This is a genomic window from Phytopseudomonas daroniae (genome assembly GCF_004327275.1).
Lineage (GTDB): Bacteria > Pseudomonadota > Gammaproteobacteria > Pseudomonadales > Pseudomonadaceae > Aquipseudomonas > Aquipseudomonas daroniae.
In genome coordinates this window covers 170,189-227,859 of record NZ_QJUJ01000003.1, presented here as the reverse complement: position 1 = coordinate 227,859, position 57,671 = coordinate 170,189, and the positions used below count along the sequence as shown (strand labels likewise).

The window sequence follows — 57,671 nt, the reverse complement described above, 5'->3', positions numbered from 1 at the left end:
TCGTAGCCGATGCCGCAACCGGCCTTGAGCGTCAGCCCGGCCTCGTGAACCTTCTCGAGGATATCGTCCATGGAATCGGCGACGATGCCGGAAACGGTGCAGTTGATGGTGCTGGTGGCGGGCTTGTGTTCCCAGGCACCGGCGTTGGAGGTGATGCGCCCGGCGGGGATGGCACCACGACGCAACGCCCAGAGGAATTTCTCACCCCAGAGCTTGCGCAGTTCAGGTGTCTGCTCGACTTCAGCGAGAGCCTTGGCGACTCGCTGGAAGCTGTCGTCGATGGTCTGGTCGATGACCCGGCCGTCCTTGGCCTTGAGGCGGTACTTCTTGTCCCAGATGTCCATCGACGCATCCTGGATGGGGATATCGGCGACGGCCTTGCTGATGGATCGTACCTTCGCTGCTTGGGTCATTGCAGGGAACCTCCTGGTTCAAGGGCGGAGTATTGCTTGGTGCGTATAGACTGGCGGATAGCTCAACCATCGCACCGTACACAAGATGTTGTGTCGACTGCACATATGGTAGCCCATATGTAGGGCCCAACCAAGATGATAATGATTCTTGTCGACGAGCGAGCGCGACCGATGCGCGCAGGCCGGCACGGCGCCAACAAGTTGCAATCGACATGGATACCGCCGCCATCAGACGGGGAACCGCCTGAGAAAAGAAAGCTAAAGGGGTTGGGGTGATTTACTGGGTCGACCAATCGATCAAAGGCTATTCACTCCGACCCCTTTAGTTTTCTCCGACCCCTTTAGTTTTTTGCCCCGCTTTACATATCCAGATAGTTCCCCTTTACCCTTTCAGAGATATATTTTCTCTGCACCTCAAGCCTGAAATAAAAAGCAGAGAAATCAACAGAAACACTAATAATCTTTCCGTCGACAACTGCCGACACTTCACCACCCGACACGCCACAGCCAAAATAAATAGATGGTATGTTCGCCCCACGAACTGCAAATCTTAAATCATGCCTCAAGCGGTAATCATATATCTCATCAAAAAATTCATCATCCACCTCTTCACTTTCAAATGCCACTTCAATCGAGCCTGCTATTGTAGACTCCAGGCACCACTCAGGCCGTTCTTCCATGCATATATGCTCCTGATTTCTTTCAAACCAGTCAAAAATCTCTTTCGCATCCCAATTAAAATCGGCCAATACAAAATCACCTCTTTGGCTAGAAGCTTTAATTGTAATTCGGCAAAACCACTCATCTGCCACACCTACAAGCAGCCTGTCACGCCCCCCAATAGAACCAAAGGTAAACTCCACTCTATCCATTATTTCCCCTTACGCAACCGATTGTACTCGGCATTACTGATCACACCCGAGCCGCGAAGTTCTTTAAGCACGGAGCTTGGCGCCTCGTTACCAGGAATTGGGTAACTATGCCACCCTCCTGCATTATCAGGCTGAAATTCATATAGTTTACCTTCATGAAAACCATATTTTTGTTTACCACCCTGAATAGAGCTATCCAACACTTGCTGAGCAACTTTATCACTCAAGTCCATAGGCGTACCCCAACCGCTTTGAGGATCATGTTTAGGGCTAGGCACATACACGCTTTCACTATACATATTCCCCGGATTCAACTGATGCTCCGGAGTCGTATAGCTACCACTATCCTGCCGCCCGTCTAGCTGTTGCCCTCCTGTATGCGGAACAGTAACCACCGAACCACCAGCATTGTAGGGCGTAGGGCGTATTAGCCGAAGGCGTAATCCGCCGAATGAATCGACAAAGCTCTTCACGGTAAACGACGGATTACGCTTCGCTAATCCATCCTACAGATATTAATCCGTCTTACCGCGTTGGATTCCGCCCCAATATCTTTGCTGCGATATAACGATGATTCCCATCAACAATTACATTGCCATCCATTTTAATTGCCGGAGCAACATCACCCTTAAGAAGCCGATCAACATATCTTTGCACCGCAGGTAATGACACAGCGCCTTGCGCACTAATAGCAGGATCACCCTGCAATGCTTTTTGAATAACCTCAGGGGTTACCTCTGAACCCTTCGAAACCAGAGGTTTCCCTGCTGCCCCAGTAGCTTTTGCCCCAACTAATCAGCGACTAGCTTTTCAACCAACCTCGCGACTTCAGATCTAAGCATTTCATCGTCAAGCTCATACTCTTCCCTTGATTCGTCTGGTTCGTACATGTCCGCAGCACAAAAAATACTGGACAAACACTCGCTCAGTAAAGGCTCATCGAGCTGAAGAACATTTCTATCTCGCTCAATTTTCCAAAGCTCAATATATGCTTCAGAAAAAATCCCGGCTGTCAGTCTTCCCGCTACAAACGATTTTGCAAATTCCAGGATAGTAAGACTCATCGCAGCACACCATTCTTAATAAAGTTATCAAACTGCTGAGTTCCCGGCGAGAGTTTAAACCCCGTCACAAAATTTCCTGACGCATCGAGCACAACAGCGTTGTTGGTGGTCGAATTAAAGAACACTTTGGAGTCTTTTACAAATCCGTATGTACCTTGCTGAGTTGTAGAAGTGGATGCCATATGAGTTTTGATTGCAGACTCATACTGAGCAAGTGTCTCAGGATTTTTCTTTGTAGTTACCACACCGAAATCAGAAGCATGCTTGAATTTTTTATCGAGCTGTTTCTGGGTAACGCCAGTTAAAGCCTCAGCAACACTGTTACCTTTTGCCCCCTGCTGCCCTCCCGACACCACCCCAACGGCCTTTCCTGCCACCTTACGGGTCAGCGAACCGATCTCGCCGGCAGCCACAGCTATAGGGGTCGGAGTGATTTACTTGGTCGGCCCGGGCTCCGATGCCCTACGGAACGCCCCAGTTGAACAGCTATCGAGTCTCGGAATCGATCATTTCCCAACGGGTAATTATGAGAAGCCGCTTCTCGCATCACTCGGATGGCATCAGTTGCCAGATGGCCTGCGAAGAGCTCTCGATACGCGACCTGCCTCCTGACTCGCCAGCACCTAATTTTTGATAAAGGTCATGATCACTGATCACTGATCAGTGAGTCCGCTTTTCCCCATCCATGCCATCTGTAGCTGGACCAGCGATATTCTTCTGGAGCTTCAACCATTCCTGCACGTACAGGATTCATCTCGATATACCTATAGCAGGTCAACAAATACTCATCTGCATTAATCAAGCTGGCCTTGTGCCTTCCCTCCCATAATGTGCCAGAACGTCGGTAGATCCGGTTGACATACAACACGTACATACGCCCAAGGTGCTGCATCACTCGGGAAATACCCGTCTCACTTTCAGGCGTCATCAGCAGATGCACATGGTTGGTCATCAGCACATAGGCATGCAACTGCACACGGTAGCGCTTCAATGCGTCGCCCAGCACAGTCAGATAGAATTGATAGTCTTCATCATGAAAAAAACACGCACTCCGATTATTGCCGCGCTGAACCACATGAGCAGGAACACCGGGAAGATACATCCGTTGCTTTCTAGGCATGGCAAGCTCCTTTGCCAAAACATCCACATCTAGCTTAACCAATCAAACGCTATTCACTCCGACCCCTTTAGCTCTTGATGTCGCGCTCGGCGATCAGAGAAGCATCGCGCTCGGCGTTGACCTGGCTGCCGACATTGGTGGAGCGGATGATTTCCTGGCCGCTTTTCTTCGCGCTGGAGATGGCAATGTCAGCGCCCCAGCTTGGTGTGCCCACGGCCAATCCAACCGCGTCGCCGAACGACAGCCCGACCTTCTTCTTGTACGACTCGCTGCGGCTGTAGGCCTCGTCATTGGCCGCCACCAGGTTGATGTCGCCTGTGTCGCTGATCAAACCGGCACGCAATTCGACATCGTTGCCGGCCGTGGTTTCGCTGGCCCGCAAGCGAATGTCGTTGCCGGCAGCTAGCACTACATCATTACCCGCCTCCAGCTCACTGCCTACCTGGGTCGCGGTGGTCTTGAGCTGGCTCTTGCCACTTTTCGACAGGCCGAGGAAACCGGACTTGGTTTTCTTCGAGTAGGCGCCATGCTCCTCGACGCCGGACAGCACGGCGATATCGCCGGTCGCGCCCAGGGTCAGGTCATTGCCCGCCACCAGCCGGCTGCCGATCACCGTGACGTCACGGCCACCGTCGAGGCTGAGGCCGCCGTCGGCGATCGTGCTGGTGTTGAGCGACAGGTCGTTACCCGCCTCGATCACCGAGGCGATATTGGTGCTGTCGTAGCTTTCGCTTTGCTTGCTCTTGCTACGACCGAACGAGCCTTTGCTTTTCTTGAAGTAGTAGTAGGCGCTTTCGTCCTGGGCCGAGAGGATATTGATGTCCTGCCCGGCATCGATATCGACATCGTTGCCCGCCTGCACACGGCTGGCGATCACGCGTAGGGCGAATTAGCCGAAGGCGTAATCCGCCGAATGATTCGACAAAACTATTTATTTTTTAAAGAGCAATTGGCTTGTGAAACGTCATGCATGCGTCAGACGATTACGTCGCGGTAAACGACGGATTACGCTTCGCTAATCCATCCTACAATTATTAATCCACCTTACCGCGTTCGATGCGGTGATTGTGAAACACCAGGTAGCCGGGGCCATTGCCCGTGCAGCAGGGCCAGCGACTAAGGGGAAAGAGTAATCGAAAGGCTGTAGATCGGTGTATTACAAAGACAATACACCGTACACCAGTATTTATTGGGCAAAACCTGTGTTTTGTATTACAAATGTATAGCAGCGCCTAGAAGGCAGAAATCGGATAACTAATTGTTGCATATAGAAAATACTCACCTCGCAAGAGGTGCGTGTTGTGTATTGAGATTTTGCTCCTGTTAAGGAGCGAAAAATCATGCTGAAAAAGGGCGTATTGAGCAAATAGACAGTAGGTCGTCAGGGTGGGTGCAAAAGGGATGCAACTTGACTGCAGAAAGGATGCAAAAAGAGTGCAATTAGGATGCAGATAGGGTGCAAAAACACCGGCGCAAGGCCGGTGTCGAGAGTGTCAGATCAAGTTGAAACTTCAACAACTCACCAGACCTCATGAGTCTCAGCTCTGTAATTATTTTCAATACGCTCAACAAGCAATGGCGCACTGATAATTCCTCTTGTGGAATGCTTCAGCTCTTCCGAGCTAATCTCTCTCTCCAGCCGAAGTGCTTCGCTTCCATTCCACAGCCAAATAGAGCCTCCCGGCCCGCCATTCCTGGAACGGAACGTAGGAAACACTTGTAACCTTTCGGGAACCGGAACATTTGCCACAACAGATAGAAGGCCTTGATTTACCGCACTTTGAACAACAAAAAATGCGGAAAATTGTGGCTCACCATCAACAACAACCGAAAAATCTTTTGGTTGTTCATTATGAAATCCGGGGAAAACACGAATTAAAAAACCAAATTCCGGATGTTTATGAGTAACTTGCGCATATGCGACACCCTGCGAGGTTAACACCTGCAAAATGTCGCCCAGCTTTACCTTCTTAGCCATTTAAAATCCTTCATATCCAGCTTTTTTCAGCAGCTCGGCGCCGCGAATCAAACCCTGCTCATACTTAGTTGGATTTTCGGTTTGCCGGCTGTGCCAGGTAGAGCACCGGGGCCAGCACCTTCTCTCCTGCCACCTCGACTTCTTCCATCCACACGATGTCGAGCTATAGGGGTCGGAGTGATTTACTTGGTCGGCCCGGGCTCCGATACCCTACGGAACGCCCCAATTGAACAGCTATCGAGTCTCGGAATCGATCATTTCCCAACGGGTAATTATGAGAAGCCGCTTCTCGCATCACTCGGATAGCATCAGTTGCCAGATGGCCTGCGAAGAGCTCTCGATACGCGTCCTGCCTCTCTGACTCGCCAGCACCTAATTTTTGATAAAGGTCATGATCACTGATCAGTGAGTCCGCTTTTCCCCATCCATGCCATCTGTAGCTGGACCAGCGATATTCTTCTGGAGCTTTAACCATTCCTGCATGTACAGGATTCATCTCGATATACCTATAGCAGGTCAACAAATACTCATCTGCATTAATCAATGCTGGCCTTGTGAATCATTAATTATGGACAGTAATCGATCATATAACCGCCCCCTAGTTCTTGCTGCATGTTCTTTGCCAACCTTTGCCCCTCAGCTATATGCCGAAGCTCCACCTCAGGCGAGCCAAATCCAGAGTCAGGTGGATAATCACTGTTGAACGTCAGCTGATACTCACTGTCCCATGCAGTAATTTCGGACTTCAACTCTTGAGAAAGGGGCAGTTCGTCAACATCAATGTGCCCCATAGTATCTGGTTCCGGACAAAATATCGGCCCAGCCAAATACTCATTTGCTAGTCTCAGCTTGATCATGGCAATGGTTTCCAAGAGCTAACCGGATTCGCTCGAACCACGAAACCGTTTGAGCCAATCCCAATTGCGATATTTTGCTCAACACCGTTATGCGTGATGCGATAAACATTGGCCGAGCCATTGGTGCCAACAATTTTCCCACGCTCAAGAGCATTCATTACAACTGTCGGAACCTCATCACGCAGGATGCCTTTATTGACAAAATCGACTTCGTGTCGCTTGTAGATATGTTGCAGCCCGGCAGCATCGCTACCAGTTTCAAGCCATACGGTTATTTCACTCCGACCCCTTTAGTTGGCCTGTTACGTCTTGTACTTGGCAGGCTTGCGAGCTCGGACAACAGGTCAGTCTCGTCGCTTCCAAAGCAACAGTGTCAGGCATAAACCCGTGCTGTCACTCTGGCGAGTCGGCCTCGAATACCTGGGGCGCTCAGCAAACGATTTGCCCAACTCCGTACTGGCTGAAATGGAACTACTGCTGCGTGATGAGGTGCGCCGCCAAGCTCAGCAACTGGAGTAGATTTGTGGGGATTCCTCAGGGTCGGAGTGATTTACTTGGTCGGCCCGGGCTCCGACACCCTACGGAACGCCCCAGTTGAACAGCTATCGAGTCTCGGAATCGATCATTTCCCAACGGGTAATTATGAGAAGCCGCTTCTCGCATCACTCGGATGGCATCAGTTGCCAGATGGCCTGCGAAGAGCTCTCGATACGCGACCTGCCTCTCTGACTCGCCAGCACCTAATTTTTGATAAAGGTCATGATCACTGATCAGTGAGTCCGTTTTTCCCCATCCATGCCATCTGTAGCTGGATCAGCGATATTCTTCTGGAGCTTCAACCCGGAAGTTGGTTTGTTTGGCGACTACCAAACTGCCTGACTCATGCAGGCTCTTTCAAGCTATCCGGCTGATGCAAAAGGGAATTTTGTGGGGATTCCTCAGAATCTGTCCCCTTTTCTTTTACCGCGTTACTCACCAGACCTCATGAGTCTCCGCTCTGTAATTATTTTCAATACGCTCAACAAGCAATGGCGCACTGACAATTCCTTCTGTCGGATACTCCAGTTCATTAGGCCTAAATTCTCTTTCGAGTCGAAATGACTCTTTACCATCCCACAGCCAAAGGGAACCACCCGGCCCGCCATTCCTGGAACGGAATATAGGAAATACCTGTAACCTTTCGGGAACCGGGACATTTGCCACAACGGATAGGAGGCCTTGATTTACCGCACTTTGAACAACAAAGAATGCAGAAAATTGTGGCTCGCCCTCGACCATCGCTGAAAAATCTTTTAGTTGTTCATTATGAAACCCGGGGAAAACACGAATTAAAAAACCGAACTCTGGGTGCTTATGAGTAACTTGCGCATATGCGACACCTTGCGAGGTTAACACCTGCAAAATATCGCCCAACTTTACTTTCTTAGCCATTTAAAATCCTTCATATCCAGCTTTTTTCAGCAGCTCAGCACCGCGAATCAAACCCTGCTCATACTTGGTCGGGTTTTTGACAGACGATATGGAGTTGATCTTATTGATTAACGTGCCGCCATCTTTACCAAGGCCATGGTAATCGATCAGTGTTTGCTCAACTGCCCGTGCGTCAGCACGAGAAATATTGTCCAGCCCTCTGATTTTTGAAACCACTATACCTTTTTCTCTGAGGTGAGCTTGACCACGCTTAACTATGTCGTCGGTTATTCCAACATAACGAGTCACGCCATCAACAACACAGTTATAAACACAGGTCTTTCCGCCTATAGAGGCAACCTCACCTGCGCTTTTTGCCCCATTCCCATCCAACGCAGTACCATAACGCAGCCACGCTGGAACGGCTAACGCTGTATCAAGATTACCCCCTACCAGCGCTCCGTCCAAGGAGGTGACTAAGGTAGGAACTTTCAACGAAGCGATGCCCAGTAGCCCGACGACAGCGTTGCCAGCCGCATTCCAGCCATCACCATCAGCCGCCTGGGTTCCAGCATAGGTCAGCTGCAAGGCACCGTTCGTAGCTGCAGTAGCCCTTACTCCACTCCCTACGGCACCACTCAGGAAGTAGATGGCCGGATCTCCCAGATTAGCTAGCCCCTGCGTTTCGTTATGGATCTGCAGCAGCTTCGTGGCGTCCGTATACAACTGTTCGTTTTCACTCTTGGCTCGAGTGTTGAAAAAGCCATACCCCAAGGCAAGTGCTGCCGCATCCTTCTGCTCGCTGGTTCCAGCGTATGGGAACTGGGATCCCAGCCACGCAGGATTGCCTGACAACAGGGACGCCACAGCTTGATCCGCAGACTGCTCGCCATGCTTGCTGGCCATCTCGTAGTAATAGAGCTGTAGGTAGCCGCCCAGCCTCGCTGCCTCATCCTCGCTCAGCGAGTCCTTGTCCGCGATGTACTTGCTCAGCAGCGCATCACTGCGCTGATCGGACTGATCCATGGAGATCAGTTCCCGGAGCGACTCTACCGAGTAGGTTTTGTTCTTCAGTTGCTCCCGCGCTTCCGCCAGGCGTTCGGCGGAGGCTGGCCCCAGGAAGTTATGTTCGGTCTCGATCTGCGCCGCATTCGCAGCAACCGCCACCTCCCCACCCGCCGCTGCCGTGATGCCCGCTACCAGCGTGCCGATCAGGTTCAGGCGGTTCTGCTTCTGCTCATCGGTCATCCCTGAAGCAGTCTGATCGCTCAGCGTGTCCAGCAAGTTGTTCAGCACCACGCTCGCGCTGCCGCCCAGCGCTCCACCGCCACAACTCTGGCTCTGTGCCGCGGCTCCCACGCAACCGACGATGCCGTGCAAGGCGGTGCGCGCCGTCTCCGAATCCAGATGGTCGGCTATCGCCTTCACCTGTTCCGTGGCCAGCCCTTGCAGGTAGTTGACTGCCGCCCCCTGGAGAAGCTGCCCGCCACCGCCCATGACGTTGCCGCCCGCCGCGCCACTGATGGCCGACACCAGGGTGCGCCCAAGCCCACCGACCTCCCAGGTAGCATTGCTCTCGACGGTACCGGCAAGCTGCTCGATCCTCGCGTTGTCGCGTTGCTCGACCGGCTTGGCCAACTCCGCTTCCAGATCGCGTTTGGCCTGAGTGGACTCCTGCGAGCGCTGCTCCAGGAAGGTGCCCACATTGCGCACGAACTGCTCGGTGATCTCGAAACCCGCCTCCACTTCCTTGCGGTCAAAGATGGGCTTGAGCGTATTGCTGCCATCCTTGTCGCTGGAGACATCGCGGTTAACACCGGCCACTGCCTCTTCGGCCGTCTGCCCAGTCAGTTCCTGTTGCTTCGCTTCATTGGTGATGGTGATAGCACCAGCACTGATGCCGCTATGCGTCGTACTGCTGTCGTTGCCACTGGCACTCAGCGCTATGGGTGTGCCTGCGGTAACTCCTGCCTCGTGTAAAGGCTTGCCATCCGTGCCGTTGATGACCTGGCCCTGCTTATCATGGGCAGCGCCGCTGTAGCTACCACTCAGGCTGATGCTGTTGCCTTTATATTCGGCTTTGTTCTCGATATCGGAGTGAGTGAGTGTTGCGCTCGTCAGACGGTTCTTGTCGTCTTCCACAGCCTTGTCATTGCTGGCAATGACCGCGCCTTTCAGGTCAGTGTTGCCCGCCACATTGATCTGGAAGCCACCATCGCCGGCCTTGATACCGGTTTGCTGACCAACGCTCGCGTACTCGCTGTCGATTTTCTGCTGACTGAAGCTCCCAGATACCGTGGACACGCCCGCACAGAAAGGCGGAATGCACAGGCTGAGGCCAACGCCTGCGCTTTGCTGTTTCGATTTGTAGTTGTCGATGTCTTGCAGGCTGGCCAGGTTCAGGTCACCACCCACCTCCGCCGTGACTTGCTTGGCAGTGACGATCGCGCCTCTGAGGTTGGTGTCGCCACCGCTGTTGAGGGTGACTTTTTCGCCAGCGTTCACCAACGTATTGGTATAGGTTACCGCCTCCCCCTCAGACATCCCTTTGCCTTTGTTGGCCGCCAATTCGAGGGTGAACCCGTTCTGTTGGCCTACTCCGAAGCCTACCCCCGCACTCCAGCCGCTGTTGCTGTCCTTGCCCTGCAGGTTGGCGGTGTTCTGGGTTGCACTCAGATTGACACTGCCATCGGCGTTGAGCGACACGTTGCGACCTGCATCGAGGGTGCTGCCCACGATATTCAGGTTGCTGTTGTCACCGTCCCCTGTCGCATTGATGGTGATGTCGCCCCCTGCGGCGATACTGCTGGCAACGACGTTCTGCCCAGACTGGCTACCACTACTCTGGCTTTTACTATTGCTCAGGTTGACACTGATCTTGAAGCCCGTGAGATCACCACTGGCCAGCGTTTGTGCCCCTTCGTAGGCCTGGTAGCCACTCATTGCCGTGTTGACTGCAGCCAATGCAGTCAATCGGCTGTCCTGGGTGTCACCTGCGGCATTGATCATGCGCTGGGCGCCTTGTACTGCGTCGATAAGTGGCGAACTGACAGTGCCACCGACAGCGGTTCGGTTCGAACTCTGTTTCTGGCTGGCACTGAGCAGGTCGTAACCTGCCTCGATATCGACACGTTTGGCAGTGATAGCGACATCGCCCTGCGGCGCGATCACCTGGCTCGCCTGCTGTCGATAAGCTTCACCGGCCGTCAACTCGACATCACCGCCCAGTGAGGCGATCTGGCTTCCCAACTGTTGGGTGGTGCTGTTTTCGCTGCTCTGTTTGAGACTCACGACCCCCGTCGCACCTTGCCACCAGTTGCCGATCTCCCCGGACTTCTTCGAACTCGACTTGGCGCTGGAGTCGTCCTTGCTTTCACCGCTGGTGATGAACAGGTTACGACCGGCGTCGACACGTATGTCCTGGTCGGCTACCAGGGTGCTGCCCCGGATGGCGGTATCCCGGCCACTGACCATATCGATGGTCGCGCCGCTCAGCGTACTGCCTACCTCCAGGGAAGATGTCGACTGCGCCGCCTTGGCCTTCTGCTCGAGCGTGAGGGAGCCATTGGTAGCCAGGGAGTCGAAGATGTGCCACTTCAGCGAACTGGACTTGCTGGCCTGGCTCGAATACTGGTCTTGCTGCGCCGTCCCCACATCGATGTCACGCCCCGCTTCCAGGCTGATGGCGTTATCGGCACGCAGGCCGGCAGCGTGCATGAAGATGTCGTTGTCCGCCTGTACGGTGACATTGCGCCCCTCGAGCTCGGTGCCGACCACCGTGGTGCTACCCGAACTCTGGCTGCTGGCCTTGCTGGAAAACAACCGGCTCTTGGATTTGGCCTGGGCTGAACTCTGAGAGTTTTCGGCAGCAGCCAAAACCACATCGTTTCCAGCACTCAGATAGATATCCTGATCACTGATGAGTCGCGCACCACGAGCGGCGATGTCATTCTGGGCAAGCACGACCAAATCATTGCCCGCAGAGAGGGTGCTAAGCACCGCTTCACTGCTCTGACTCTCACTCATCCGCTCCTTGCTGCTGCTGAATAGCCCGCCTTTCTTTTTCTTGTAGAAGTAGCTGTATTGCTCGTTCTGCGCGGCATCCAGATTGATGTCCTCACCCGCACTGAGCACGATATCGGCACCCGCCCCCACTTTGCTGGCCACAACAGTGATGCTCTCACCCGCGACCAATGTGGTATTCCCGCCAGCCTGGATCTCGCTCGACTGCTGGGTAACTCGGTCATTGATCGAGGTGACCTTCTTGCTCTTGAAATAGGTGTGGCTCTCGTCCGCCGCACTGGACAGCACCAGGTCGCGCCCGGCCCCCAGATCGAGGTCACGGCCTGCAGTGACCTGACTGGCAACCACGCCCAGATCGCGCCCGGCACTGAGCTGCAGGTCGCGCCCCGCACTCACTTCGGCGCCCAGTTGGCTCACCCGTTCGTTGAGGAACCAGTCGCCACGGGATTGATGCTGCACGTCCTGTACCGAGGCGATGGTCACGTCGCGACCGGCTTCGATGGTCAGGTCGCCACGGCTGTCGAGCACGCTGCCGAGGTTGCTCACATCGCGCCCGGCCGCCAGTCTGAGGCTGTCGCTCGCTTCGATGCGGGCAGCGCTGTCGACGAAGCTGGTGGCCCAGGCGCGGTCGCCCAGGCTGCTCTGCTGCAGGTTGGCCGTGCGCTCGTTGACGATGTCGTTGCCCGCTACCAGGCTTACGTCGCGCCCGGCGATGATGCCGCCCTGGGCGTTGCGGATGCTGTCTTCGGCCAGCAGTTGCAGGCGCTCGCTGGCCTGCAGCAGGCCACTGTTGGCGATATTGACCGCCTGCACGTCGAGTGCGCCGCTGGCGCGCAGGGTGCCCTGGTTGCTCAGGTCGCCACCGCTGATCAGCGCTACGTCGCGGCCCTGGATCAGCGCGCCGTTGGGTGCCAGACGGCCTTCGGCCTGGGCCAGGTAGAGCACCGGCACCAGGACTTTTTCGCCCAGCACTTCCTGTTCTTCCATCCACACGATGTCGTGGGTCAGCGCCGCCACCTGTTCGGCGCTCAGGCTCACCCCCAGCCCCAGGTTCAGCGCTTCCTTGCTGGCGATGGCGTTGTTCATCAGGTAGCGGAACATGGCTTCGTCGCTGTCCAGCCCGGCGATGAAGCGCTGGCCGGTGCGCGCGACGATGGCCTCGCGGATCAGGCGCTGCTCGTAGAGGCCGTCGCCCAGGCGCTTCTGCGCCTGATCGGGGTCGTAGCCGAGCAGGTCGAGCATGTAGTCGGAGCTGAGGAAGCGGTTCAGTTCGGTCAGCGCCGGGTTGGTTTCGATCAGGTATTTGTGGGGCTGGTTCGTTGCAATCGGTACAGCACCCGGTGCCTGCCCTAGGTGGCCGACAAAGACACCGTCTATCTGCATGCCGTTAGCGCTGTCACGCTGAGCCTGATCGAGAGTCGTACCGGCCAACGCCCACTGCTGGCCGCTGGCCGACTCACCTACCTGGCTGTCGCTGCCGGCCTGGTCACTGAGGCGGAACAGTCCGTTCTGGCCGCTGGGCAGGCTGAAACCTGGCAAGGTCAGCGGATTGATCTGTTGTTGGGCGAGGTCGGGGGGAAGCTGGGAGTTCAGGGTGATCGGAATGAACGAATCCGCCGCCCCTGCACTAGTCGAGCCACTACGGTTGCCACTGATTACGTGTGTCGAACCGGGACGCGTCACACCGTTGCCGACGTTTTGCTGCGCATTGATGGCAACGTTGCCAGCCGCCTGGATGATCCCGGCATAACGCTGATCACCGCTACTCAGGATGGTGCGGCTGCCGTAGCTATGAAGCTCCTGTTCAAAATCGCCATCGCTGATGATGCGGTTGATGGCGCCAGCGATTTCACCCGTGCGCTGCTGATCGTATCCGGCGCTCTCATGCCAATACTGCTGGGTGAATGCCTGCGCATTGTTCTGGTGGCGAACGATGTACTTGCCGTCCATGCGTACCAGCCGGAACATACGCGTGGTCTGGATTTCCCCCTCCTCTACGCCACTGTTGTCCAAACGGCGGAGGTCGGCCGAAAAATCGCCGCCTGCACTGATCAGACTGCTGCTGTTGTTCAGCACATCACCATAAATACGCAGATCACCGCCGGCCACGATCTGCGACATGGCGCTTGCCTCGGTGACCTGCAGCCGATCACGCTGGGTGATCTCGAACCAGGAACTTCGTTTTCCACTGCAATCGATGCCTGGCTGGACACAGAAGCGTTCGTCGATACGAGCGCTGTAGATACCTGATTCGATAAGTAGACGATCACGCGCGTTGTCGAGTATGCCGACCCTCAACGTCGTATCGCCGACGGCCTCCAACGTCGCGGATAGATTGTCCAGGCGGCTGGCCATGGCCCCTGAGGCATTCCTGGCCAGGAAAATATTCCCCAGGCTATAAACATCCGCATACCGGTTAATGAAGGTATCGACGTACAGCGCCATGTCGTCGCCGCTGAACAGCAGGCCGTTCTCGTTGACCAGGCTCGGCGTGGTCAGGATCAGGCGTCCGGCACTGCCCAGGGTGCCCTGGTTGTTCAGGCTGGTGGCGCTGAGGGTCAGGTTTTCGGCGGCGGTCAGGCGGCCCTGGTTGAGCAGAGCACCACCGATCGCGAAGGTGGCTGCGCCACCAGCGGTGATGCTGGCGGTATCGCTCAGGCTCAAGCGCGCCGCCTTGACGTCGAGGTCGCCCTGGCTGGTGACCCTACCGTTGCCGCTGTAGCCACCACTGAGGGTCAGGCTGAGGGGGCCGTCGCTGGCGATCAGGCCGTGGTTGATCCAATTGCCGCCTTTGCCGGTCAGCGAACCGGTGGCCAGCAGTTGCCCGTTGGCGGTCTGCTCGAAGGTGCCGATATCCAGGGTCAGGTGCCCGGCCTGAAGGATGCTGTCGTTGCTCCAGCTGTCGGCCTTGAGGGTCAGGCTGCCTTGCGTGACGAAGCTGCCGCCAGCCCTGGCGACCTGCGCCAGGGCGACACCGAACTCACCGCTGCCGGCGTGCAGCAGCTTGCCATTCTGGTTGAGCAGGCTGCCGAGGTTCAGGGTCAGGTCGCGGTTGGCCGTTTCAAGGAGGCCGCTGCGGTTGTCCAGCAGCCCACCCAGGGTGAAGAAGGTGCTGCCGCCGGTACCCAGGGCGCGCAACTGGCCGCCCTGGTTGTTCAGGCTGGCGCCTTGCAGGCGCAGGGTGCCGCGGCTTTCGACGATACCCTGCTGGTTGTTCAGCACGGCACTGCTGTCGTGTTCCAGGGCGATATTGGCCGCCCCTATCTTGCCGCTCCGGTTGTTCAGGTCGCCGCCACGCAGCAGCAGATCGCCCTGGGCATACAGAGTACCGTTCTGGTTGTCGAAGGCGCCGGCCTGCAGCGTGGCCGCGCCGCCCAAGGCGTGGATGCGTCCGGCCGTGTTGTCGAGGTTGCCAGCGACCAGCAGGTCGAGGTGCTGGCCCTGAATCAGGCCGCCCTGCTCGCTGACACCGTTGCGCAGCCAACCCGAAAGACGAATGCGCACCCAGTCTTCCAGACTGGCCAGGGTGCCCTGGCGATTGTCGAGGCTGGCGGCTGTGAGTTCGACGGCACCCGTACGGCTCTGCAGAGTGCCGCTCTGGTTGTTCAGCGCCGCGCCGATGTTCAGCAGCAGGTCGCCCTGCCCCTGGATGGCACCACCGCTGTTGTCGAGACTAGCGGCGTTCAGGTGCAAATTGGCATCGCGGCTGTAGATCAGACCGTCCGCACGGTTGTGCGCGGCCCCAGCGACATCGAGGTGGAGTGCACCGTTGGCAGCCAGGGTGCCGCTGTCGCTGTTGTTCAACTGGGTGACGGCGAAGTGGCCGGTGCTCTGGCTGGCCAGGGTGCCGCCCTGGTTGTTCAGGGTCTTGGCGTCGATGCGCAGTGGCCCGCCGCTGGCCAGCTGCCCGGCCGTGTTAACGAGTGTGCCGTCGACGTTGAGCGTGGCGGCACCGCTGGCGCTGATGCGCCCGCCGGCATTGTCCAGCCCACCGCTGGAGAGCGTCAGATCCTGACGAGCCAGCAGCGAACCACCCGCATTGCTCAGGCTCACGGTGTCGATAACCAGGTTTCCACTGGCGTCGATCTGCCCGCCACGGTTATCCAGATCCTGTGCGATCAGCAGGTGCTGACCGGCACCGCTGGAGAGGATGCCTCGATCACTGTTGTCCAGGCTGTCGGCATCGACGTCGAGACGGCCAGCGGCCACCAGGGCACCTTCGCCGCTGTTGAGCAGCGCGCCGGTAAGTTGCACGTCGAGGTCGCCATCGCGGCTGGAGAGCGTACCGAGCTGGCGGTTGTCGAGGGTTGTGCCGATCAGTTGCAGGCCCTGCCAGCCGGAGAGCAAGCCACCCTGGTTGTCGCTATGGCCCAGGCTCAGGCGCAGCCACTCACGACTGATCAGGTGCCCGTTCTGGTTGTTCAGGCTGGCCGCGGCCAGAGCCAGGACGCCGAGGCTGGAGAGCTCACCGCCACGGTTATCGAGAGCGCGCAGGTTGCTGAGGGTCAGCGGGCCGTTGCTGGTGATCAGGCCTTGCTGGTTGTCCAGCTCGCCCTGGCGCAAGTCGAGGGTCAGGGCGCTTTCGCCGATCAAGGCCCCCTGCTGCTGGGTCAGGCGGTCGAGGCTCAACCGCAGGTCGCCCTTGGCCGAGACTTCACCGCCCTGGCTGGAGTCCAGCGAAGCGGCATCTACGGTCAAGGTGCCCTGGCTGTTGATCAGACCGCCGTTGCGATTGTCCACGGCGCCAACGCTGCGCAGGTCGAGAGCCTGGCCGGCCAGCAGCGTGCCGCCGGCATTACTCAGCATGCCGCTGGCGAGGCGCAAGTCGCCGGCACTCTGAATGAGGCCCTTGCTGGCGTTGCTGAGGGTGCCTGTGACGTCGATGGCGAGGTCATCGCGTGCGAACAGCGTGCCCGCCTCGTTGACCAGACCCTTGGCGCGCAGGTCGACGCCCTTGGCACTGATCAGCCCCGCCAGGTTGTCCAACACGCCCTGGATACGCAGGGTCAGGTTCCGTTCGGAGAGCAGTCGGCCCTGGGCGTTGTCCAGGCTCGTCGCAGCCAGGCTGAAGCCCTGACTGCTGGAGATTTCGCCCTGGCGGTTACTCACCGCCCCCAGGTTGTTCAACAGCAGTCGGTCGGGTGCATGCAGCAAGCCAGCGTCGTTATTCAGATCCCCGCCGTTGAGGTCGAGGGTGAGGCGGCTCTGGCTGAACAGCTCACCACCCTGCTGCGCCAGACCGCTGGCCTGCACCGACAAGGGGCCACTGGCGGCTATACGTCCCTGGGCGTTGCTGATCTGGCCGGTCTGCAAATCGAGGGTGGCGCTGCCGGTCAGGCGGCCGCTGTCGTTATCGAAGCGCCCGGTCGTGACACTCAGATGATCCACCGCGGAGATCTGGCCATGGCGGTTGTCCAGACCAGCGCTGCGCAGCACCAGCCCGGCATCGGTAAGCAGGCGCCCCTGCTGATTGAGCAGTGCGCCCTGGCTGGTGATCTGCATGGCGCCAGCACTGGAAAGGTTGCCGCCGCTGTTGTCGACCCCAGCCGCGCTGACGCTCAATGTGCCTTCGCTGCTGAGTTTCCCTTCACTGTTGATCAGTTGGCCGTCGCGAGCCGGATCACCAGCGCGGGCGGTGAGCTCGATCAGCACGCGGGTATCGCTGGCGAGGGTGCCGCCGGCATTGTTCAGGTGGGCGCCGCTGAGGTGAACCTGATCACGGCCGAAGATCAGCCCCTGGTCGCGGTTGAGCAGGCGCACCGCAGCAAGGTTGAGGTGCGCCGCCAACAGGCGGCCACTGTCGCTGTTGTCCAGGCTGGTGGCGGTCAGGCTCACGGTACCGCGGCTGGAGATTTCCCCACCACGGTTGTCGATGGCGTCCGCCGTCAGGGCCAACTGACCATTGGCAGCGACAACGCCCTTCCGGTTGTCCAGACGCTGCCCCGTCAAGCGCAGATCGCCTTCGGCCAGCAGTTCACCGGCGACCTGAGTCAGTTGCCCGACCTCGGCAGCCAGATCGCCCTGGCTGGCGATATGGCCACCGCTGTTATCGAGTTCACCCTTGGCCTCGACATGCACATCACGACTGGCGACCACGCTGCCGGCGTTACGCACCTGCTGGGCGGCGATTGCGACTCTGCCGGCCTCGTTGCGGCTGTTGTCGGCATTCACCCCCGCTTCGACGTGGCCCTGATTCGTCAGGGTCTTCCCGCTACTCAACGCAACCCGGTCGCGGGCAGCCAGGCTGCCGCGGTTCACCAGATCTCCCCGGGACTGAACATCGAGCCGGGTGCCGGCGTACACCTGGCCCTGGGTTTCCACCTGCCCAGCCTGGACGGCGATCTGCCCGCTGGCCGCGGCATTGGCGACAGTCAGTTGCCCACTGGCATCGATCTGGATATCCCCGGCGCTGGCCGCCATATCACCCGCCAGTTTCACGCCGACACCCTGTTCGGTGCCCACCAGACGAATCGCCCCGGCGTACATGCCGCCCAGGGCCGAGCTGTCGATGGCCAGTTGCGGTTTATCGCTGCCGTCGTCTGCCTTGGCTGTGGCCTGAAGGGTGCCAGCGTCCACCTCGTTGCGGCCGGCGACGATGTTCAGGCGTTTGGCGTGAATCTCGGCATTGATCTTCGCACTGCGGGTGATCAGGTCGAACTGGTCGACATTACTGGCGTTGAGCCCTTCGCCTTCGATGCGGATGTCGCCGCCATCGACGTCGAAACGATCCAGGCGACCGTTCTCGATCACCGGAGCACCGGTACTCAGGGTCGCGCGTGGTGTGTTGATGAAGCCGCAACCATCGCAGGTGATGCCATGGGGGTTGGCGACGATGACGTGGGCCGCGCGCCCCGCCACCTCGGTGTAGCCCTTGAGCTGGCTGCGGTTGCTGCCGGTAACCTCGTTGAGGATGACCCCCGCTGCCCGCCCCTGCAGATTCGAGTTGCCGATGATGATGCCGCCCTGCTGGGTGCTCTGCAGCCGCTCGGTGGCATTGTTGAGGATCAGCCCCTGCTTGCCGACGTTGTAGTCCGTGAACTTGTTATGCGACAGGCCACTGCCATTGGGTGTGGCGATGTTGACGATAGGCACGCCATTGGCCGCCTGCCCGAGGCTGGTGTTGCCACCGGCCTGGGCATCGACCGTCAGTTGCGCCGCCGTGGCGACGATGGGATTGAGGAACAGGACACCGGCGAGAATCAGCGCGATGTTCTGGAAGAAAGGGCTGCGAACGTCCATGTCGATAACTCCGTGACGCATCAAAATCAGAAGAAAATATCCAGACGGAAATACACCGGCCGCTCGCGCTCGGCGATGACATCGGGGCGTTCCAGGGAGTGGGCGAAGGTCACGGATGTGGCAAGGTGCTGGCCACGAGCGCTGAGCTCCAGGGCATGACCGCTCATACGGCCGCTGGCCCCCGGGTTGTGGCGGTCATGGCTGATCACGCCGAGGTCATAGGCCAGGGCGGCGCCGTATTGCTGCACGAAGGGTTGCAGCGCTGGCAACGTGACCGGCCGTGTCCAGCGCAGTTGATTGCGCCAATAGGCGCCGCTGTCGCCAGACAGCGACTGATCCTTGAAGGCCCGTATCGAGTTGAGGCCGCCGAGGCTGATGCGCTGCGGGCCATACAGGACGTCTTCGCTTTTCTGCCCCGTGACCAGGCTGTCGAAGCTGAAGCTTTCCTCCCACAGCCTGAACGGCTGCAGGTAGCTCAGCGTAAGGCTGTATTTGTTGTAGCGCGCGATGGGGTCGTCAGGCCCGACATTGTCGTTGCTCTGGGCGCCGAACAACCCGATGCCACGCTGCCAGCCGGCATCGAGGTTGACGAAGGCCGTGCCGATACGGCGGCCATGGTTGACGCCCAGCTGTGCCTCGGTGAGGTGGGGGCTGGATCGCTCCAGAAAACTGTCGAGCAGGTAGTTGCGCGAACGCACGTGGCTCAACCCCAGGTTGAGCGCCGTCTTGCTGACGCTGTCACGGTGCAGCACGCGCTCGGCGCGCAGGGCGTGGGTCTGGCTGTCGCCATCCTGTTTGAAATCGAAGCCATTGCCCTGGCCGAGGGTGCGGTAATAGCTCTGGCTGTAGCTGTAGTCGAAGCGCCACCACCCATACGGGAGGCTGTAGGAAAGGCTCTGGCTGTGGGAGTGCCGGTAGCTGTCGCTGACCGCGTCACGCGAGGCGCGCAGGCTGAGTTGGTCGGTGAGGCCGAGCGGGCTGTCCCAGACGAGGCCGGCACCCCATTGCTGCTCACCGGTGCTGCGCTGGCCATCGTTATGGCGATTGAGATTGGCGTGCCAGGGTTTGCTGCGCTCGCCCTGCAGTTGTACACGGCTGCCGCCCACGTGCTCGCCGGGTATCAGTTCAAGCTGAGCGGCACGGGAGGGAAGTCGATTGAGGTTCTCGACCAACTGCTCCAGCTCTCGCAGATCCAGAACCTCGCCGACTTCGCCAGGAAAGCTCATCGCCAGCTCTCGATCACTGGCCAGAGCGGAGCTGTCCAGCCCTTCGAGGCGCCCTTCGACCACCACGACTTTCAGCGTACGCGCCGATAGATCCTGCTGCGGCAGGTAGGCACGGGTGGTGACATAACCACGATCGATGTAGTGATCCGTAATGGCCTTGAGCAGCTGGTTCAGCTGACTGGCACCCAGGCAGGCGTCGGCGAAAGGGGCGAGAATGCTCGAGCGGTCAGACTCGGACAACGCGCTGGCACCACTGATTTCGATCTGCTCGATCGCGAAGCAACGCTCATCGCCTGGCGTTGGCGCAGCGGGGGCGCCTGCCTCGCGACCCGGCAACTGCTGCAGCTCCTGCAAGCGCCGCTGCTGCTCCTGCAACAGGCGCTCCTGACGTTCGCGGATAAGATCCTGATCCCCCGGCGTCTGGGCATCGGCAAGCAGTGGAAAAAAAGATAGGCAAAGCCATACGGCCGCAGTCCCTTTGCGGAGATTCATGTTTCCATCCCTGTGTCAAGCGCTGCTGCTAGAGCGGCGCATTAAAACACATGGCACCTCGCCATCAAAAGCCCGCATCGCGGAAGCAGTTCACAGTTCACGCCAGATGGGGCGCGGCTCCCACCGGAGCGCCCCTGATCGCGGCGAAGGGGCGCGTCACTTCACCAGGCGCAAGCAGAACGGGTAGCGATACGGTCGCCCTTCACCCGCCTTGATGCCGGCGATGATGGTCAGGACGATGGCGCCGATGCACAGCAGCCCCATCAGCAGAAAGCCGATCAGCACCAGCATCAGCAGCAGGCAGACGATGCCGGCAATGGCCACGGTGATCTGGAAGTTGAGCGCTTCCTTGCCCTGTTCGTCGATGAAGGCATCCTGATCCTTCTTGATCTGCCAGACGATCAGCGGGCCGATCAGGTTGCCGAAGGGGAAGATGAAACCGAGGGCCGCGGCGAAGTGACAGATCATCGCCCACTGGCGCGCTTCCTTGCTGGGCTCGGGCGCGGGCGTCAACGGGTTGCTCTCATACATCGCGACTCTCCTCGGTCATCGGCCGGTCACTCGGCCAGGGCGGCCTGCTGCAAGGCGAACAGCTCGGTCATGCCTTGCTGCGCCAGGGCCAGCATGGCATTCAGTTCGGCCGGCTGGAAGGGCTGGCCTTCGGCAGTGCCCTGCACTTCGATGAAGCCGCCAGTGCTGGTCATCACCACGTTCAGGTCGGTCTCGGCAGCGGAGTCTTCCAGGTAATCCAGGTCGAGTACCGGCTCGCCCTGATAGATGCCCACGGAAACGGCGGCGATCATCTGCTTGAGCGGGTCGCCGCCTTTCAGGCCACCACGTTTCTTGATCACCTTGAGGGCATCGACCAGCGCGACCATGGCGCCGGTGATCGAAGCGGTACGGGTACCACCGTCGGCCTGGATCACGTCGCAGTCGACGTACAAGGTGTTCTCGCCGAGCTTGCTCATGTCCAGCGCGGCACGCAGGGAGCGGCCGATCAGGCGCTGGATTTCCAGGGTACGACCACCCTGTTTGCCCTTGCTCGCTTCACGCTGATTGCGGTCACCGGTAGCACGCGGCAGCATGCCGTACTCGGCGGTCACCCAGCCCTGGCCCTGGCCCTTGAGGAAGCGCGGTACGCCCTGCTCGACGCTGACGGTGCAAATCACCTTGGTATCGCCGAACTCCACCAGCACCGAACCTTCGGCGTGCTTGGTGTAGTTGCGGGTGATGCGAATCGAGCGCAACTGATCGGCCGCGCGGCCACTGGGACGTTTCATCAAGGAATACCTGCTCGTGCTCTATATAGAATCGGGAATCTGCCGCGCATTATAGGGGTTGTTGCCGTCTGGCCGCGACCGCGCCCGTCCGACCATCACGGTCGCGATTGGGAGCCATCGCCGCACTGCGCTACAATCGCCGCCTTTGGCCCGCGCCAAACCGGAAAAATTTCACGAGGTAAGCAGCATGATCCACAGCATGACGGCCTTCGCCCGCACCGAGCAGGCAGGTGCCAACGGCACCCTGAGCTGGGAGCTGCGCTCGGTCAACCACCGCTACCTCGAACCCCATCTGCGCCTGCCGGAAGCTTTCCGCGACCTCGAAGGCGCGATCCGCGAGGCGCTGCGTCAGGGCCTGTCGCGCGGCAAGGTGGAATGCACCCTGCGCTTCACCGAAGACAGCGCCGGCAAACCCTTGCAGGTCGACCGCGACAAGGCCACGCAACTGATCGCCGCCGCGGAAAGCGTGGCCGCGCTGATCAAGCAGCCGGCCCCGCTCAACGCCCTGGAAGTGCTGGCATGGCCCGGCGTACTGGTGGCCGACAGCAGCGACCCTCAGACACTCAATAAATCCGCCCTGGCCCTGTTCGGCAGCGCCCTGGATGAGCTGAAGAAAGGCCGTAGCCGCGAAGGCGCCGAGCTGGCCAAGCTGCTCAACGAACGCCTCGACAGCATGCAGGACGAAGTGGCCGCCCTGCGCGAGCTGGTGCCGCAGATGCTCGACGTGCAGCGCCAGAAGATTCTCGAGCGCTGTCGTGAAATGCAGGCCGAGCTCGACCCCCAGCGCCTCGAGCAGGAACTGGTGATGCTGGCGCAAAAGAGCGACGTTGCCGAAGAGCTGGATCGCCTGAACACCCACGTCAGCGAAGTACGCCGCGTGCTCAAGGCGGGTGGTGCGGCAGGCCGACGCCTGGACTTCCTGATGCAGGAACTCAACCGCGAAGCCAATACCCTGGGCTCCAAGGCCTTCGATCCGCGCAGCACTCAAGCGGCGGTCAACCTCAAGGTGTTGATCGAGCAGATGCGCGAACAGGTGCAGAACATCGAATAATCGGCGCCCGGCCTCTGCTGCGCGACCTCCCGACCCAACCGTTTCAGGACAGATCCATGAGCACCACTACCGGCACCCTCTACATCGTTTCTGCGCCTTCCGGTGCCGGCAAGACCAGCCTGGTCAAAGCCCTCATCGACAGCGAGCCGCGCATCCGCGTGTCCGTGTCCCACACCACACGCACCATGCGTCCGGGCGAGACAGACGGCGTCAACTACCACTTCGTCGCTCGCGAGCAGTTCCACGCCATGCTCGACAAGAATGCCTTCCTGGAGCACGCCGAAGTCTTCGGCAACCTCTACGGCACGTCCCAGGCCTGGGTCGAGCAGACCCTGGCGGAAGGGTTCGACCTGATTCTGGAAATCGACTGGCAGGGCGCCGAACAGGTGCGCCGACTGATGCCGCAGGCGCGCTCGATCTTCATCCTGCCGCCCACCCAGGAAGCCCTGCGCCACCGCCTGACCAACCGCGGCCAGGACAGCGGCGAAGTGATCGAGCAGCGCATGCGCGAAGCGGTCAACGAGATGAGCCACTACATCGAGTACGACTACATCGTGATCAATGACGACTTCTCCCACGCCCTCAGCGACCTGAAGTCGATCTTCCGCGCCAATCAACTGCTGCAGCCGGCCCAGCAACAGCGCCACCTGGGATTGCTGAACGAGCTGCTGGCCTGAAAACAGCTACAAGCCTCAAGTTGCAAGCAAGAGCAAAGCAGAGGGGCGCCTCAGCTTGTAGCTTGTAGCTTGTAGCTTGTAGCTTGTAGCTTGTAGCTTGTAGCTTGTAGCTTGTAGCTTGTAGCTGCGCTAGACTATCCAGTCCGCTCGCCCATTTATTTGGCCCAGCTTATTTTTGCATTCGCTACGAGGAACACCATGGCCCGCGTTACCGTTGAAGATTGCCTGGACAACGTCGATAACCGCTTCGAGCTGGTCATGCTCGCCACCAAGCGCGCTCGTCAGATCGCTACCGGCGGTAAAGAGCCTAAAGTGGCGTGGGAAAACGACAAGCCGACCGTGGTCGCCCTGCGCGAAATCGCCAGCGGCCTGGTAGATGCCGATATCGTCGCTCAGGAAGACATCATCGAAGAAGAGCCGCTGTTCGCTGCCTTCGACGAAGAGGCGAACGAGCCTCTGTAAGCCTATGCGTGGTCGAAAGCGTACGTCGCAGGTGCACAAGGCCTGGCAAGGGAGCGTCCCATGCCGAGCATAGACGCCCTCGCCGATCGACTTTCGACCTACCTGGGTGACGAACAGGTCAACCTGGTTCGTCGCGCCTACTTCTACGCCGAACAGGCGCACGACGGGCAACGCCGCCGCAGCGGTGAAGCCTACGTCACCCATCCGCTGGCCGTGGCCAGCATCCTCGCCGACATGCATATGGATCATCAGAGCCTGATGGCCGCGATGCTGCATGACGTGATCGAGGACACCGGCATCGCCAAGGAAGCCCTGCACGCGCAGTTCGGCGAATCGGTGGCGGAACTGGTGGACGGGGTCAGCAAGCTGACCCAGATGAATTTCGAGACCAAGGCCGAGGCCCAGGCCGAGAACTTCCAGAAAATGGCCATGGCCATGGCCCGCGATATCCGCGTGATCCTGGTCAAACTGGCCGACCGCCTGCATAACATGCGCACCCTGGAAGTGCTGTCCGGCGAGAAACGCCGACGTATCGCCAAGGAAACCCTGGAAATCTACGCCCCCATCGCCAACCGGCTGGGCATGCACAGCATGCGCGTGGAATTCGAGGATCTCGGCTTCAAGGCCATGCACCCGATGCGCTCCGAGCGTATCCGCGCCGCCGTGCGCCGCGCCCGTGGCAACCGCAAGGAAATCGTCACCCGCATCGAGGAGTCGCTGCTGCACTGCCTCGAACGCGAGGGGTTGAGCGGCGAAGTGATGGGCCGCGAGAAGCACCTGTACAGCATTTACCAGAAGATGCGCGGCAAGCGCCGGGCCTTCAACGAGATCATGGACGTGTACGCCTTCCGCATCGTGGTCGACAAGGTCGACACCTGCTATCGCGTCCTGGGCGCCGTGCACAATCTGTACAAGCCGCTGCCGGGCCGCTTCAAGGATTACATCGCGATCCCCAAGGCCAACGGCTACCAGTCGTTGCACACCACGCTGTTCGGTATGCATGGCGTGCCCATCGAGATCCAGATTCGCACCCGCGAGATGGAAGAGATGGCCAACAACGGCATCGCCGCGCACTGGCTGTACAAATCCAACGAAGATGAAACGCCGAAGGGCAACCATGCCCGCGCGCGCCAGTGGGTCAAGGGCGTGCTGGAAATGCAGCAACGCGCCGGCAACTCGCTGGAATTCATCGAAAGCGTGAAGATCGACCTGTTCCCGGACGAGGTCTACGTGTTCACGCCCAAGGGCCGCATCATGGAGCTGCCGAAGGGCTCCACGGCGGTGGACTTCGCCTACGCGGTGCACACCGATGTCGGCAACACCTGCATCGCCTGCCGCATCAATCGCCGCCTCGCGCCACTGTCCCAGGCTCTGGAAAGCGGCTCCACGGTGGAAATCGTCAGCGCTCCCGGCGCGCGCCCCAACCCGGCCTGGCTGAACTTCGTGGTCACCGGCAAGGCGCGCACCCATATTCGCCATGCCCTCAAGCAACAGCGCCGCTCGGAGTCGATCAACCTCGGCGAACGCCTGCTCAACAAGGTACTGGCCAGCTTCGAAAGCCATCTGGACAAGCTGCAGCCCGAGCGCCAGCAGGCGGTGCTCACCGAATACCGCCTGGAGACCTTCGAGGATCTGCTCGAGGACATCGGCCTGGGCAACCGCATGGCTTACGTGGTCGCTCGCCGCCTGCTGGCCAGCGAGGGCGAGGAGCTACCCAACGCCGAAAGCCCGCTGGCCATTCGCGGTACCGAGGGCCTGGTGCTCAGCTACGCCAAGTGCTGTACGCCGATTCCCGGCGACCCCATCGTCGGTCACCTGTCGGCCGGCAAGGGCATGGTTGTGCACATGGACACCTGCCGCAATATCAGCGAAGTACGCCACAACCCGGAAAAATGCATCCAGCTGTCCTGGGCCAAGGATGTGACGGGCGAGTTCAATGTCGAACTGCGCGTCGAGCTGGAGCACCAGCGCGGCCTTATTGCCCTGCTGGCCGGCAGCGTCAATGCCGCCGACGGCAACATCGAAAAGATCAGCATGGACGAACGCGACGGGCGCGTCAGCGTGGTACAACTGGTGGTCAGCGTGCACGACCGCGTACACCTGGCCCGAGTGATCAAGAAGCTGCGCACCCTGCCCGGCGTCATGCGCATCACCCGCGTCAAGGCCTGACCGACTCGCTCAGGCCAGCCATGACCGATGCGCCTCGCGCATCTTCACCAAGGAGCCCTTATGAGCAAGACCGTCATCAACACCGATAAAGCCCCAGCCGCCATCGGCACCTATTCCCAGGCCATCAAGGCCGGCAACACCGTTTACCTGTCCGGGCAGATCCCTCTGGATCCGAAGACGATGGAGCTGGTGGAAGGTTTCGAAGCGCAGACCGTGCAGGTGTTCGAGAACCTCAAGTCGGTCATCGAAGCAGCCGGCGGCTCGTTCAAGGACGTGGTCAAGCTGAACATCTTCCTCACCGATCTCTCCCACTTCGCCACCGTCAACGAAGTCATGGGCCGCTACTTCCAGCAGCCCTATCCTGCCCGCGCCGCCATCGGCGTGGCCGCCCTGCCGAAGGGCTCACAGGTAGAGATGGACGGCATCCTGGTCATCGACTGACCACGGTTCACGCCCGGAGCGCACACTCCGGGCGGCCTGCCTCACCCCTCGCGCAACACCGCGGCATAGCCCTCGCGATAGCTGGGATACTGCGGCGACCAGCCCAACGCCCGCGCCCGCGCGTTACTGCAGCGCTTGCTGCCGGAGCGGCGCACGGCTGACTCTTCCGACCAATGCTCGACCCCGAGCCGCTGGCGCAACCAGCCCACTACTTCATGCAGCGGCGCCGGTTCGTCATCGACACCGATATAGCAGTCATCCAGTGGCTCGCCTGCCGACTCGGCCTGCAGCAGAAACGCCAGCAACCCTGCCGCGTCATCGGCGTGAATGCGATTGCCGTAGAGCGGCGGCTCGACCGACACGCGGTAGCCCATGCGCACCTGCTTGAGCAGCCACTCGCGGCCCGGCCCATAAATACCCGTCAGGCGCACCACGGTTGCCGGGATATCACTGTTCCAGGCCACCTGCTCGGCCTCGCACATCACCCGGCCCGAGTAACTCTGCGCCTGTGCAGGCGAGGTTTCGTCGATCCACTCGCCATCCGCCTGGGCGTATACGCCACTACTGGAGACGAACAGCAGACGCTTCGGGCGCTGCCCACGGGATTGCAGCCAGCTCAGCACATGGCGCAGACCGTCGACGTACGCCTGCCGATAGCCGGGTTCATCGTGCTGCGAGGCGGCCGCGCTATACACCAGATAATCCAGATCACCCTGCGGCCACTGGTCGGGACAACCTGGTTCGTGCAGATCCCCAGCCACCGGCAGGATGCCTTCGGGCAATTCGGACACCGTCCGGCGCATGCCGTAGACCTGCCAGCCCGCGTCACGCAGACGCACGGCCAGGCGACTTCCGACATCCCCGCACCCGGCGATCATCACGCTTGCAACTGTTTTCATCACTGCCCCTCTGTCCCTCGGCGGACGCTCTAATACGACGACCTGAATGTAATACAGTTACGTTATCGCTTTCATAAACAAGAATTACTTGCAATAATGTTCAGCCTTTTTTGCCGCGCAGCGCTTCGCCTGTGCAGGTCACCGTCATCACACTTAGGTCCGGCAAGCATGAACTCTACCGCCCATAGCGCTAAGCCAACCATCGTCGTCGCTCGGCCGCAACGCCTCGGCGCGCTCCTCGCACTGCTGCTCAGCCTGACGCTGGCGCCGACCGCGAGTTTCGCCGATCAATCGGTCACCGCGCCAGCCGAACCAGCCGCAAGCGCGCAGCAGGCACCCGCCAATGGCGAACAGCCTGCCGACGCCCCCCAAGTGCAAGCCGAACCGCTGTCGCCTGAGGCCACGGCACAGGTCGATGCCCTGGGCGAAAAGCTAGAAGCACTGGGCCCTCAGGCCACGCCGGAACAGCTCAGCGAAGCGCGCCAGCAGTTCTTCAGCGAAAACGATATCGCGCCGCAGGATGCCGAAAGACTGCAGCAGGCCCTCGCCGCCCAGCAGAGCGCCGATGCCCAGGCACTGAGCCAAGATCCGGCCGCCGAAGCAGAAGCGGTATTCCACGATCTGTCCCCATGGGGCATGTATCAAGGCGCCGACGTGGTGGTCAAAACCGTGATGATCGGCTTGGTACTAGCTTCGATCCTGACCTGGACCATCTGGATCGCCAAGACCATCGAGCTGGTTACCGCCCGCCGTCGTCTGAGCCGTGAAATCGTCGAGTTGAAAGGTGCCCGCAATCTGGCCGAGGCCAGCGAGCAGGCCCGCGCCAAGCACAGCTTCAGCGAGATCCTCCTCGAAGACGCCCGCGAAGAACTGAAACTCTCGGCCACCAGCCGCGAGAAGGAAGGTATCAAGGAGCGCGTCAGCTTCCGTCTCGAGCGCCTGGTCGGCGCCTGTGGCCGTGACATGAGCAAGGGCACCGGGGTACTCGCCACCATCGGTTCCACCGCGCCGTTCGTCGGCCTGTTCGGTACCGTGTGGGGCATCATGAACAGCTTTATCGGTATCGCCAAAACCCAGACCACCAACCTCGCCGTGGTCGCCCCCGGTATCGCCGAAGCATTGCTGGCTACCGCTCTGGGCCTGGTTGCCGCGATTCCGGCCGTCATCATCTACAACGCCTTCTCGCGTTCGATCAGCGCCTACAAGGCGCAGGTAGCCGATGCCTCCGCCCAGGTATTGCTGCTGGTCAGCCGTGATCTGGACATGCTGCCGAACAGCGATCGCACTCAGCAGCCTCACATGGTCAAGGCGGGTTAAGGCCATGGGTCTTCATCTCAACGAAAACGGCGACGATCTCCAGGAAAACCACGAGATCAACGTCACGCCCTTCATCGACGTGATGCTGGTGCTGCTGATCATCTTCATGGTCGCCGCGCCGCTGGCCACCGTCGACGTGAAGATCGACCTGCCCGCCTCCAGCGCCAAGCCGGCGCCACGGCCGGACAAGCCCATCTACCTGAGCATCAAGGAAGACAAGAAGCTGTTCCTCGACAACGACGAGGTACAGCCGGCCGTGCTCGGCGCGGCGCTGGACAGGCTGACGCAGAATGACAAGGACAAGACCATCTTCGTACGCGGCGACAAGGGCGTTGAATATGGCGACCTGATGGAAGTCATGGACACCCTGCGCGGCACCGGTTACCTGAAAATCGGCCTGGTAGGCCTGGAGACGGTCGGCGCGCAATGAAGAAATCCAGCCGCACGTTCTCCTGGTTCGGTAGCCTGGTCATCGTGGTTGGGCTGCACATCGGCCTGTTCCTCTGGGCCATGTACTGGCAGCCCCAGGCGACGCCCATCGAGCTGCCGCCCGCAGCCATGATCGTCGAACTGGAACCGCTGCCCCCAGCCGCGCCGAAGCCTGCTCCGCCGCCACCACCGGAAGTCGTTCCGGAGGAGCCCGAGCCTCAGCCGAAACTGGTCGAAGCGCCCAAGCCGACGCTGGCGGTGACGCCGCCGAAACCCAAGCCGAAGCCCAAACCAAAGCCGCCGAAACCCAAGCCACCAGAGCCCAAGCCTCCGGAGCCTCAGGACGAGCCGCCAGAAGACGCGCCACCCGCGCCTCCGGCACCGGCCGAAGCCAAGCCGGCAGCACCACAGCAGGCGCCAGTGAGCTCACCCAGCAAGGCCGAAGTCACCTGGCAGAGCCAGTTGCTTACCCATTTGGCCAAGTACAAGCGTTACCCGGAAGACGCGCGCCGCCGCGGTCTTGAAGGCGTCAACCGCTTGCGCTTCGTGGTCGATGCCAATGGCATGGTGCTGTCGTACACGCTGGTCGGCAAATCCAGCAGCGCCTCCCTGGATCGGGCCACGCTGCAGATGATCCGCCGCGCGCAGCCGCTGCCGAAACCGCCAGCGGAAATGCTCAAGGATGGCAGCGTGGAAATCGTCGCGCCGTTCATCTACTCGCTGGAGCGCGGCCGCGGTCGCTGATGCGCATCGATATCCGCCCCGGCCAGAAAGCCGGGGCGGATACCTCGAACCCCTTCCCCTCCTGCAACATCCGCCCCGCAGACACGTATCCGGGCAACCTCAGTGGTTGGTTACATGGAAGACAGCGGCTATGCTTGGCTGCATCTCAATGGACTAAGACTATGACCCTCACTGAACTGCGCTACATCGTGACGCTCGCTCAGGAACAACATTTCGGCCGAGCCGCGGAGCGCTGCCACGTTAGCCAGCCTACCCTGTCGGTCGGCGTGAAGAAGCTCGAAGACGAGCTGGGCGTACTGATTTTCGAGCGCAGCAAGAGCGCGGTGCGCCTGACTCCGGTCGGCGAAGGCATCGTCACTCAGGCGCAGAAGGTATTGGAGCAGGCCCAGGGCATCCGCGAACTGGCCCAGGCCGGCAAGAACCAGCTGGCGGCACCGTTGAAGATCGGCGCCATCTATACCGTCGGCCCTTACCTGTTCCCGCACCTGATCCCGCAGCTGCACCGCGTGGCCACCCAGATGCCGCTGTATATCGAAGAAAACTTCACCCATGTGCTGCGTGACAAGCTGCGCACCGGCGAGCTGGACGCGATCATCGTCGCCCTGCCCTTCCAGGAAGCCGACGTGCTGACCTTGCCGCTGTATGACGAGCCCTTCTACGCGCTGCTGCCGGCGGATCACCCCTGGACGGCGATGAAGACCATCGATACCAAGCTGCTCAACGACAAGAGCCTGCTGCTGCTCGGCGAGGGCCACTGCTTCCGCGACCAGGTGCTGGAAGCCTGCCCGACCCTGCGCAAGGGCGAGGAACAGGCCAAGCACACCACGGTGGAGTCCAGTTCCCTGGAAACCATCCGCCACATGGTCGCCTCCGGGCTCGGTGTGTCGATCCTGCCGTTCTCGGCGGTAGACAGCCACCACTACGCCCCCGGCGTGATCGAAGTACGCCCACTCAGCCCACCGGCGCCCTTCCGCACCGTGGCCATCGCCTGGCGCGCCAGTTTCCCGCGGCCCAAGGCCATTGAGGTGCTGGCTGACTCCATCCGCCTGTGCTCGGTCGCCAAACCACTGCCCCGCAGCGTCTGAGGGCAGCGATGAGCGAGCTGTCGACGATCCCCGTCACCGATCTCAAAGGCGTTGGCGCGGCCTTGGCGGAGAAACTCGCCAAGGTTGGCCTGGAAACCCTGCAGGACATCCTTTTCCACCTGCCACTGCGCTACCAGGATCGCACCCGCATCGTGCCCATCGGCGCCTTGCGGCCAGGCCAGGATGCGGTGGTCGAGGGCGTGGTGGCGGGGGCCGACGTGGTCATGGGCAGGCGCCGCAGCCTGTTGGTACGCCTGAACGATGGCAGCGGCACGCTCAGCCTGCGTTTCTACCATTTCAGCAATGCGCAAAAGGAAGGCCTCAAACGTGGCACCCAGGTGCGCTGCTATGGCGAGGTGCGCCCCGGCTCCTCCGGCCTGGAAATCTACCACCCGGAGTACCGCGCGCTATCCGGCGGCGAATCGGTCACCGTGGAGCAGACGCTGACACCGATCTACCCGACCACCGAGGGCCTCACCCAGCAGCGCCTGCGCCAGCTCAGCGAACAGGCTCTGGCCCGGCTCGGCCCGCGCAGCCTGCCGGACTGGCTGCCCCGCGAGCTGGCCGACGACTATCAGCTGGCGCCGCTGGATCAGGCAATCCGCTACCTCCACCGTCCGCCACCGGATGCCGACCTCGAGGAGCTCGCCGAAGGCCGTCATTGGGCCCAGCACCGGCTGGCCTTCGAAGAACTGCTCACCCATCAGCTGTCGATGCAGCGCCTGCGAGAAAGCGCTCGCGCTCAGCGAGCACCTGCGCTGCCTGTCGCACAAAAGTTGCCGAAGCAGTTCCTTGCCAACCTCGGTTTCAACCCCACCGGCGCGCAGCAACGGGTCGGCGCGGAAATCGCCTACGACCTGAGCCAGGGTGAGCCGATGCTGCGCCTGGTGCAGGGCGACGTCGGTGCCGGCAAGACCGTGGTCGCGGCTTTCGCCGCGTTGCAGGCGATCGAAGCCGGTTACCAAGTCGCGCTGATGGCACCCACGGAAATCCTCGCCGAACAGCATTACCTCAACTTCACACGATGGTTGCAGCCACTGGGCCTGGAAACCGCCTGGCTGGCCGGCAAGCTGAAGGGCAAGGCGCGTGTCACCGCCCTGGAGCAGATCGCCGCCGGTGCCCCCATGGTGGTCGGTACCCACGCGCTGTTCCAGGAAGAGGTGCGCTTTCGCAACCTGGCCCTGGCGATCATCGACGAACAACACCGTTTCGGCGTGCAGCAACGCCTGGCTCTGCGCCAGAAAGGTGTGGGTGGCCGCCTCTGCCCACACCAGTTGATCATGACTGCCACCCCCATCCCGCGCACGCTGGCGATGAGTGCCTACGCCGATCTGGACACCTCGATCCTCGACGAACTGCCGCCAGGCCGCACGCCGGTGAACACCGTGCTGGTCGCCGACAGCCGCCGCTTCGAAGTGGTAGAGCGAGTGCGCTCGGCCTGCAACGAAGGCCGTCAGGCCTATTGGGTGTGCACGCTGATCGAAGAATCCGAGGAGCTGACCTGCCAGGCGGCAGAAACCACCTACGAGGATCTGGCGGCCGCTCTTGTCGGCCAGCAGGTCGGCCTGATCCACGGGCGCATGAAGCCCGCCGAGAAAGCTGCGGTGATGGATCAGTTCAAACAGGGTCAACTGCAACTGCTGGTGGCCACCACGGTAATCGAGGTGGGCGTCGACGTTCCCAACGCCAGTCTGATGATCATCGAGAACCCCGAGCGCCTCGGCCTGGCCCAACTGCACCAGCTACGTGGCCGAGTCGGCCGTGGCAGCGCTGCCAGCCACTGCGTGCTGCTCTACCACCCGCCGCTGTCACAGATCGGTCGCGAGCGGCTGGGCATCATGCGCGAAACTTGTGATGGCTTCATCATCGCGGAAAAGGATCTGGAACTGCGCGGCCCCGGAGAAATGCTCGGCACTCGACAAACCGGCCTGCTGCAGTTCAAGGTAGCCGATCTGATGCGTGATGCCGACCTGCTGCCGGCGGTTCGCGATGCGGCGCAGGCACTGCTGGAGCACTGGCCACAACATGTCAGCCCGCTGCTGGAACGCTGGCTGCGTCATGGTCAACAATATGGGCAAGTCTGAGCGTTACACAGGACGGTGGTCGGCTCACGAGGCCGCATCGTCAGCTTGCTGGTTATACTTTGGGGGCTGAGCCCCCTTTACGACGGAACACGTCATGACTGAAGTAGCCATCGCCGACACCTCCCCCCAACCGCCTCTGGTGATTCGTCAGTTGCTGGAAAATCTCGGTCTGAGCTACCAGGTACGCAACGAGCAGCCTGGGCTGCCGACGGCACAGCGCGTGCAGACCGTTCTGCTCGAGGATGCCGTAGGCGCCCTGCTGGTGCTATTTCCGCAGAACCAGTTGCTCGACCTCAATCGCCTGGCCGAACTGACCGGCCGCAAGCTGACGGCAGTCAAGCCCGAGCGCCTTGATCGCATGCTCGGCAAGCATGACCTGCGCGTGCTGCCTGGCATCCCCGCGTTGACCAGCTCGCCTTGCCTGTACGACGAACGCCTGCTCGAGGCGCCGAGCCTGTATATCCAGTCGGGCGAGCCCGGCGTGCTGCTGGAACTGTACACCGATGCCTTCAAGGGTCTGCTGGGCAAGGCCAGTGCCGCCCGCTTCGGCGAACCCGTGAGCAAGGTTCGGCCCAACCTCAACCGCCCCGATGACGATCGCAACGAGATCAATCACGCGGTTCAGGCCTTCACGGCGCGGCGTATCCAGCAGCGCCTGGAAGAGACCATCGAGATTCCGCCCCTGGCGGAAACCGCACAGAAGATCATCAAGCTGCGGGTCGACCCCAACGCCACCGTCGATGACATCACCGGCGTGGTCGAGACCGACCCGGCCCTGGCAGCCCAGGTGGTGAGCTGGGCGGCATCGCCCTACTACGCCGCACCCGGCAAGATCCGTTCAGTGGAAGACGCCATCGTGCGCGTGCTGGGCTTCGATCTGGTGATCAACCTGGCGCTGGGCCTGGCACTGGGCAAGACGCTCAGCCTGCCCAAGGATCAACCGCAGCAGACCACGCCCTACTGGCAACAAGCGATCTACACCGCCGCCGTGATCGAAGGGCTGACCCGCGCCATGCCGCGTGCGCAACGCCCGGAAGCGGGGCTGACCTACCTGGCCGGCCTGCTGCACAACTTCGGCAATCTGGTGCTGGCCCACGTGTTTCCGCCGCATTTCTCGCTGATCTGCCGGCACCTGGAGGTCAACCAGCACCTGCCGCACAGCTACATCGAGCAGCATCTGCTGGGTATCAGCCGCGAACAGATCGGCTCCTGGCTGATGCGCTACTGGGACATGCCCGAGGAACTGGCGGTTTCCCTGCGCTTCCAGCACGACCCGAGCTACAGCGGCAACCACTCCACCTACCCGAACCTGGTCTATCTGGCGGTCAGCCTGCTGCGCAACCACGATATTGGTACCGGACCCGAGCGCGAGATTCCGCAAAGCCTGCTCGACAATCTGGGCATCAGCCGGGACAAGGCCGAGGAAGCGCTGAGCAAGGTACTGGCCGCAGAGGTCGCCCTGCGCGATCTCGCTTCGCAGCAGTTCGGCTCGCCGAACTGACGCTGCAGCCGCGGCCACTCGCCTTGCCTGTGGCCGCGAACGCTCCCCGCTGAATCAGGCCGCTTTCTTGTCGGCCGGGCGCTTGGGACGCAGGTATTTGGTCAGGCCCTGGAACCAGATCACCAGAGCAGGATTGCCCTGAATCTGGATGTCCTTGTTCTGGATACCCTGCATGAAAGCCAGTTGCTTGTTTTTCGCCGTCAGGGTGGCGAAACCATGGGCCGCATCCTTGAAACCGATGGCGAAGGCCGGCTCGCTGACCGTACCGCGCTTGCTGCTGACGCGTTGCTCGCTGACGATGAAGTGGCGGGCGATCTTGCCATCCAGCGTATGCAGCTGGAACACCAGGTCGCGCCCCTCCAATTGCTGGCGAAACGCCGGATTGTCACGACTTGCCCTGGCCATGAGACGGCCCAGCATCCACAGAAGAAAACGGAATTTCATGACATGGCCTGTTGGCTAGATACGAAGGCCGCGCATTGTAGCGACTTGCCGGAAGCCTGGCAGCCGGCCTTATGGATGACGGCTAGCGCCGACTCTGGGGGATGAGGGTCTGCTGACATATCAAAACTGCCGCGCTGATGACTTACAGGTTGCGCAGAGACGTCAACAGACCCCGGGGCTCAGTTGACCGAGTCCTTTAGAGCCTTGCCTGGTTTGAAGGCGACGGTGTTGCTGGCCTTGATCTTGACGGGCTGCCCGGTCTGCGGATTCTTCCCGGTACGAGCACCACGATGGCGCTGGACGAAGGTGCCGAAACCGACCAGCGTCACACTGTCCTTGCGGTTCAGTGCACCGGTGATTTCTTCGAGAACGGCGTTGAGTACACGATTGGCCTGATCCTTGGTCAGATCAGCTTTTTCCGCGATAGCGGCGGCGAGTTCCGGTTTGCGCATAAATGCCTCTTTTACGGTTGTTGTTGTTGTGTTCCGTGCCTTGCAGCGCCAAGGCGCCGCGACAGCTCTACGCTGCGGGCAGGCCTGGGGAGAATGGCACGCTCTAAAGGGCTTCGCCAGTCCTGTTCCTGGCTAAATCCGGCATTTTGTCGAGCAGGCGACAGAACGATCAGGGCAGCAAGGCAGGTAATTGACGATTGAGCGCCAGCTTTTCCTGCACCGCCGCACCTGTCAGCGCGTAGCCCAGCAAGGCGCCGGATACGTCGTGACACAGCGCCCTGATATCCGCGCCACTTCCTTCGACCGTCCAGCTTCCTTGGGTTCCACGCGGCGGCGGCGACACGATCAACGGGCACGCGGGCGTCTTCACGGTAACCGGCATGGCCCCATAGGCCACTTCGTCCGGCGTGCCACTGAGCGTCTTCGCCAACGCACGCGCGCAGGCCATCAGCGGCATTACGTAGAGCAGGTTGAGGCCGTCGACTTCGGCACAGTCGCCCAGGGCGTAGATATTGGCGTGCGAAGAACGCAGCTCGCGGTCGACCATCACGCCGCGGTTTACGGCCAGGCCGGCAGCGGCAGCCAGGTCGATGCGCGGGCGCAGGCCAACGGCCGAGATCACCAGATCACAGGCGATCACCTGGCCATCGGACAGATGCGCCTCGAGCCCATCCCTCGCGTACTCCAGGCGGCTCAGCACCGGCCCCAGGTGCAGGCGCACCCCCAGAGCTTGCAGACCGCCTTGCACGGCGGCGGCAGCCTCTACCGGTAGCAAGGCGGGCATCAGTTGCTCGCAAGGCGCCACCAGATCGACCTCATAGCCGCCGAGCGACAGGTCGTTGGCGAATTCGCAGCCGATCAGCCCGGCGCCCAGAATCAGCACCCGACGCTTGCCCAGCGCCGCCTGGCGAAAACGCGCGTAACCTTCGAGATCGTTGACCGTGAACAGCTCGTCGCGGGCGTCGCCCTCGATGGGCACGCGCATCACCTCGGCGCCCCAGGCCAGCACCAGGTCACGATACGGCACGGCCTCTTCGCCGATCCACAGGCGCTTGTGACCGGGGTCGATGCCGGTGACTCGCGTATGCGTCCACACCTGGGCGCCCAGCTGCTCGGCCATCGCGCCTGGCTCGGCCATGCACAGACCATCGGCATCCTTGCTCTTGGCGAAGCCGGTGGACAGCATCGGCTTGGAGTACGAGCGACCGTCGTCGGCGGTGATCAGCAACAGCGGCGTTTCGCTGTCCAGCTTGCGAAACTCGCGCGCCAGGTTGTATCCGGCCAGGCCGGTACCGATGATCACCACGGGGTCGCTCATTGCTCGTTCCTGTTGGATTGGGTTCTCGGGTGAACTCAGTTGATTTCGATCATCTCGAAGTCAATCTTGCCGACGCCACAGTCAGGGCACAGCCAGTCTTCGGGCACGTCTTCCCAGCGGGTGCCGGGCGCGATGCCGTCGTCGGGCCAACCTTCACGCTCGTCGTAGATAAATCCGCAGACCACACATTGCCACTTTTTCATAACGCTCTCCGGCGTGTCTCACGGTCATTGCGCGGAACGCTACCGTAATAACCGAAGCGAGCCAAGCCGCTGGCGACCAGGCAAAGCCTGATTGCCAGCGAATAGCCAGGATCTACTGGCCTGCTCGGCCGAGCTAGCTGACCATCAGCGGGTCGCTGAGCCCCATGACATACATGGCCAGCATCGTCAGGCTGCCTGCTGCGATGAGGTAGTAGAGCGTCGGCAACATGGTCTTGCGCAGGGTGATGCCTTCACGCCCGAGCAGGCCGACCGTGGCCGAAGCCGCCACCACGTTGTGGATGGCGATCATGTTGCCCGCTGCCGCGCCTACCGACTGGCCGGCCACCATCATGGTGCCGGAAACGCCGAGCAGACCAGCGGCGTCGTACTGGAACTGCGAGAGCATCAGGTTGGCCACGGTGTTGGAGCCGGCGATGAAAGCACCCAGCGCACCCACGGCCGGGGCGAAGAATGGGTATACCGAGCCCACGCTATTGGCCACCAGCTCCGCCATGGCCACCGGCATCGAGTGCAGGTCGGAGCCATTGACCCCGGAGTTGATCAGGATGCGCACCATGGGTACGGTGAAGATCAGCACGAAACCCGCTCCCAGTAGCGTCTTGCTCGACTCACCGATGGCGGTGGTCAGTTCACGCACACGCATGCGATGCAGGAAGAAGGTCAGCAACACCACGACGCAGAGAATGCCGCCGGGCAAATAGAGGGGTTCCAGGGAGCCGGACACGCCGCTTTCATCCAGAATGTCGGTCCAGCCGAAGCTTAGCGACATCATGCCCGCCTTGACCTCCGGGAACACCCGCGAGATGACCAGGAAAACCGCCAGCAGCAGGTAGGGTGCCCAGGCCAGGGCAACAGGAATCGGCGCCTTGCCGGCCACTTCTTCGATCTTCAGCTCGATCGTGCCCATCCACTCTGCCGGCCAATCCTTGGCTTCGGCGAAATCCCAGGTCTCGCGTGGCATCAGAAAGCCTGCCTTGGCCGCCGGCACCACGATCGCCAGGCCCACCAGGGCACCAATCATCGAGGGGAACTCAGGACCGAGGAATACTCCGGCCGCGATGTAGGGAACCGAGAAACAGATCGCCGTGAAGATGGCGAACGGCGCCACCGCCAGGCCTTCGCGCCAGGACTGATTCTTGCCGAAGAAACGCGTCATGATCATCACCATGATCAAGGGCATCAGCAGGCCGATCAGGCCATGGGTGATGGCCACTCGCGAGTAGATCAGGTGAAAGAACGTGTCCCAGTTACTGCCTGCTGCCAGCAACTGCTGGCTGAGGCCTGCCTGATCCAGGCCGGATGCCACACCGACCAGAATCGGCGTACCCACCGCGCCGAAGGATACCGGGGTGGACTGCACGATCAGACCCAGCACCACCGCCGCCAGGGCCGGAAACCCCAGCACCACCAGCAACGGGGCAACCACGGCGGCGGGTGTGCCGAACCCGGAAGCACCCTCGATGAAACAGCCGAACAGCCAGGCCACGATCAGCGCCTGCACCCGTCGATCCGGGCTGATGCTGGCGAATCCGCGCCGAATCGAACTCATGCCCCCGGAATACTTGAGCGTGTTGAGCAGCAGGATGGCGCCGAAGATGATCCACAGGATCGATACGGTGAGAATCAGCCCTTGCAGGCTGGAGGCGATGACCCGGTTGAGGGTCATGTCCCAGACCGTCAGGCCGATGGCCGCGGTGAGCAGAAAAACCACCGGCATGGCGTACTTGGCCGGCCAGCGCAGGCCGATCAGTAACACGCCGGCCAGTACCAGGGGTACGAAAGCCAGAATCGATAACAGTGTTTGACTCATGGGTGGGTTCCTTCTTGTTGTTGTGAACCACGGTTCCCCGGGGTTACCCGGAGCCACGCTGCTGAAGCACCCGGTATTGCTGGTCGGGCCCTTATGCAAGTGCGATGGCGAGGATCGCTCGCCATCGCACTCATGCTCGAAAGCCCCGGCCGCCTTGAGCGACCGGGGCATTTGTCGGGATTACCCCTGAATATCCCGACAGTTGTACTGTTCCTGCCCTCGTCAATGTGCCTGCTTGAAGCGCAGGCGCCAGGCATGCAGTAGCGGTTCGGTGTAGCCGTTGGGCTGCTCGCTGCCCTTGAAGATCAGCTCGCTGGCGGCCTGGTACGCTGCCGAGGCCGCATAATTCAGAGCCATGGGCCGGTACTGCGGATCGCCTGCATTCTGCTGATCGACCACCTTGGCCATGCGCTCGAGAGTCGCCCGCACCTGCGCGGCATCGACCACGCCGTGCTGCAGCCAGTTGGCAATGTGCTGGCTGGAGATGCGCAGGGTGGCGCGATCCTCCATCAGCCCGACATCGTGGATGTCCGGTACCTTGGAACAGCCGACGCCCTGTTCGACCCAGCGCACCACATAACCGAGGATGCCCTGGCAGTTGTTGTCCAGTTCCTGCTGGATATCCGCCGCGCTCCAATTGCGGTCGGCCGCGACCGGCACGCTGAGCAGGCCTTCGAGCAACTTGTCACGCTGGCTGTCGGGATCGCTGCGCTCCAGTTCACGTTGCACGGCCGGCACATCGACCTGGTGGTAATGCAGGGCGTGCAGCACCGCAGCGGTCGGCGACGGTACCCAGGCCGTATTGGCACCGGCTCTGGGCTGGGCCCCCTTCTGTTCGAGCATCGCCGCCATCAGATCCGGCATGGCCCACATGCCCTTGCCGATCTGCGCCTTGCCACGCAGACCGCAGGCCAGGCCGACCAGCACGTTGTTGCGTTCGTAGGCCTGAATCCAAGGGGTGCTCTTCATATCGCCCTTGCGCAGCATCGGCCCGGCCTGCATGGCGCTGTGCATTTCGTCACCGGTGCGGTCGAGGAAACCGGTGTTGATGAACGCCACCCGCGCACTGGCGGCACCGATGCAGGCCTTGAGGTTGATGCTGGTACGCCGCTCCTCGTCCATGATGCCCATCTTCAGGGTATGTCTCGGCAGATCGAGCAGGTCTTCGATGCGGGCGAACAGCAGGTCGGCGAACGCCACTTCCTGCGGGCCGTGCATCTTCGGCTTGACGATGTAGACGCTACCCGTACGCGAGTTGCCCTTGTTCTTGAGGTCATGCAGGGCGATCAGGCTGGTGATCACGCCGTCGAGAATGCCCTCTGGGATCTCCTGGCCGTCGCCATCGAGAATCGCCGGTGTAGTCATCAGGTGGCCGACGTTGCGGATGAACAGCAGCGAACGGCCGTGCAGGCTGAGCGAACCACCATCGGCACGGGTGTACTGGCGATCCGGGTTGAGGGTACGCAGGATGCGCTTGCCGCCCTTGTCCAGCGACTCGCTCAGATCGCCACGCATCAGGCCGAGCCAGTTGCGGTAGACCAGCACCTTGTCACTGGCGTCGACCGCGGCAATCGAATCCTCGCAATCCATGATGGTGGAGACGGCTGCCTCGAGCAGCAGATCCTTGACCCCGGCGCCATCGCTACAGCCGATCGGACTGCTGGCATCGATCTGGATTTCGATGTGCAGGCCGTTGTGTTTCAGCAACACCGCACTCGGTGCAGTGGCATCGCCCTGGTAGCCGATGAATTGTTCGCCATTGCGCAACCCTGCGTACTCGCCGTTGTTCAGCAGCACCTTCAACTGGCCGTCCTGCACCTGGTAGGCGCCGGCATCGCGGTGCGAGCCGCTCGCCAGCGGCACGGCCTGGTCGAGAAAGGCACGGGCGAAGGCAATGACCTTGGCGCCACGTACCGGGTTATAGCCGCCCTCCCTGTGCGCACCGTCCGCTTCACTGATCGCGTCGGTGCCGTACAGGGCGTCATACAGAGAACCCCAGCGGGCATTGGCGGCGTTCAGCGCATAGCGTGCGTTCATCAGCGGCACGACCAGTTGCGGCCCGGCCTGGCTGCCGATTTCACTGTCGACGTTGGCCGTGCTGGCCTGTACCTGGGCCGGCTGCGGCAACAGGTAGCCGATGCCCTCGAGAAACGCCCGATAGCCGGGCATGTCCTTGATCGGCCCGGGATGAGCGCGGTGCCAGTCATCCAGCTGCGCCTGCAGGCGGTCACGCTCGACCAGCAGAGCGCGGTTCTGCGGCGCCAGCTCATGCACCAGGGCATCGAAGCCGGCCCAGAACGCCTCGCGCTGCAGGCCGCTGCCCGGCAAGACTTCCTCATCGATGAAACGCTGAAGGTCGGCGGCCACTTGCAGACGCTGACAGCTAACACGCTGAGTCATGTTCAATCCTCCTGAGTCCATTGCAATCATTTCAGAGGGCGGCGATACCGACCTTGGCGACCTGGGCATCCTGCTCGGCCTTGACCCCGGAAACACCCAGGGCACCGATCACCTGGCCATCGACCAGCACTGGCACGCCACCCTCCAGGGAGGTCAGCAGCGGGGCCGAGAGAAAGGCGCTGCGACCGCCATTGACCATTTCCTCGTAGCCTTTCGATTCGCGCCGCCCCAGGGCAGCAGTACGGGCCTTTTCGCTGGCGATGTAGGCACTGATGGGCGCGGCGCCATCCAGGCGTTCCAGGGCCAGTGGATGACCACCGTCATCGACCACGGCGATGCTCACCGCCCAGTTATTGGCCTGGGCCTCGGCACGGGCAGCGGCAAGCAGGCGGGCGACGTCGATCTGGCTGAGTACGGCTTTGCTGTGCATAGGGCATTCCTCTGTTCAAGTAGGGGTGTGGCTGGATGCCAGAACAACGTCAGTTCATGGCATCTTCGACGATCTCTATCCAGTGCCGCACCGGAGTGCGCCGGGCACCGTCGAGGTGGCTCTGGCAGCCGATGTTGGCGGTGACTATTACCTCCGGCTGGCCGCTTTCCAGGGCATTGAGCCGGTTATCGCGCAACTGTGTGGCCAGCACTGGCTGGGTCAGCGAATAGGTGCCGGCAGAGCCGCAACACAAGTGGCCGTCGGCAACCGGAGTGAGCGTGAAGCCCAGGCGCTGGAGCACTTCATCTACCGCGCCGCCCAGACGCTGGGCGTGTTGCAGCGTGCAAGGACAATGAAAGGCCACGCGCATCTGTGTGCTGATGCCAAGCGACTCCAGGGGCTCCTCACGCAGTACCTCGACCAGATCGCGGGCCAGTACACTGACCCGCCGTGCCTTGTCGGCATATTCCGGATCATCCCTGAGCAGGTGTGCATACTCCTTGACGAAGGCGCCGCAACCGCTGGCCGTCTGCACGATGGCCTCGACGCCCTCCTCGATGGCCGGCCACCAGGCGTCGATATTCGCCCGGGCGCGCTGCAGGCCCTGCGCCTGCGCGTCCAGGTGGTAGTCCACGGCGCCGCAGCAACCGGCCTCGCGCGCGGCGGTGACGCTGATGCCCAGACGATCGAATACCCGCGCCGCGGCGGCATTGGTGTTGGGCGACAGCCCCGGCTGCACGCAGCCTTCGAGCATCAATACGCGCCGTGCATGACGCACCTGCGGGCGCGGCTTGGCGGCACCGGCGCTACGCGGCAGCTTGGCCTTGAGCGCTGCCGGCAACAGTGGCCGCAGCATCTGACCAGCCCGGGTAACGCGCTTGAACAGTGCCTCCTGCGGCACCAGTGCGCGCAACCCGCTACGCAACATGCGTTGCTCCAGTGGTCGCGGCACGACCGCATCGACCAGCGCTCGGCCAATATCCAGCAGGCTGTGATATTCCACACCGGATGGACAGGTGGTTTCGCAGTTGCGACAAGTCAGACAGCGATCCAGATGCAGCTGGGTCTTGGCTGTCACTTCACTGCCTTCCAGCACTTGCTTGATCAGGTAGATGCGCCCACGCGGCCCGTCCAGCTCGTCGCCCAGCAGTTGGTAGGTCGGACAGGTGGCGTTGCAGAAGCCGCAATGCACGCAGGAGCGCAGGATGCGCTCGGCCTCATCGGCACGCGGTAGTTGTCTGGCCTGTTCACTCAGCTTGGTTTGCATGCTTCAGACCTCCGCATACAGGCGGCCGCGATTGAAAATCCCCTGCGGATCGAGTTGCGCCTTGAGCTGACGGTGGTAACGCAGCAAGGGAGCGGACAGGGGCTGGAACGGCGAGTCGCAGTGGCCGGCGCTGAAGCAGCTGGCGTGTCCGCCATGGGCGCTCACCAGCTGGCGAATCCGCTGCGCGTCGGCATCGGACTTCAGCCAGCGCTGGGCGCCACCCCAGTCGAGTAGCTGAGTGCCCGGCAATGCCAGCACACCGGTATTGTTCGGCAATGACACGCGCCACAATGCCTGCGGTTCAGCAAAGAACGCCAGACGCTGTTGGTTGAGATCGTCCCAGTAGCCGTCTTCGAGCGGTTCGCCACCCAGGCGCTCGCGGGCTGCCGCCACGGAACCCTCGCCTCCTTCCAGGCGCAGGCGCAACCGCTTGCCATCATGGCAGGCAGCGCTGAGGGGGAGCGGCTGCTGGCCCCACTCGGCCAGCCTGCGCAAGGCCATATCGGCGTCCATCTCCAGGATCAAGCCGAGCCGGTGCCGCGGCTTGGGCAGCACTTTCAGGGAAATCTCGGTGATCACCCCCAGGCAACCGAAACTGCCTGCCAGCAAACGCGACAGGTCATAGCCGGCGACGTTCTTCATCACTTCGCCACCAAAGCGCAGATGCTTGCCCTGGCCGGTGATCAGCCGGGTACCCAGCACCAGGTCGCGCACGGCGCCGGCCCAGGGCCGCCGAGGCCCGGACAGCCCCGCAGCGAGCATGCCGCCCAGGGTGGCGCCTGCCGCCGCATAGGGCGGCTCGCAGGTGAGCATCTGCCCGGCCTCGTCCAGTACCGCCTGCACCTCGCTCAGCGGCGTGCCGGCGCGAGCGGTGATCACCAGCTCGGTCGGGTCATAGCTGATGATGCCGCGGTGAATCCGGGTATCGAGCAGCTCACCGTCGACCTGGCGACCGAGGAACGCCTTGCTGCCCCCGCCCTGGATGCGCAGTGGCGTCTGCCTGTCGAGGGCGTGCTGAACCTGCTCCAGCAGCACGCCGCTGGCGTCCATCGAACTGTGCATGTTCATCAGAAACGCTCCAGTTCAGGGAAGGGCAACTGGCCATGATGCACATGCAGCGAGCCGAATTCGGCGCAGCGGTGCAGGGTCGGAATGTTCTTGCCCGGATTGAGCAGACCGCGGGGATCGAAGGCTGCCTTCACGGCATGGAACAGAGTCAGCTCGTCACTGTTGAACTGCGCGCACATCTGGTTGATCTTCTCGCGCCCCACGCCATGCTCACCGGTGATGCTGCCGCCGACCTTGACGCAGAGTTCGAGAATCCGGCTGCCGATGGCCTCGGCGCGCTCCAGCTCACCGGGCTGGTTGGCATCGAAGAGAATCAGCGGGTGCATGTTGCCGTCACCGGCATGGAACACGTTGGCCACGCGCAGACCGTATTCTTCGGAGAGCTGGGCGATGCCCCTGAGCACACCGGGCAATTCGCGCCGAGGAATGGTGCCGTCCATGCAGTAGTAGTCGGGCGAGATGCGTCCCACCGCAGGGAAGGCGTTCTTGCGTCCGGCCCAGAACCTCGCCCGCTCCGCTTCGTCGCGGGCCTGGCGAACCTCGGTCGCGCCAGCGGCAGCGAGCACCGCCTTCACCCGCTCGCAGTCGTCATGCACATCGGCTTCGACGCCATCGAGCTCGCACAGCAGGATGGCTTCTGCATCCACCGGATAACCGGCGTGGATGAAGTCCTCCGCGGCGCGGATCGCCAGGTTGTCCATCATCTCCAGCCCCCCGGGGATGATGCCCGCGGCAATGATGTCCGCCACCGCGCACCCCGCCTTTTCCACCGAGTCGAAGCTGGCCAGCAGCACCTTGGCCATCTGTGGCTTGGGCAGCAACTTGACCGTTACCTCGGTGACGATACCGAGCAAACCCTCGGAACCGGTGAACAGCGCCAGCAGGTCGAAACCCGGCGCGTCCAGCGAGTCGGCCCCCAGGGTCATGCGCTCACCTTCGACCGTGAGGATTTCCACCTTGAGCAGGTTGTGCACGGTGAGCCCATACTTCAGGCAATGCACACCACCGGCGTTTTCCGCGACGTTGCCGCCAATGGAGCAGGCAATCTGCGAGGACGGATCCGGCGCGTAGTACAGACCGAATGGCGCCGCTGCCTGGGAAATCGCCAGGTTGCGCACGCCCGGCTGAACGCGGGCCAGGCGTGCAGCCGGATCGATATCGAGAATCCGCTTGAAGCGCGCCATCACCAACAGGATGCCCTTCTCCAGCGGTAACGCGCCTCCCGACAGGCCGGTGCCCGCGCCACGCGCCACCACGGGCACGCCTAGCCGATGACAGAGCTTGAGCAGGACTTCGACCTGTTCGACATGCTCGGGCAACACCACCAGCAGCGGCGTGCTGCGGTAGACCGAGAGGCCGTCGCATTCATAGGGTTTGAGATCTTCCGCGGCGTGCAGCACCGTCAGGTCAGGCAGCAGCGCCTGCAGTTCAGCCAGCAGGGCCGTTCGGTCGACGTCAGGCAGGACGCCATCGACGCGCTCGTCATATTCAATGCTCATGGCAGGGCTCATTCAGGCAACGTTGTTATTGTTTTGTGCAGCCCATGACCGTGGCGGCTGCTTGCTTGCGCCTGAAGGTGTAGCCCGTGCCCTACCTGACGTCCATCGATCAGGGAACTGGTCGTACCAGTTTATGGATATCTCTTTTCGTCCACGGAACGATTAAGACGCTGTGAATCAAGGGTTATGGTTCTATATTCATCTTTATCCATAAGCGCATTCACAGCTGGTACGACCAGTTAATGGAGCAGCCCAAATGAACCCGAAACAACCGGAGGTACGCCGCCAGGTCAGCGATGCCGTGGCGCAACGCATCGAGCGCCTGATTGTCGACGGCGTACTCAAGGCCGGCCAGCCACTGCCTTCGGAACGACGCCTGTGCGAGAAACTGGGCATCTCCCGTTCGGCCTTGCGCGAGGGCCTGCAGGTGTTGCGCGGGCGCGGCATCATCGCTACCACCCATGGGCGCGACTCGCGGGTCGCCAATCTCTCCGGGTCGCAGGATGCCAGCCCACTGATGCATCTGTTCAGCTCGCAGCCGCGTACCCTCTTCGACCTGCTGGAAGTGCGCGCCCTGCTGGAGTCCGAGTCAGCACGCCTGGCGGCCCTGCGCGGTACCGACGCCGACTTCATCCTGCTGACCCGCCGCTACGAGGAAATGCTCGCCGCCCACGGCCAAACGGACATCGATGCCTACGAACAGGCACGCCTTGACCATGCTTTCCACCTGGCCATCTGCGATGCCTCGCACAACCCGGTGTTGCTGTTCACGCTGAAATCCCTGACCGACCTGATGCTCAATTCGGTATTCGCCTCGGTCAACAATCTCTATCACCGCCCCGCGCAGAAACGCCAGATCGACCGCCAGCACGCCCGCCTGTACCACGCGGTGATCAACCGCCTGCCCGAGCAGGCGCAACGTGCCGCGCGCCAGCACATCTACAGCATCCGCGACAATTTCCAGGAGATCGAGCAGGAGGAGCAACGCCTGGTGCGCGCCACCATGCGCCTGGAGGGCTGGGCCTAGAGCGGCGTGCTAGACTCGCGCACCCCATGCATCACGATGATTTGCTGCCGTGCCCGACAACCTGCCACCCCCACACTGGCTGAACGCTGCACAACTGCCGGAACCCGGCGACCAGAAGCGCGACTGGCTGTTCAACGAAGACTCGCTGACCCGGCGGCTGACGGCGCTGTCCGACAATGGCTTCAGCGTCATGCCGCTGAACGAAGGCTGGCAGACGCTGCGCAGCGACGAGTGCGCGGCCCTCGATGTCACTGCAGACAGCCAGGGCTGGGTACGCGAGGTATATCTGTGCGGGCACGGCCAACCCTGGGTGTTCGCCCGCAGCGTTGCGGCGCGCGGTGCCCTGCAGAACTCGGGAATGGAACTGCAGCACCTGGGCAGTCGCTCGCTCGGCGAACTGCTGTTCAGCGATCGGGCCTTCGACCGCGGCGCCCTGCAGGTCTGCCGCTACCCGGCTGCCTGGCTACCGGCGGATCGCCGCAGCGAGGCGTTATGGGGCCGCCGTTCGTGTTTCCGTCGCGGCGCGCTGGGTGTGCTGGTGGCCGAAGTCTTCCTGCCCGACTTCTGGCAGGCCGTCACCGACCGAGCAGGCATGCCATAACCAGTCCGTATAATCGGCGCAACCCGCCAGGAGACACGTTCGATGTACACCCGCCTGCTGCAATCGCTCAACCGCCTGCACCCGCGCGCCTGGGACTTCGTGCAACTGACGCGCATGGACAAGCCTATCGGCATCTACCTGCTGCTCTGGCCGACGCTGTGGGCGCTGTGGATCGCCGCAGAAGGTGTACCGAGCCTCAAGAACCTGGTGATCTTCGTGGTCGGGGTGATCCTGATGCGCGCGGCGGGCTGCGTGATCAATGACTACGCCGACCGTAATTTCGACGGCCATGTCAGCCGTACCAAGGCACGGCCGCTGGCCAGTGGCCGGGTGAGCGCGCGCGAGGCACTGGTGCTGTTCGCCGTGCTGGTGGCGCTGAGCTTCGGCCTGGTGCTGCTGACCAACGCCACCACCGTCTGGCTGTCGTTCGGCGCCCTGGGCGTGGCGGCGCTGTACCCCTTCATGAAGCGCTACACCTACTACCCGCAGGTGGTGCTCGGTGCCGCCTTCTCCTGGGGCATGCCGATGGCCTTTACCGCCGAGACCGGCAGCCTGCCGGTGGCGGCCTGGCTGCTGTTTCTGGCCAATGTGATCTGGACGGTGGGCTACGACACCTACTACGCCATGGCCGACCGCGAGGACGACCTTAAGATCGGTGTGAAATCCACCGCCATCCTGTTCGGCGATGCCGATCGGGTGATCATCCTCAGTTTGCAGGGCATGACCCTGCTGTGCCTGCTGCTGGCCGGCGCGCGCTTCGAGCTGGGCCTGTACTTCCACCTCGGTCTGCTGGCCGCCGCCGCCTGTTTCGTCTGGGAGTTTCACATGACCCGTGGGCGCGAGCCGATGGTCTGCTTCCAGGCATTCCTGCACAACCACTGGGCCGGCCTGGCGATATTCATCGGGATCGTCCTCGACTACGCTGTTCGCACCTGACGGGTTAATATCGCGCAGTCATCAGAATCCGACACAAGGCTTGGCATGGAAAGCCAAGATATTGGCAGCGCTTGGGCCAACCCGGGAATGCAGATATGACGCCGGAACATCTGACAGGTTTGCTGCGTGACGGCGAAGGCCTGACCGTCGAGTTCAAGCGCGCCCGCGAGGCGTTGAACCGCGATGTGTACGAGACCATCTGCGCCTTTCTCAACCAGCGCGGCGGCACCCTGGTTCTGGGCACGGCGGACGATGGCAGCATTACCGGTATCGCCCCCGAGGCGGTAACGCAAATCCGCAAGGATTTGGTCAATACCCTGCACAACTCGCAGAAGATCAACCCGCCAATGCCGTTGGTTCCAGAACAACTGGAGCTGGACGGGCAGATCCTGCTGGTGCTCAGCGTGCCGGAAAGCTCCCAGGTGCATAGCTGCAGCAACCGGGTGTTCATCCGCAACGAGGACGGCGATTTCGATATCACCGGCCATGGCCAGTTGCTGAGCGAGCTGTATCTGCGCAAACAGGTCGGCTATAGCGAAAATCGTGTTTTCCCGTATATCCGCCTGGATGACCTGCGCAGCGATCTTATCGAGCGCGTGCGGCACAACGTGCGTCTGCAGCGCAGCGGTCACGCCTGGGCCGAGCTGGACGATCTGGAGCTATTGAAAAGCGCGCGACTGTACCAACGCGATTACCAGACCGGGGCGGAAGGCATCTCCATGGCCGGCGCCCTGCTGTTCGGCCGCGACGAACTAGTGCTGGGTGTGGTGCCGCACCACCGCACCGACGCCATCCTGCGGGTGCATGACCTCGACCGTTACGACGACCGCGACGATATCCGCACCAACCTGCTGGAAAGCTACGACCGACTGATGGCTTTCGTCGGCAAGCACGTCGCCGATCCCTTCTACCTGGAAGGCGATCAGCGCATCAGCCTGCGCGAGCGCATCTTTCGCGAGGTGGTGGCCAACCTGCTGATCCACCGCGAGTATCTCAACCCCTTCCCGGCCAAACTGATTATCCAGCGCGACCGGATCACCACCGAGAACAGCAATAACCCGCACGGCCTGGGCCTGCTGCGCCCGGACGACTTCACCCCGTCGCCGAAGAATCCGGCCATCGCCCGGGTGTTCCGTGAAATGCAATGGGCCGAGGAGCTGGGCTCCGGCGTGCGCAACCTGTTCAAGTACGCCCGCGCTTTCGGCGGGCAAGATCCACGCCTCAGTGAGGAGTCGATCTTCCGCGTGACCGTGATGCTGCCGCAGGCCACCTTGCCCGCCCCGACACTGGAGGCAACCCTGATACAGCCAGAGTCACAGCCAGAGTCACAGCCAGAGTCACAGCCAGAGTCGCTGGAAACCAGGGTGCTGCGTCGCCTGCTCGGTGGTGCTTCGAGCAAGGCGGCACTGTCCCACGCGCTGGGGCAGAAAAGCATCTCCGGGACGCTCAACCAGGCGGTACGCCAACTCCTGGCCGCCGGCCTTATCGAGTACACCCTGCCGGCCAAGCCCAACAGTCGGCTACAGCAATATCGCCTGACGCCCGCCGGGCAGGCGCATCTGAATCAGCAGGACAATTGAGTGCCGAGCACCAATACCCATATCTGTACCACCCTGTTCGAGGTGCCGGCAGAGCTGGGCTACGCAGGTCTTGCCGCGCACCTGTCATATCGCTGCAATAATTCCGTTATCTAATGCGCCGCATGACAGTTGAATGAACCGAGGCTCGATCCATGGTTGGCAAGAACATCCTGATCGTCGATGACGAAGCACCAATCCGCGAAATGATCGTGGTGGCGCTGGAAATGGCCGGTTACGAGTGCCTGGAAGCGGAAAATACCCAGCAGGCCCACGCCATCATCGTCGACCGCAAACCCGATCTGATCCTGCTCGACTGGATGCTGCCCGGAACCAGCGGCATCGAGCTGGCGCGGCGCCTCAAGCGCGACGAGCTGACCGGAGATATCCCGATCATCATGCTCACCGCCAAGGGCGAAGAGGACAACAAGATCCAGGGTCTGGAAGTCGGTGCCGATGACTACATCACCAAGCCCTTCTCGCCCCGCGAGCTGGTCGCCCGCCTGAAAGCCGTACTGCGCCGTGCTGGCCCCAGCGACAGCGAAGGCCCTATCGAAGTGGGCGGGCTGCTACTCGATCCGATCAGCCACCGCGTGACCATCGATGGCAGGCCGGCGGAAATGGGCCCGACCGAATACCGCCTGCTGCAGTTCTTCATGACTCACCAGGAACGCGCCTACACGCGCGGCCAGTTGCTCGACCAGGTGTGGGGCGGCAACGTCTACGTGGAAGAGCGCACTGTCGACGTGCATATCCGCCGTCTGCGCAAGGCACTCGGCGAAGCCTACGAAAACCTGGTGCAGACGGTGCGCGGCACCGGTTATCGTTTCTCCACCAAGGGCTGACCGGCAGCCTGGAGCGCAACATGACAGGGACATGCTGGCGGATGAACGAAACGTGACGAGCCATTGGCGTGGCGCCATAACCCGCCGTTTGTTGCTGCTGATCGCAGCCTGCCTGATGGTGGGCCTGATCAGCGGCCACTATGCCTGGGCGCTGGCCTTGGGGCTGGCCATCCACCTGGCGTGGACACTCAGCCAACTGCTGCGCCTGCACGCCTGGCTCAAGGATCACCAACCCGATGAGCCGCCGCCCGACGGCTACGGTTTGTGGGGCGAGGTGTTCGACAGCATCTATCACCTGCAGCGCCGCAACCAGCGTGCCCGTGGCCGCCTGCAAGCAGTCATCGACCGCGTCCAGGAATCCACCGCGGCCCTGCGCGATGCGGTGATCATGCTCGACAGCAACGGCAACCTGGAATGGTGGAACAAGGCTTCGGAAACCCTGCTGGGCCTGAAAACGCCCCAGGACAGCGGCCAGTCCATCACCAACCTGGTGCGTGATCCGCGCTTCAAGGAATACTTCGAGCGTGGCAATTACCTCGAACCGCTCGATCTGCCCTCGCCGGTCAACCCGCGCAAGCAGCTGCAGTTGAACATCACCCGCTACGGCAATCGGGAACACCTGATGCTGGTGCGCGACGTGACCCGTTTGCACCAGCTGGAACAGATGCGCAAGGATTTCGTGGCCAACGTATCCCACGAACTGCGCACGCCGCTCACGGTGATTTCCGGCTACCTGGAAACCCTGCAGGACAACGTGGACGAGATCAATCCACGCTGGCGCCGTGCCTTGCAGCAGATGCAGCAGCAGGGCTCGCGCATGCAGGGCCTGCTCAACGATCTGCTGCTGCTGGCCAAGCTGGAAGCCACCGACTATCCGTCCGACAACCAGCCGGTGGCGGTCGATCTGTTGCTGCTGTCGATCAAGACCGATGCCCAGGCACTGTCCGCCGAACGCAACCACCGCATCAGCCTGGAAGCCGACCCCCAGCTCAAACTCAAGGGCAGCGAATCGGAGCTGCGCAGCGCCTTTTCCAACCTGGTGTTCAACGCGGTCAAATACACCCCGGCCGAGGGCGAGATCCGCATCCGCTGGTGGCAAAACGAACAGGGCGCCCACCTCTCGGTGCAGGACAGCGGCCCGGGTATCGAGGCCAAACACCTGCCGCGCCTGACCGAACGCTTCTATCGGGTGGACTCCAGCCGCGCCAGCAATACCGGCGGTACCGGCCTGGGCCTGGCCATCGTCAAGCACGTGTTGCTGCGTCATCGCGGCAAGCTGGATATCACCAGCGTCGTCGGCAAGGGCAGCCTGTTCATCTGCCATTTCCCGGCCACCCAGATAGCGCACCGCGTTTAGACCTATTGCAAAGCACCGTCCCAGGCCCCACCCTTTAGCAATATCTGGTCACACGAACTCCCCATGGATCCCTCTACGAGCGTCTCTTTCTCCACCTATTTCGCCGATTTCGGCCTCGTGCTGTTCGCCCTGTTCCTGGTGCTACTCAACGGCTTTTTCGTCGCCGCCGAGTTCGCCATGGTCAAGCTGCGGGCCACCAAGGTCGAAGCCCTGGCCCAGGAGAATGGCTGGCGCGGACACATCCTGCGCACCGTGCACAACCAGCTCGATGCCTACCTGTCGGCCTGCCAGTTGGGCATTACCCTGGCCTCTCTCGGCCTTGGCTGGGTCGGTGAACCTGCCTTCGCCCACCTGCTCGAACCGCTGCTGACCTCGATCGGCATCGAGTCGCCGAAGCTGATTCACGGCATCGCCTTCTTCACCGCCTTCTTCATCATTTCCTACCTGCACATCGTGGTCGGCGAGCTGGCGCCCAAATCCTGGGCGATTCGCAAGCCGGAGCTGCTATCGTTGTGGACGGCGGTGCCGCTGTACCTGTTCTACTGGGCCATGTACCCGGCGATCTTCCTGCTCAACGCCAGCGCCAACGCCATCCTGCGTATCGCCGGCCAGGGCGAGCCGGGCACCCACCACGATCACCATTACAGCCGCGACGAGCTCAAGCTGATCCTGCACTCCAGCCGCGCCAGCGACCCGACCGATCAGGACATGCGCGTACTCGCCTCGGCCGTGGAACTGAGCGAACTGGAAGTGGTGGATTGGGCCAACTCCCGTGAAGACCTGGTCTATCTGGAGCTCAATGCTTCGCTGGACGAAGTGTTCAGCGTGTTCCGCCGTCACAAGTACAGCCGCTACCCGATCTACGACGAAGCCGCCGGCGAGTTCGTCGGCGTGCTGCACATCAAGGATCTGCTGCTGCACCTGTCGCAGCTGGAAATGCTGCCCTCGACCCTGCGCCTGAGCGAGCTGATGCACCCGCTGGAAAAGGTCAACCGCAACCTGCCGCTGTCCGAACTGCTCGAAGAGTTCCGCAAGGGCGGCGCGCACTTCGCTCTGGTCGAGGAAGCCGACGGCAAGGTCATCGGCTACCTGACCATGGAGGACGTGCTCGAAGCCCTGGTCGGTGATATCCAGGACGAGCACCGCAAGGCCGAACGCGGCATCCTCGCCTACCAGCCGGGCAAGCTGCTGGTGCGCGGCGACACGCCGCTGTTCAAGCTGGAGCGCCTGCTCGGCGTCGACCTCGACCACATCGAGGCGGAAACCCTCGCCGGCCTGATCTACGAAACCCTCAAGCGCGTTCCCGAGGAAGAGGAATCTCTGGAAGTCGCCGGCCTGCGCCTGATCGTCAAGAAGATGAAAGGCCCGAAGATCGTCCTGGCCAAGGTCATCAAACTGGACGCCTGAACCACCCGGCTCAGCCCTCCTTAGCCGGCACCGGCCGCGCTGCCTGGCCGTCGTAATCCCAGATGAACTGACGCGGGATCGGCCCCTTGTTGCGCCCGCCCTGCTGGGTCTGCTCCCAGGCGTGAGCGAGGATGCCCACCGAACGCGAGAGGCAGAACAGCCCCCGCGCCAGCGGTGCCGGAAAGCCCAGCTCGGCGTAGATCACCGCGGTGGCACCGTCGATGTTCATCGGAATGCGCTTACCCTTGCGGGCCTGCAGCCGCTCTTCGATGCCCCGCGCGATCTGCGCGAAACGCCCACCGACCACGCCCTCGGCGGCAGCCTTGTCGACCGCCGCCAACAGCGGCGCCGAACGCGGATCGACAGGATGGAAGCGATGGCCGAAGCCGGGGATGAACTTGCCATTGGCCGCGATGAAGGCATCGAGGGCGGCATCGGTGGCCTGTTCCTGGGCGTCGCCGGCCTCCATCCGCGCGGCGATGTCCAGGTACAACCCGACAGCCTGCTCACCGGCACCACCATGCACGTCGCCAAGCACGTTCAGCGCCGACGCCATGGCGCTGTTGAGGCCGACGCCGCAGGTCGTGGCCATGCGCGCGATGGCGATACTCGGTGCCTGCGGGCCGTGGTCGACAGCCGACATCAACGCGGTTTCCAGCAGGCGGCCCTGGGCGACGCTGGGCAGCTCGCCACGCAGCATCAGCCAGATCATCTGCGCGAAACCGACATTGCCGATCAGTTCTTCGATGGCGTAACCGCGGTAGCGGATCTCGCCCGGCTGCATCTGGATAATGGAGGTCGTCCACCATTGTTCGCTCAGGCGGCGTCCGTCGTTGGCGTCGGTCATAGTGCGTGCTCCTCGCGCAGGCTGTGTATCTGCTCATCGCTGTAGCCGAGTTCGGCCAGGATGCTGTCGGTGTGTTCACCGAGCTGCGGCGGCGGTGTGCTCACCGACGGCGCCTGGTGGTTGATCTTGATACCGGTACGCAGCAGGCTGACCGGGCGCTCGACACCAGGCACCCGCTCGAAGTGGGCAATCATGCCGCGGTCACGAATCTGTGGATGCTCGAGCACCTCAGGCACCTGGTACACCGGCCCGGACGGCACGCCCGCCGCCACCAACAAGGCCCACCATTCGTCCGCCGGGCGGGTCGACAACGCCTCCTCCAGCAGCCGGGTCAGCTCATCACGGTGCTGCAGGCGAGCCTGGCGCTTGGCGAAACGCGGATCGGCGATCAGCTCCTCGCGCCCCACGACCCGGCACACCGCCTCGAACTGTTCCTGTTTGTTGGCGGCGATATTCAGCGGCCCGCTGGCCGTGCGGAAGGTGCCCGACGGGCTAGCGGTGACGTTGTCGTTGCCCATCGGCTGAGGTACACGACCGGCGACCAGGAAGTTCGACACCGCCCAGCCCATGGTGGCCAGGGACGCTTCGAGCATGGAAATATCGAGGAAGCAGCCTTCGCTGCGCTGACGGTCGGCCAGCACACTGGTAATGGCGAAGGCGGCGGTGATGCCACCGACGGTATCGGAGATCGGATAACCCACCCGATACGGCGCGTTTTCCGGCGCGCCGGTGATGCTCATCACCCCGGACATGCCCTGGATGATCTGATCGTAGGCCGGTAAATCGTGCAACGGGCCATCCTGGCCGAAACCGGAAATGGCGCAATAGATCAGCTTGGGATTGACCGCCTTGAGCGTTTCGTAGCCCAGCCCCAGGCGCGTCATCACACCGGGGCGGAAGTTTTCCACCAGCACGTCGGCGCTGGCGACCAGCTTGAGGAATACCTCTCGGGCCTCGGCGTTCTTCAGATTCAGGGTCAGTGAACGCTTGCCGGGGTTCTGCGCCAGGAAGGAAACACCCATGAATTTCTGGTTGAGCTCGGCATCGGCTCCCAGTTGGCGGGCCAGGTCGCCGCTGCCGGGCACCTCGACCTTGATCACGTCAGCACCCATATGGGCCAGTTGATGGCAGCAGAATGGACCGGCCAGTACGTTGGTCAGATCCAGCACACGAATGTCTTTCAGTGGGCTGATCATGCTGACGAGCTCCTTATTTTGAGAGATTTTATTCTACTAGATAGAACATCTTTCTATTATATAGAATATCGCCTCGCTTTCAACGCATCGCTGCGGTTCGTCCCATCAGCTGGATTAGAATGGCCGGATTCGCCCGCACAGGAATGCCCCATGACCAAGAATCGAGTCGAAGCCGTCGACCGCGCCCTGTCGATCGTCGGCGCCTTCGCCAATGGCCCGAGCCGCCTCAACCTGCGTGACCTGGCCGAGAAGACCGGCCTGTACAAGAGCACCATCCTGCGCCTGTGCGGTTCGCTGGAGCACTTCGGTTACCTGGTGCGCGACGAGCACGGCGCCTTTCGCCTGGGCCCGACCATCGGCCAGCTCGGTTCGCTGTATCGCCGTGAACTTGGCGACCTGATCCGACCGTCGCTGCGACAGTTGGCCGAGGAGCTCAACGAGACGGCGTCCTTCTATGTGCGCGAGGGAGATGTGCGGGTCTGCCTGCTGCGGCAGAACTCCAACCAGGAAATCCGCCATCACCTGGAGGAAGGCGTGCGCCTGCCGCTGCAGCGCGGCGCTGCCGGCCAGGTACTGCTGGCCTTTGCCGGCGAGCAGGGCGAGGTGATGGATCTGATTCGCCAGCGCGGTTATCACCTGTCGCTTGGGGAGCGAGCGCCGGACGTGGCAGCCATCGCGGTGCCGTTGTGCCTGCCCGATGGTTCGTTGCGCGGCGCGCTGTCGGTGTCCGGCCTCAAGAGCCGTTTCGACGAGGCTTTCCAGGCACGGGCCGTAGAGCGCCTGAAGGAAGAGGCGACCCGCCTGACTCGGCAGATCGCCAACGAGTGATGCGGTTCAGGCGTGTGCGCTGGCCAACTCACGCTCCTCATCGAGCATCCGCAGATCGGCGCTGGCAATCACCAGGCCATCGCGCAGCGCCTGCTGGCACAAGCGGTCTTCGCGTTCTCCCGGCATCAGCACTTCATCGAAGCCTTCCGCCAGAGGCGAGGCCTTGGCCCGGCCAACCAGCTCGTCCATCTTGCTCGCGTAGTCGGCAGCCGGTTGGAACAGGTCGGTACGGAACACCAGGAAGGTGTGCCCGACATTCTGCGGTGCGCTGAAATCGCTGTTCTGGTTGCGTACCTCGCCACCGAACGCCGCCCCCGACATAACCCCGGCCAAGGCTTCCATCAGCAGCGCCATGCCCGAGCCCTTGGGCCCGGCCATTGGCAGCACCACGCCCTTGATCGCCTGCTCGGCATCGGTGGTCGAGCGCCCTTCGCTGTCCAGCGCCCAGCCTTCCGGGATCGGTTCACCCAGGCGCGCAGCCCGGCGCAGCTTGCCGAACGCCACCACCGAGGTGGCCATATCCAGTTTCAACGGCGTAGCGCCCCCCGGCATGCCGAGGGCGAACGGGCTGGTGCCGAGAAACGGACTGCGCCCGCCCCACACGGGCATCAAGGGTGGCGCATTGGTCAGCACCATGGCTCCGAGCCCCTGATCGATGGCCATCTGCAGGTAGCAGGCAGACATGCCGAAATGGTTACTGTTGGAGGCCAGCACCAGGCTCACGCCATGGCGAGTGGCACGCTCGATCGCCACCTGCATGGCGCGGTGCGCAACCACGTAGCCCATGCCGTTGTCGCCGTCGACATGGGCAGTGGCACCTTCATCACCACTGACCCGCAGGTTCGGCTCGGCATTCACCAGGCCCAGACGCAGGCGCCTGGTGTATACCGGGATGCGGCCGATACCGTGGGAAGCCACACCCCGCGCCTCGGCTTCGACCAGGCAATGGGCGATGAAAGCGGCATGTTCCCGGGGAACATAACCGGCGAAGATTTCCGTCACGCGGGCGAGCAGCTGCGCGTGTCCGATGCAGTGGGATGCAGACACCATGGGTCACCAGTATCAGGTTGAGTGAAGGCCGACACCTTGCCGGCCACGGGATCGGCTATTCGGCCAGGCCGAACTCGGCGGCTAGTTGGCGGTAACGCTCGACTTCCTTGTCGACGTACTCGCTCAGCTCGTCGCCAGCAAGGTAGAAGGGAAACAGGTCACTACGCCGCACCAGGCGTTCGAAGTCATCGGTCTTGGCCAGCGCATCGAAGGACGATTTCCACCAGTCATAATCCTCCGGCTTGACCTGCGGCC

General features: G+C 61.7%; 47 protein-coding genes and 1 pseudogene (2 of these 48 running past the window's edge). 19 read left to right on the top strand and 29 right to left on the bottom strand.

Annotated elements, in window-relative coordinates; translation table 11 throughout:
* From DNK10_RS09040 to rph, 14 genes and pseudogenes are all read right to left on the bottom strand, one after another.
* Window positions 1-413 carry the start of an adenosylcobalamin-dependent ribonucleoside-diphosphate reductase gene (locus DNK10_RS09040; protein ID WP_131191309.1) on the bottom strand. Its footprint begins 1,729 nt before the window's first position, so only the first 413 of its 2,142 coding nucleotides appear in the window; the start codon lies at window positions 411-413; the stop codon falls past the left edge of the window.
* A 359-nt stretch (window positions 414-772) separates the two neighbouring features.
* On the bottom strand, window positions 773-1,285 hold the full coding sequence (locus DNK10_RS09035) for a hypothetical protein (RefSeq protein WP_131191308.1): 513 nt from the start codon (window positions 1,283-1,285) through the stop codon (window positions 773-775).
* Window positions 1,285-1,680 (bottom strand): hypothetical protein, encoded by a 396-nt coding sequence (locus DNK10_RS09030; RefSeq protein ID WP_131191307.1) that lies wholly within the window; start codon window positions 1,678-1,680, stop codon window positions 1,285-1,287. The genes DNK10_RS09035 and DNK10_RS09030 overlap by 1 nt, the downstream gene beginning before the upstream one ends.
* A gap of 396 nt (window positions 1,681-2,076) precedes the next feature.
* Window positions 2,077-2,349 (bottom strand): colicin immunity domain-containing protein, encoded by a 273-nt coding sequence (locus DNK10_RS09020; protein WP_131177991.1) that lies wholly within the window; start codon window positions 2,347-2,349, stop codon window positions 2,077-2,079.
* Window positions 2,346-2,762 carry a colicin D domain-containing protein gene (locus DNK10_RS09015; protein WP_244216231.1) on the bottom strand — a complete coding sequence of 139 codons (417 nt, stop codon included), beginning with the start codon at window positions 2,760-2,762 and terminating at the stop codon, window positions 2,346-2,348. The genes DNK10_RS09020 and DNK10_RS09015 overlap by 4 nt, the downstream gene beginning before the upstream one ends.
* Window positions 2,763-2,995: 233 nt before the next feature.
* Window positions 2,996-3,469 carry a transposase gene (locus tag DNK10_RS09010; protein ID WP_208738801.1) on the bottom strand — a complete coding sequence of 158 codons (474 nt, stop codon included), beginning with the start codon at window positions 3,467-3,469 and terminating at the stop codon, window positions 2,996-2,998.
* 76 nt (window positions 3,470-3,545) lie between these two features.
* Window positions 3,546-4,352, bottom strand: a pseudogene (locus tag DNK10_RS09005) (hemagglutinin repeat-containing protein); the annotation flags it as partial.
* 636 nt (window positions 4,353-4,988) lie between these two features.
* Window positions 4,989-5,447: a hypothetical protein gene (locus DNK10_RS09000; RefSeq protein ID WP_131191306.1), complete on the bottom strand. Its 459-nt coding sequence runs from the start codon at window positions 5,445-5,447 to the stop codon at window positions 4,989-4,991.
* A 566-nt stretch (window positions 5,448-6,013) separates the two neighbouring features.
* Window positions 6,014-6,304 (bottom strand): hypothetical protein, encoded by a 291-nt coding sequence (locus DNK10_RS08995; RefSeq protein WP_131191305.1) that lies wholly within the window; start codon window positions 6,302-6,304, stop codon window positions 6,014-6,016.
* A 972-nt stretch (window positions 6,305-7,276) separates the two neighbouring features.
* Window positions 7,277-7,735: a hypothetical protein gene (locus DNK10_RS08990; protein ID WP_131177495.1), complete on the bottom strand. Its 459-nt coding sequence runs from the start codon at window positions 7,733-7,735 to the stop codon at window positions 7,277-7,279.
* Window positions 7,736-18,976 (bottom strand): hemagglutinin repeat-containing protein, encoded by an 11,241-nt coding sequence (locus tag DNK10_RS08985; protein ID WP_165495969.1) that lies wholly within the window; start codon window positions 18,974-18,976, stop codon window positions 7,736-7,738.
* A 26-nt stretch (window positions 18,977-19,002) separates the two neighbouring features.
* Window positions 19,003-20,694, bottom strand: a complete 1,692-nt coding sequence (locus DNK10_RS08980) for a ShlB/FhaC/HecB family hemolysin secretion/activation protein (RefSeq protein WP_131191303.1) — start codon at window positions 20,692-20,694, stop codon at window positions 19,003-19,005.
* Between the two features lie 156 nt (window positions 20,695-20,850).
* The gene (locus DNK10_RS08975) at window positions 20,851-21,225 is read right to left on the bottom strand and encodes a DUF4870 domain-containing protein (protein ID WP_131191302.1); all 375 of its coding nucleotides are present in this window, start codon (window positions 21,223-21,225) and stop codon (window positions 20,851-20,853) included.
* Between the two features lie 26 nt (window positions 21,226-21,251).
* Window positions 21,252-21,974, bottom strand: coding sequence for a ribonuclease PH (rph, locus tag DNK10_RS08970; RefSeq protein ID WP_131191301.1), 723 nt, complete (start codon window positions 21,972-21,974; stop codon window positions 21,252-21,254).
* 187 nt (window positions 21,975-22,161) lie between these two features.
* Between rph and DNK10_RS08965 the strand changes: the two genes are divergently transcribed.
* The 5 genes from DNK10_RS08965 (at window position 22,162) to DNK10_RS08945 (ending at window position 26,774) form a co-directional block, all read left to right on the top strand.
* Window positions 22,162-23,025: a YicC/YloC family endoribonuclease gene (locus DNK10_RS08965; RefSeq protein ID WP_131179989.1), complete on the top strand. Its 864-nt coding sequence runs from the start codon at window positions 22,162-22,164 to the stop codon at window positions 23,023-23,025.
* Between the two features lie 56 nt (window positions 23,026-23,081).
* A complete protein-coding gene (gene gmk, locus DNK10_RS08960; protein ID WP_131191300.1) occupies window positions 23,082-23,702 on the top strand; it encodes a guanylate kinase in 621 nt (206 codons plus the stop codon).
* Window positions 23,703-23,900: 198 nt separating this feature from the next.
* A complete protein-coding gene (rpoZ, locus tag DNK10_RS08955) occupies window positions 23,901-24,164 on the top strand; it encodes a DNA-directed RNA polymerase subunit omega (RefSeq protein ID WP_131179987.1) in 264 nt (87 codons plus the stop codon).
* A gap of 60 nt (window positions 24,165-24,224) precedes the next feature.
* On the top strand, window positions 24,225-26,333 hold the full coding sequence (gene spoT, locus DNK10_RS08950; RefSeq protein ID WP_131179986.1) for a bifunctional GTP diphosphokinase/guanosine-3',5'-bis pyrophosphate 3'-pyrophosphohydrolase: 2,109 nt from the start codon (window positions 24,225-24,227) through the stop codon (window positions 26,331-26,333).
* Window positions 26,334-26,393: 60 nt separating this feature from the next.
* Window positions 26,394-26,774: a RidA family protein gene (locus tag DNK10_RS08945; protein WP_131179985.1), complete on the top strand. Its 381-nt coding sequence runs from the start codon at window positions 26,394-26,396 to the stop codon at window positions 26,772-26,774.
* A gap of 41 nt (window positions 26,775-26,815) precedes the next feature.
* Here DNK10_RS08945 and DNK10_RS08940 read toward each other — a convergent pair whose 3' ends face one another.
* Window positions 26,816-27,673 carry an SDR family oxidoreductase gene (locus DNK10_RS08940; protein WP_131191299.1) on the bottom strand — a complete coding sequence of 286 codons (858 nt, stop codon included), beginning with the start codon at window positions 27,671-27,673 and terminating at the stop codon, window positions 26,816-26,818.
* Between the two features lie 168 nt (window positions 27,674-27,841).
* On the opposite strand from DNK10_RS08940, the gene exbB reads away from it, so the two are divergent.
* The 6 genes from exbB to DNK10_RS08910 all read left to right on the top strand — a co-directional run bounded on the left by exbB (window position 27,842) and on the right by DNK10_RS08910 (window position 34,833).
* Window positions 27,842-28,990: a tonB-system energizer ExbB gene (exbB, locus tag DNK10_RS08935; RefSeq protein ID WP_131191298.1), complete on the top strand. Its 1,149-nt coding sequence runs from the start codon at window positions 27,842-27,844 to the stop codon at window positions 28,988-28,990.
* A gap of 4 nt (window positions 28,991-28,994) precedes the next feature.
* Complete coding sequence (gene exbD, locus DNK10_RS08930) at window positions 28,995-29,420, top strand: TonB system transport protein ExbD (RefSeq protein ID WP_131191297.1); 426 nt, start codon at window positions 28,995-28,997, stop codon at window positions 29,418-29,420.
* Entirely contained in the window at window positions 29,417-30,163 is a 747-nt protein-coding gene (locus tag DNK10_RS08925) for an energy transducer TonB (protein WP_131179981.1), read from the top strand. Before exbD ends, DNK10_RS08925 begins: the two co-directional genes overlap by 4 nt.
* Before the next feature lie 161 nt (window positions 30,164-30,324).
* Window positions 30,325-31,248 carry a hydrogen peroxide-inducible genes activator gene (locus DNK10_RS08920; RefSeq protein WP_070880375.1) on the top strand — a complete coding sequence of 308 codons (924 nt, stop codon included), beginning with the start codon at window positions 30,325-30,327 and terminating at the stop codon, window positions 31,246-31,248.
* 8 nt (window positions 31,249-31,256) lie between these two features.
* Complete coding sequence (gene recG, locus DNK10_RS08915) at window positions 31,257-33,332, top strand: ATP-dependent DNA helicase RecG (RefSeq protein WP_131191296.1); 2,076 nt, start codon at window positions 31,257-31,259, stop codon at window positions 33,330-33,332.
* A 94-nt stretch (window positions 33,333-33,426) separates the two neighbouring features.
* Window positions 33,427-34,833 (top strand): aminoacyl-tRNA deacylase and HDOD domain-containing protein, encoded by a 1,407-nt coding sequence (locus DNK10_RS08910; protein ID WP_131191295.1) that lies wholly within the window; start codon window positions 33,427-33,429, stop codon window positions 34,831-34,833.
* Between the two features lie 54 nt (window positions 34,834-34,887).
* Here DNK10_RS08910 and DNK10_RS08905 read toward each other — a convergent pair whose 3' ends face one another.
* The 10 genes from DNK10_RS08905 to glcD all read right to left on the bottom strand — a co-directional run bounded on the left by DNK10_RS08905 (window position 34,888) and on the right by glcD (window position 45,745).
* The gene (locus tag DNK10_RS08905) at window positions 34,888-35,277 is read right to left on the bottom strand and encodes a helicase (RefSeq protein ID WP_131179978.1); all 390 of its coding nucleotides are present in this window, start codon (window positions 35,275-35,277) and stop codon (window positions 34,888-34,890) included.
* 179 nt (window positions 35,278-35,456) lie between these two features.
* Window positions 35,457-35,729 (bottom strand): HU family DNA-binding protein, encoded by a 273-nt coding sequence (locus DNK10_RS08900; RefSeq protein ID WP_073263100.1) that lies wholly within the window; start codon window positions 35,727-35,729, stop codon window positions 35,457-35,459.
* Window positions 35,730-35,898: 169 nt separating this feature from the next.
* Complete coding sequence (locus DNK10_RS08895; protein ID WP_131191294.1) at window positions 35,899-37,047, bottom strand: FAD-dependent oxidoreductase; 1,149 nt, start codon at window positions 37,045-37,047, stop codon at window positions 35,899-35,901.
* Between the two features lie 35 nt (window positions 37,048-37,082).
* Entirely contained in the window at window positions 37,083-37,250 is a 168-nt protein-coding gene (locus DNK10_RS08890) for a rubredoxin (RefSeq protein ID WP_131179976.1), read from the bottom strand.
* Window positions 37,251-37,383: 133 nt separating this feature from the next.
* Window positions 37,384-39,081: an L-lactate permease gene (locus DNK10_RS08885; protein ID WP_131179975.1), complete on the bottom strand. Its 1,698-nt coding sequence runs from the start codon at window positions 39,079-39,081 to the stop codon at window positions 37,384-37,386.
* A gap of 222 nt (window positions 39,082-39,303) precedes the next feature.
* Window positions 39,304-41,481 (bottom strand): malate synthase G, encoded by a 2,178-nt coding sequence (locus DNK10_RS08880; RefSeq protein WP_131191293.1) that lies wholly within the window; start codon window positions 41,479-41,481, stop codon window positions 39,304-39,306.
* 31 nt (window positions 41,482-41,512) lie between these two features.
* Window positions 41,513-41,911 (bottom strand): heme-binding protein, encoded by a 399-nt coding sequence (locus DNK10_RS08875; protein ID WP_131179973.1) that lies wholly within the window; start codon window positions 41,909-41,911, stop codon window positions 41,513-41,515.
* A 49-nt stretch (window positions 41,912-41,960) separates the two neighbouring features.
* Entirely contained in the window at window positions 41,961-43,178 is a 1,218-nt protein-coding gene (glcF, locus tag DNK10_RS08870; protein WP_131191292.1) for a glycolate oxidase subunit GlcF, read from the bottom strand.
* Between the two features lie 3 nt (window positions 43,179-43,181).
* A complete protein-coding gene (glcE, locus tag DNK10_RS08865; RefSeq protein WP_131191291.1) occupies window positions 43,182-44,246 on the bottom strand; it encodes a glycolate oxidase subunit GlcE in 1,065 nt (354 codons plus the stop codon).
* Window positions 44,246-45,745, bottom strand: coding sequence for a glycolate oxidase subunit GlcD (glcD, locus tag DNK10_RS08860; protein WP_131191290.1), 1,500 nt, complete (start codon window positions 45,743-45,745; stop codon window positions 44,246-44,248). The genes glcE and glcD overlap by 1 nt, the downstream gene beginning before the upstream one ends.
* A 256-nt stretch (window positions 45,746-46,001) precedes the next feature.
* On the opposite strand from glcD, the gene glcC reads away from it, so the two are divergent.
* From glcC to DNK10_RS08825, 7 genes are all read left to right on the top strand, one after another.
* Window positions 46,002-46,772: a transcriptional regulator GlcC gene (gene glcC / locus DNK10_RS08855; protein WP_131191289.1), complete on the top strand. Its 771-nt coding sequence runs from the start codon at window positions 46,002-46,004 to the stop codon at window positions 46,770-46,772.
* A gap of 49 nt (window positions 46,773-46,821) precedes the next feature.
* Window positions 46,822-47,373 carry a chorismate--pyruvate lyase family protein gene (locus DNK10_RS08850; protein ID WP_131179968.1) on the top strand — a complete coding sequence of 184 codons (552 nt, stop codon included), beginning with the start codon at window positions 46,822-46,824 and terminating at the stop codon, window positions 47,371-47,373.
* Window positions 47,374-47,415: 42 nt separating this feature from the next.
* The gene (gene ubiA / locus DNK10_RS08845) at window positions 47,416-48,309 is read left to right on the top strand and encodes a 4-hydroxybenzoate octaprenyltransferase (protein WP_131191288.1); all 894 of its coding nucleotides are present in this window, start codon (window positions 47,416-47,418) and stop codon (window positions 48,307-48,309) included.
* A gap of 95 nt (window positions 48,310-48,404) precedes the next feature.
* Entirely contained in the window at window positions 48,405-49,889 is a 1,485-nt protein-coding gene (locus DNK10_RS08840; protein ID WP_131179966.1) for an RNA-binding domain-containing protein, read from the top strand.
* Between the two features lie 152 nt (window positions 49,890-50,041).
* Window positions 50,042-50,731 (top strand): phosphate regulon transcriptional regulator PhoB, encoded by a 690-nt coding sequence (phoB, locus tag DNK10_RS08835; RefSeq protein WP_131175579.1) that lies wholly within the window; start codon window positions 50,042-50,044, stop codon window positions 50,729-50,731.
* Between the two features lie 52 nt (window positions 50,732-50,783).
* Window positions 50,784-52,088 carry a phosphate regulon sensor histidine kinase PhoR gene (phoR, locus tag DNK10_RS08830; protein WP_131191287.1) on the top strand — a complete coding sequence of 435 codons (1,305 nt, stop codon included), beginning with the start codon at window positions 50,784-50,786 and terminating at the stop codon, window positions 52,086-52,088.
* Window positions 52,089-52,151: 63 nt separating this feature from the next.
* The gene (locus DNK10_RS08825; RefSeq protein WP_131179964.1) at window positions 52,152-53,495 is read left to right on the top strand and encodes a hemolysin family protein; all 1,344 of its coding nucleotides are present in this window, start codon (window positions 52,152-52,154) and stop codon (window positions 53,493-53,495) included.
* Window positions 53,496-53,505: 10 nt separating this feature from the next.
* Here the strand turns inward: DNK10_RS08825 and DNK10_RS08820 are convergent, their stop codons facing one another.
* Window positions 53,506-54,342, bottom strand: a complete 837-nt coding sequence (locus DNK10_RS08820) for a citryl-CoA lyase (RefSeq protein WP_131175576.1) — start codon at window positions 54,340-54,342, stop codon at window positions 53,506-53,508.
* The gene (locus DNK10_RS08815; protein WP_131191286.1) at window positions 54,339-55,538 is read right to left on the bottom strand and encodes a CaiB/BaiF CoA transferase family protein; all 1,200 of its coding nucleotides are present in this window, start codon (window positions 55,536-55,538) and stop codon (window positions 54,339-54,341) included. Before DNK10_RS08815 ends, DNK10_RS08820 begins: the two co-directional genes overlap by 4 nt.
* 150 nt (window positions 55,539-55,688) lie before the next feature.
* Between DNK10_RS08815 and DNK10_RS08810 the strand changes: the two genes are divergently transcribed.
* Window positions 55,689-56,366: an IclR family transcriptional regulator gene (locus DNK10_RS08810; RefSeq protein ID WP_131191285.1), complete on the top strand. Its 678-nt coding sequence runs from the start codon at window positions 55,689-55,691 to the stop codon at window positions 56,364-56,366.
* Between the two features lie 6 nt (window positions 56,367-56,372).
* On the opposite strand, the gene DNK10_RS08805 is transcribed toward DNK10_RS08810, so the two are convergent.
* Window positions 56,373-57,413 (bottom strand): Ldh family oxidoreductase, encoded by a 1,041-nt coding sequence (locus DNK10_RS08805; RefSeq protein ID WP_208738800.1) that lies wholly within the window; start codon window positions 57,411-57,413, stop codon window positions 56,373-56,375.
* Between the two features lie 58 nt (window positions 57,414-57,471).
* Window positions 57,472-57,671 carry the 3' end of a Bug family tripartite tricarboxylate transporter substrate binding protein gene (locus DNK10_RS08800; protein ID WP_131191283.1) on the bottom strand. It continues 775 nt past the right edge of the window, so the window shows 200 of its 975 coding nt (coding positions 776-975); the start codon falls outside the window, past its right edge; it ends in the stop codon at window positions 57,472-57,474.

Excerpts from the sequence above, each read along its gene's own strand:
- DNK10_RS09035 (WP_131191308.1), bottom strand. The coding sequence starts at position 1,285 with ATGGATAGAGTGGAGTTTACCTTTGGTTCTATTGGGGGGCGTGACAGG.
- DNK10_RS09020 (WP_131177991.1), bottom strand. The coding sequence starts at position 2,349 with ATGAGTCTTACTATCCTGGAATTTGCAAAATCGTTTGTAGCGGGAAGA.
- DNK10_RS09010 (WP_208738801.1), bottom strand. The coding sequence starts at position 3,469 with ATGCCTAGAAAGCAACGGATGTATCTTCCCGGTGTTCCTGCTCATGTG.
- DNK10_RS09000 (WP_131191306.1), bottom strand. The coding sequence starts at position 5,447 with ATGGCTAAGAAGGTAAAGCTGGGCGACATTTTGCAGGTGTTAACCTCG.
- DNK10_RS08995 (WP_131191305.1), bottom strand. The coding sequence starts at position 6,304 with ATGATCAAGCTGAGACTAGCAAATGAGTATTTGGCTGGGCCGATATTT.
- DNK10_RS08990 (WP_131177495.1), bottom strand. The coding sequence starts at position 7,735 with ATGGCTAAGAAAGTAAAGTTGGGCGATATTTTGCAGGTGTTAACCTCG.
- DNK10_RS08985 (WP_165495969.1), bottom strand. The coding sequence starts at position 18,976 with ATGGACGTTCGCAGCCCTTTCTTCCAGAACATCGCGCTGATTCTCGCC.
- DNK10_RS08980 (WP_131191303.1), bottom strand. The coding sequence starts at position 20,694 with ATGAATCTCCGCAAAGGGACTGCGGCCGTATGGCTTTGCCTATCTTTT.
- DNK10_RS08975 (WP_131191302.1), bottom strand. The coding sequence starts at position 21,225 with ATGTATGAGAGCAACCCGTTGACGCCCGCGCCCGAGCCCAGCAAGGAA.
- rph (WP_131191301.1), bottom strand. The coding sequence starts at position 21,974 with ATGAAACGTCCCAGTGGCCGCGCGGCCGATCAGTTGCGCTCGATTCGC.
- DNK10_RS08965 (WP_131179989.1), top strand. The coding sequence starts at position 22,162 with ATGATCCACAGCATGACGGCCTTCGCCCGCACCGAGCAGGCAGGTGCC.
- gmk (WP_131191300.1), top strand. The coding sequence starts at position 23,082 with ATGAGCACCACTACCGGCACCCTCTACATCGTTTCTGCGCCTTCCGGT.
- rpoZ (WP_131179987.1), top strand. The coding sequence starts at position 23,901 with ATGGCCCGCGTTACCGTTGAAGATTGCCTGGACAACGTCGATAACCGC.
- spoT (WP_131179986.1), top strand. The coding sequence starts at position 24,225 with ATGCCGAGCATAGACGCCCTCGCCGATCGACTTTCGACCTACCTGGGT.
- DNK10_RS08945 (WP_131179985.1), top strand. The coding sequence starts at position 26,394 with ATGAGCAAGACCGTCATCAACACCGATAAAGCCCCAGCCGCCATCGGC.
- DNK10_RS08940 (WP_131191299.1), bottom strand. The coding sequence starts at position 27,673 with ATGAAAACAGTTGCAAGCGTGATGATCGCCGGGTGCGGGGATGTCGGA.
- exbB (WP_131191298.1), top strand. The coding sequence starts at position 27,842 with ATGAACTCTACCGCCCATAGCGCTAAGCCAACCATCGTCGTCGCTCGG.
- exbD (WP_131191297.1), top strand. The coding sequence starts at position 28,995 with ATGGGTCTTCATCTCAACGAAAACGGCGACGATCTCCAGGAAAACCAC.
- DNK10_RS08925 (WP_131179981.1), top strand. The coding sequence starts at position 29,417 with ATGAAGAAATCCAGCCGCACGTTCTCCTGGTTCGGTAGCCTGGTCATC.
- DNK10_RS08920 (WP_070880375.1), top strand. The coding sequence starts at position 30,325 with ATGACCCTCACTGAACTGCGCTACATCGTGACGCTCGCTCAGGAACAA.
- recG (WP_131191296.1), top strand. The coding sequence starts at position 31,257 with ATGAGCGAGCTGTCGACGATCCCCGTCACCGATCTCAAAGGCGTTGGC.
- DNK10_RS08910 (WP_131191295.1), top strand. The coding sequence starts at position 33,427 with ATGACTGAAGTAGCCATCGCCGACACCTCCCCCCAACCGCCTCTGGTG.
- DNK10_RS08905 (WP_131179978.1), bottom strand. The coding sequence starts at position 35,277 with ATGAAATTCCGTTTTCTTCTGTGGATGCTGGGCCGTCTCATGGCCAGG.
- DNK10_RS08900 (WP_073263100.1), bottom strand. The coding sequence starts at position 35,729 with ATGCGCAAACCGGAACTCGCCGCCGCTATCGCGGAAAAAGCTGATCTG.
- DNK10_RS08895 (WP_131191294.1), bottom strand. The coding sequence starts at position 37,047 with ATGAGCGACCCCGTGGTGATCATCGGTACCGGCCTGGCCGGATACAAC.
- DNK10_RS08890 (WP_131179976.1), bottom strand. The coding sequence starts at position 37,250 with ATGAAAAAGTGGCAATGTGTGGTCTGCGGATTTATCTACGACGAGCGT.
- DNK10_RS08885 (WP_131179975.1), bottom strand. The coding sequence starts at position 39,081 with ATGAGTCAAACACTGTTATCGATTCTGGCTTTCGTACCCCTGGTACTG.
- DNK10_RS08880 (WP_131191293.1), bottom strand. The coding sequence starts at position 41,481 with ATGACTCAGCGTGTTAGCTGTCAGCGTCTGCAAGTGGCCGCCGACCTT.
- DNK10_RS08875 (WP_131179973.1), bottom strand. The coding sequence starts at position 41,911 with ATGCACAGCAAAGCCGTACTCAGCCAGATCGACGTCGCCCGCCTGCTT.
- glcF (WP_131191292.1), bottom strand. The coding sequence starts at position 43,178 with ATGCAAACCAAGCTGAGTGAACAGGCCAGACAACTACCGCGTGCCGAT.
- glcE (WP_131191291.1), bottom strand. The coding sequence starts at position 44,246 with ATGAACATGCACAGTTCGATGGACGCCAGCGGCGTGCTGCTGGAGCAG.
- glcD (WP_131191290.1), bottom strand. The coding sequence starts at position 45,745 with ATGAGCATTGAATATGACGAGCGCGTCGATGGCGTCCTGCCTGACGTC.
- glcC (WP_131191289.1), top strand. The coding sequence starts at position 46,002 with ATGAACCCGAAACAACCGGAGGTACGCCGCCAGGTCAGCGATGCCGTG.
- ubiA (WP_131191288.1), top strand. The coding sequence starts at position 47,416 with ATGTACACCCGCCTGCTGCAATCGCTCAACCGCCTGCACCCGCGCGCC.
- DNK10_RS08840 (WP_131179966.1), top strand. The coding sequence starts at position 48,405 with ATGACGCCGGAACATCTGACAGGTTTGCTGCGTGACGGCGAAGGCCTG.
- phoB (WP_131175579.1), top strand. The coding sequence starts at position 50,042 with ATGGTTGGCAAGAACATCCTGATCGTCGATGACGAAGCACCAATCCGC.
- DNK10_RS08825 (WP_131179964.1), top strand. The coding sequence starts at position 52,152 with ATGGATCCCTCTACGAGCGTCTCTTTCTCCACCTATTTCGCCGATTTC.
- DNK10_RS08820 (WP_131175576.1), bottom strand. The coding sequence starts at position 54,342 with ATGACCGACGCCAACGACGGACGCCGCCTGAGCGAACAATGGTGGACG.
- DNK10_RS08815 (WP_131191286.1), bottom strand. The coding sequence starts at position 55,538 with ATGATCAGCCCACTGAAAGACATTCGTGTGCTGGATCTGACCAACGTA.
- DNK10_RS08810 (WP_131191285.1), top strand. The coding sequence starts at position 55,689 with ATGACCAAGAATCGAGTCGAAGCCGTCGACCGCGCCCTGTCGATCGTC.